The sequence below is a fragment of the Pseudomonas sp. 18.1.10 genome (assembly GCF_024655625.1).
In the GTDB taxonomy this organism is placed as follows: Bacteria; Pseudomonadota; Gammaproteobacteria; order Pseudomonadales; family Pseudomonadaceae; genus Aquipseudomonas.
The window spans coordinates 1-54316 of record NZ_JANLGL010000005.1; the positions used below are offsets into that span (position 1 = coordinate 1).

The 54316-nt window shown below is 55.3% G+C and carries 61 protein-coding genes, 1 pseudogene and 1 riboswitch (1 of these 63 cut by a window edge); of the genes and pseudogenes, 29 read left to right on the forward strand and 33 right to left on the reverse strand.

From position 1 onward, the window contains the following. The first annotated feature begins 356 nt into the window (after window positions 1–356). Both NUV89_RS01445 and NUV89_RS01450 read left to right on the forward strand, forming a co-directional pair. The gene (locus NUV89_RS01445) at window positions 357–650 is read left to right on the forward strand and encodes a fructose-bisphosphate aldolase (protein WP_257780030.1); all 294 of its coding nucleotides are present in this window, start codon (window positions 357–359) and stop codon (window positions 648–650) included. A gap of 253 nt (window positions 651–903) precedes the next feature. Beyond that, window positions 904–1443 (forward strand): hypothetical protein, encoded by a 540-nt coding sequence (locus NUV89_RS01450; RefSeq protein WP_257780031.1) that lies wholly within the window; start codon window positions 904–906, stop codon window positions 1441–1443. A gap of 67 nt (window positions 1444–1510) precedes the next feature. Here the strand turns inward: NUV89_RS01450 and fba are convergent, their stop codons facing one another. The 6 genes from fba to tkt all read right to left on the reverse strand — a co-directional run bounded on the left by fba (window position 1511) and on the right by tkt (window position 7882). Continuing rightward, window positions 1511–2575 (reverse strand): class II fructose-bisphosphate aldolase, encoded by a 1065-nt coding sequence (gene fba, locus NUV89_RS01455; protein WP_017735686.1) that lies wholly within the window; start codon window positions 2573–2575, stop codon window positions 1511–1513. A gap of 276 nt (window positions 2576–2851) precedes the next feature. Next, window positions 2852–3184: an MliC family protein gene (locus NUV89_RS01460; protein ID WP_257780032.1), complete on the reverse strand. Its 333-nt coding sequence runs from the start codon at window positions 3182–3184 to the stop codon at window positions 2852–2854. A 47-nt stretch (window positions 3185–3231) separates the two neighbouring features. Then, window positions 3232–3459: a hypothetical protein gene (locus NUV89_RS01465; protein ID WP_257780033.1), complete on the reverse strand. Its 228-nt coding sequence runs from the start codon at window positions 3457–3459 to the stop codon at window positions 3232–3234. A 29-nt stretch (window positions 3460–3488) separates the two neighbouring features. Next, on the reverse strand, window positions 3489–4652 hold the full coding sequence (locus NUV89_RS01470) for a phosphoglycerate kinase (RefSeq protein WP_017735689.1): 1164 nt from the start codon (window positions 4650–4652) through the stop codon (window positions 3489–3491). A gap of 17 nt (window positions 4653–4669) precedes the next feature. Beyond that, window positions 4670–5725, reverse strand: coding sequence for an erythrose-4-phosphate dehydrogenase (epd, locus tag NUV89_RS01475; protein WP_257780034.1), 1056 nt, complete (start codon window positions 5723–5725; stop codon window positions 4670–4672). A 159-nt stretch (window positions 5726–5884) separates the two neighbouring features. Continuing rightward, a complete protein-coding gene (gene tkt, locus NUV89_RS01480; protein WP_257780035.1) occupies window positions 5885–7882 on the reverse strand; it encodes a transketolase in 1998 nt (665 codons plus the stop codon). Between the two features lie 260 nt (window positions 7883–8142). Between tkt and NUV89_RS01485 the strand changes: the two genes are divergently transcribed. The 5 genes from NUV89_RS01485 (at window position 8143) to NUV89_RS01505 (ending at window position 13112) form a co-directional block, all read left to right on the forward strand. Continuing rightward, a complete protein-coding gene (locus tag NUV89_RS01485; protein WP_257780036.1) occupies window positions 8143–9138 on the forward strand; it encodes a metalloregulator ArsR/SmtB family transcription factor in 996 nt (331 codons plus the stop codon). 19 nt (window positions 9139–9157) lie between these two features. Next, window positions 9158–10348: a methionine adenosyltransferase gene (metK, locus tag NUV89_RS01490; RefSeq protein WP_017735693.1), complete on the forward strand. Its 1191-nt coding sequence runs from the start codon at window positions 9158–9160 to the stop codon at window positions 10346–10348. A gap of 219 nt (window positions 10349–10567) precedes the next feature. Further along, window positions 10568–10915, forward strand: coding sequence for a hypothetical protein (locus NUV89_RS01495; RefSeq protein WP_257780037.1), 348 nt, complete (start codon window positions 10568–10570; stop codon window positions 10913–10915). 95 nt (window positions 10916–11010) lie between these two features. Further along, window positions 11011–12675, forward strand: a complete 1665-nt coding sequence (gene ligB, locus NUV89_RS01500) for an NAD-dependent DNA ligase LigB (protein ID WP_257780038.1) — start codon at window positions 11011–11013, stop codon at window positions 12673–12675. A gap of 41 nt (window positions 12676–12716) precedes the next feature. Next, on the forward strand, window positions 12717–13112 hold the full coding sequence (locus NUV89_RS01505) for a DUF1090 domain-containing protein (RefSeq protein WP_207040500.1): 396 nt from the start codon (window positions 12717–12719) through the stop codon (window positions 13110–13112). 6 nt (window positions 13113–13118) lie between these two features. On the opposite strand, the gene NUV89_RS01510 is transcribed toward NUV89_RS01505, so the two are convergent. After that, complete coding sequence (locus tag NUV89_RS01510) at window positions 13119–13568, reverse strand: cytochrome c (RefSeq protein WP_017735696.1); 450 nt, start codon at window positions 13566–13568, stop codon at window positions 13119–13121. A gap of 129 nt (window positions 13569–13697) precedes the next feature. Here NUV89_RS01510 and NUV89_RS01515 point away from each other — a divergent pair, with 129 nt between their 5' ends. After that, a complete protein-coding gene (locus NUV89_RS01515; RefSeq protein ID WP_257780039.1) occupies window positions 13698–14894 on the forward strand; it encodes a murein transglycosylase A in 1197 nt (398 codons plus the stop codon). Window positions 14895–15020: 126 nt separating this feature from the next. Here NUV89_RS01515 and NUV89_RS01520 read toward each other — a convergent pair whose 3' ends face one another. Then, entirely contained in the window at window positions 15021–15407 is a 387-nt protein-coding gene (locus NUV89_RS01520; RefSeq protein WP_257780040.1) for an MAPEG family protein, read from the reverse strand. A gap of 193 nt (window positions 15408–15600) precedes the next feature. Between NUV89_RS01520 and NUV89_RS01525 the strand changes: the two are divergent. Continuing rightward, a pseudogene (locus NUV89_RS01525) lies at window positions 15601–16461 on the forward strand (cation:proton antiporter); the annotation flags it as partial. A 476-nt stretch (window positions 16462–16937) separates the two neighbouring features. Here the strand turns inward: NUV89_RS01525 and NUV89_RS01530 are convergent. The 7 genes from NUV89_RS01530 to arsN2 all read right to left on the reverse strand — a co-directional run bounded on the left by NUV89_RS01530 (window position 16938) and on the right by arsN2 (window position 22672). Further along, window positions 16938–17966: a hypothetical protein gene (locus tag NUV89_RS01530; RefSeq protein WP_257780041.1), complete on the reverse strand. Its 1029-nt coding sequence runs from the start codon at window positions 17964–17966 to the stop codon at window positions 16938–16940. Window positions 17967–18048: 82 nt separating this feature from the next. Continuing rightward, window positions 18049–18693 (reverse strand): hypothetical protein, encoded by a 645-nt coding sequence (locus tag NUV89_RS01535; protein WP_257780042.1) that lies wholly within the window; start codon window positions 18691–18693, stop codon window positions 18049–18051. 305 nt (window positions 18694–18998) lie between these two features. After that, window positions 18999–19253, reverse strand: a complete 255-nt coding sequence (locus NUV89_RS01540; RefSeq protein WP_025857575.1) for a hypothetical protein — start codon at window positions 19251–19253, stop codon at window positions 18999–19001. 762 nt (window positions 19254–20015) lie between these two features. Further along, complete coding sequence (locus tag NUV89_RS01545; RefSeq protein ID WP_257780043.1) at window positions 20016–20552, reverse strand: hypothetical protein; 537 nt, start codon at window positions 20550–20552, stop codon at window positions 20016–20018. Then, a complete protein-coding gene (locus NUV89_RS01550; RefSeq protein ID WP_257780044.1) occupies window positions 20545–21717 on the reverse strand; it encodes a DUF3800 domain-containing protein in 1173 nt (390 codons plus the stop codon). The genes NUV89_RS01545 and NUV89_RS01550 overlap by 8 nt, the downstream gene beginning before the upstream one ends. A gap of 61 nt (window positions 21718–21778) precedes the next feature. Beyond that, the gene (locus NUV89_RS01555; protein ID WP_038443869.1) at window positions 21779–22147 is read right to left on the reverse strand and encodes a hypothetical protein; all 369 of its coding nucleotides are present in this window, start codon (window positions 22145–22147) and stop codon (window positions 21779–21781) included. A gap of 72 nt (window positions 22148–22219) precedes the next feature. Beyond that, on the reverse strand, window positions 22220–22672 hold the full coding sequence (arsN2, locus tag NUV89_RS01560) for an arsenic resistance N-acetyltransferase ArsN2 (protein ID WP_257780045.1): 453 nt from the start codon (window positions 22670–22672) through the stop codon (window positions 22220–22222). Window positions 22673–22813: 141 nt separating this feature from the next. Between arsN2 and NUV89_RS01565 the strand changes: the two genes are divergently transcribed. The 8 genes from NUV89_RS01565 to NUV89_RS01600 all read left to right on the forward strand — a co-directional run bounded on the left by NUV89_RS01565 (window position 22814) and on the right by NUV89_RS01600 (window position 29600). Beyond that, a complete protein-coding gene (locus NUV89_RS01565) occupies window positions 22814–23236 on the forward strand; it encodes an arsenate reductase ArsC (RefSeq protein ID WP_257780046.1) in 423 nt (140 codons plus the stop codon). Beyond that, window positions 23233–23589 carry a metalloregulator ArsR/SmtB family transcription factor gene (locus NUV89_RS01570; RefSeq protein WP_257780047.1) on the forward strand — a complete coding sequence of 119 codons (357 nt, stop codon included), beginning with the start codon at window positions 23233–23235 and terminating at the stop codon, window positions 23587–23589. Before NUV89_RS01565 ends, NUV89_RS01570 begins: the two co-directional genes overlap by 4 nt. 24 nt (window positions 23590–23613) lie before the next feature. Beyond that, the gene (locus tag NUV89_RS01575; RefSeq protein WP_007247284.1) at window positions 23614–24897 is read left to right on the forward strand and encodes an arsenic transporter; all 1284 of its coding nucleotides are present in this window, start codon (window positions 23614–23616) and stop codon (window positions 24895–24897) included. Window positions 24898–24913: 16 nt separating this feature from the next. After that, complete coding sequence (locus tag NUV89_RS01580) at window positions 24914–25384, forward strand: arsenate reductase ArsC (protein ID WP_257780048.1); 471 nt, start codon at window positions 24914–24916, stop codon at window positions 25382–25384. A 47-nt stretch (window positions 25385–25431) separates the two neighbouring features. Next, the gene (gene arsH, locus NUV89_RS01585) at window positions 25432–26145 is read left to right on the forward strand and encodes an arsenical resistance protein ArsH (protein ID WP_257780049.1); all 714 of its coding nucleotides are present in this window, start codon (window positions 25432–25434) and stop codon (window positions 26143–26145) included. Between the two features lie 19 nt (window positions 26146–26164). Beyond that, the gene (gene arsC, locus NUV89_RS01590; RefSeq protein WP_257780050.1) at window positions 26165–26587 is read left to right on the forward strand and encodes an arsenate reductase (glutaredoxin); all 423 of its coding nucleotides are present in this window, start codon (window positions 26165–26167) and stop codon (window positions 26585–26587) included. Between the two features lie 29 nt (window positions 26588–26616). Further along, entirely contained in the window at window positions 26617–27684 is a 1068-nt protein-coding gene (locus tag NUV89_RS01595; protein WP_257780051.1) for an ArsO family NAD(P)H-dependent flavin-containing monooxygenase, read from the forward strand. Between the two features lie 287 nt (window positions 27685–27971). Beyond that, entirely contained in the window at window positions 27972–29600 is a 1629-nt protein-coding gene (locus tag NUV89_RS01600) for a methyl-accepting chemotaxis protein (RefSeq protein ID WP_257780052.1), read from the forward strand. A 518-nt stretch (window positions 29601–30118) separates the two neighbouring features. Here the strand turns inward: NUV89_RS01600 and NUV89_RS01605 are convergent. After that, window positions 30119–31573 (reverse strand): TrkH family potassium uptake protein, encoded by a 1455-nt coding sequence (locus tag NUV89_RS01605; RefSeq protein WP_257780053.1) that lies wholly within the window; start codon window positions 31571–31573, stop codon window positions 30119–30121. Window positions 31574–32183: 610 nt separating this feature from the next. On the opposite strand from NUV89_RS01605, the gene NUV89_RS01610 reads away from it, so the two are divergent. Together NUV89_RS01610 and NUV89_RS01615 are read left to right on the forward strand one after the other, a co-directional pair. After that, the gene (locus tag NUV89_RS01610; protein WP_257780080.1) at window positions 32184–33671 is read left to right on the forward strand and encodes a SulP family inorganic anion transporter; all 1488 of its coding nucleotides are present in this window, start codon (window positions 32184–32186) and stop codon (window positions 33669–33671) included. An 11-nt stretch (window positions 33672–33682) separates the two neighbouring features. After that, window positions 33683–34534 carry a universal stress protein gene (locus tag NUV89_RS01615; protein WP_257780054.1) on the forward strand — a complete coding sequence of 284 codons (852 nt, stop codon included), beginning with the start codon at window positions 33683–33685 and terminating at the stop codon, window positions 34532–34534. 131 nt (window positions 34535–34665) lie between these two features. Here the strand turns inward: NUV89_RS01615 and chrA are convergent, their stop codons facing one another. The 7 genes from chrA to NUV89_RS01650 form a co-directional block, all read right to left on the reverse strand. Then, window positions 34666–35835 (reverse strand): chromate efflux transporter, encoded by a 1170-nt coding sequence (chrA, locus tag NUV89_RS01620; protein ID WP_257780055.1) that lies wholly within the window; start codon window positions 35833–35835, stop codon window positions 34666–34668. 240 nt (window positions 35836–36075) lie between these two features. Then, window positions 36076–37278 carry a Na+/H+ antiporter NhaA gene (nhaA, locus tag NUV89_RS01625; RefSeq protein WP_257780056.1) on the reverse strand — a complete coding sequence of 401 codons (1203 nt, stop codon included), beginning with the start codon at window positions 37276–37278 and terminating at the stop codon, window positions 36076–36078. A 318-nt stretch (window positions 37279–37596) separates the two neighbouring features. Then, entirely contained in the window at window positions 37597–38127 is a 531-nt protein-coding gene (gene ppa, locus NUV89_RS01630) for an inorganic diphosphatase (protein ID WP_257780057.1), read from the reverse strand. 2 nt (window positions 38128–38129) lie between these two features. Continuing rightward, window positions 38130–38483 (reverse strand): DUF190 domain-containing protein, encoded by a 354-nt coding sequence (locus tag NUV89_RS01635; RefSeq protein ID WP_257780058.1) that lies wholly within the window; start codon window positions 38481–38483, stop codon window positions 38130–38132. A gap of 10 nt (window positions 38484–38493) precedes the next feature. Continuing rightward, window positions 38494–38877 (reverse strand): fluoride efflux transporter CrcB, encoded by a 384-nt coding sequence (crcB, locus tag NUV89_RS01640; protein WP_257780059.1) that lies wholly within the window; start codon window positions 38875–38877, stop codon window positions 38494–38496. A 138-nt stretch (window positions 38878–39015) separates the two neighbouring features. After that, window positions 39016–39077: riboswitch (Fluoride riboswitch) on the reverse strand. Between the two features lie 147 nt (window positions 39078–39224). Next, window positions 39225–39560 (reverse strand): hypothetical protein, encoded by a 336-nt coding sequence (locus NUV89_RS01645; protein WP_257780060.1) that lies wholly within the window; start codon window positions 39558–39560, stop codon window positions 39225–39227. 474 nt (window positions 39561–40034) lie between these two features. Then, a complete protein-coding gene (locus tag NUV89_RS01650) occupies window positions 40035–40517 on the reverse strand; it encodes a helix-turn-helix domain-containing protein (RefSeq protein WP_257780061.1) in 483 nt (160 codons plus the stop codon). 230 nt (window positions 40518–40747) lie between these two features. Between NUV89_RS01650 and NUV89_RS01655 the strand changes: the two genes are divergently transcribed. The 3 genes from NUV89_RS01655 (at window position 40748) to NUV89_RS01665 (ending at window position 42103) form a co-directional block, all read left to right on the forward strand. Next, window positions 40748–41140 (forward strand): hypothetical protein, encoded by a 393-nt coding sequence (locus NUV89_RS01655; RefSeq protein WP_074848728.1) that lies wholly within the window; start codon window positions 40748–40750, stop codon window positions 41138–41140. A 42-nt stretch (window positions 41141–41182) separates the two neighbouring features. After that, a complete protein-coding gene (locus NUV89_RS01660) occupies window positions 41183–41629 on the forward strand; it encodes a hypothetical protein (RefSeq protein WP_257780062.1) in 447 nt (148 codons plus the stop codon). Window positions 41630–41719: 90 nt separating this feature from the next. Beyond that, window positions 41720–42103: a hypothetical protein gene (locus tag NUV89_RS01665; protein WP_257780063.1), complete on the forward strand. Its 384-nt coding sequence runs from the start codon at window positions 41720–41722 to the stop codon at window positions 42101–42103. 42 nt (window positions 42104–42145) lie between these two features. On the opposite strand, the gene NUV89_RS01670 is transcribed toward NUV89_RS01665, so the two are convergent. Further along, entirely contained in the window at window positions 42146–42964 is an 819-nt protein-coding gene (locus tag NUV89_RS01670) for an AbiJ-NTD4 domain-containing protein (RefSeq protein WP_074848733.1), read from the reverse strand. 106 nt (window positions 42965–43070) lie between these two features. Here NUV89_RS01670 and NUV89_RS01675 point away from each other — a divergent pair, with 106 nt between their 5' ends. The 6 genes from NUV89_RS01675 (at window position 43071) to kefC (ending at window position 47550) form a co-directional block, all read left to right on the forward strand. Continuing rightward, window positions 43071–43355 carry a hypothetical protein gene (locus NUV89_RS01675; protein WP_074848735.1) on the forward strand — a complete coding sequence of 95 codons (285 nt, stop codon included), beginning with the start codon at window positions 43071–43073 and terminating at the stop codon, window positions 43353–43355. A 7-nt stretch (window positions 43356–43362) separates the two neighbouring features. Beyond that, window positions 43363–43695, forward strand: coding sequence for a carboxymuconolactone decarboxylase family protein (locus NUV89_RS01680; protein ID WP_074848737.1), 333 nt, complete (start codon window positions 43363–43365; stop codon window positions 43693–43695). A gap of 42 nt (window positions 43696–43737) precedes the next feature. Continuing rightward, window positions 43738–44844 (forward strand): alkene reductase, encoded by a 1107-nt coding sequence (locus tag NUV89_RS01685; protein ID WP_257780064.1) that lies wholly within the window; start codon window positions 43738–43740, stop codon window positions 44842–44844. 30 nt (window positions 44845–44874) lie between these two features. Further along, complete coding sequence (locus tag NUV89_RS01690) at window positions 44875–45093, forward strand: 4-oxalocrotonate tautomerase family protein (RefSeq protein WP_029290791.1); 219 nt, start codon at window positions 44875–44877, stop codon at window positions 45091–45093. Between the two features lie 108 nt (window positions 45094–45201). After that, a complete protein-coding gene (kefF, locus tag NUV89_RS01695) occupies window positions 45202–45723 on the forward strand; it encodes a glutathione-regulated potassium-efflux system oxidoreductase KefF (RefSeq protein ID WP_257780065.1) in 522 nt (173 codons plus the stop codon). After that, entirely contained in the window at window positions 45724–47550 is a 1827-nt protein-coding gene (gene kefC, locus NUV89_RS01700) for a glutathione-regulated potassium-efflux system protein KefC (protein WP_257780066.1), read from the forward strand. A gap of 29 nt (window positions 47551–47579) precedes the next feature. On the opposite strand, the gene NUV89_RS01705 is transcribed toward kefC, so the two are convergent. From NUV89_RS01705 to NUV89_RS01735, 7 genes are all read right to left on the reverse strand, one after another. Beyond that, window positions 47580–47909 carry a co-chaperone YbbN gene (locus NUV89_RS01705; RefSeq protein ID WP_257780067.1) on the reverse strand — a complete coding sequence of 110 codons (330 nt, stop codon included), beginning with the start codon at window positions 47907–47909 and terminating at the stop codon, window positions 47580–47582. Between the two features lie 65 nt (window positions 47910–47974). Then, entirely contained in the window at window positions 47975–48673 is a 699-nt protein-coding gene (locus tag NUV89_RS01710; RefSeq protein WP_257780068.1) for a DsbA family oxidoreductase, read from the reverse strand. A gap of 3 nt (window positions 48674–48676) precedes the next feature. Then, on the reverse strand, window positions 48677–49267 hold the full coding sequence (locus NUV89_RS01715; RefSeq protein ID WP_257780069.1) for a TetR/AcrR family transcriptional regulator: 591 nt from the start codon (window positions 49265–49267) through the stop codon (window positions 48677–48679). Between the two features lie 93 nt (window positions 49268–49360). After that, on the reverse strand, window positions 49361–50134 hold the full coding sequence (locus tag NUV89_RS01720) for an SDR family NAD(P)-dependent oxidoreductase (RefSeq protein WP_169904806.1): 774 nt from the start codon (window positions 50132–50134) through the stop codon (window positions 49361–49363). 72 nt (window positions 50135–50206) lie between these two features. After that, a complete protein-coding gene (locus NUV89_RS01725; RefSeq protein WP_169904808.1) occupies window positions 50207–50761 on the reverse strand; it encodes an OsmC family protein in 555 nt (184 codons plus the stop codon). 705 nt (window positions 50762–51466) lie between these two features. Next, window positions 51467–52027 carry a TetR/AcrR family transcriptional regulator gene (locus NUV89_RS01730; protein WP_074848756.1) on the reverse strand — a complete coding sequence of 187 codons (561 nt, stop codon included), beginning with the start codon at window positions 52025–52027 and terminating at the stop codon, window positions 51467–51469. A gap of 113 nt (window positions 52028–52140) precedes the next feature. Continuing rightward, window positions 52141–52731, reverse strand: coding sequence for an ACP phosphodiesterase (locus NUV89_RS01735; RefSeq protein ID WP_074848758.1), 591 nt, complete (start codon window positions 52729–52731; stop codon window positions 52141–52143). Between the two features lie 191 nt (window positions 52732–52922). On the opposite strand from NUV89_RS01735, the gene NUV89_RS01740 reads away from it, so the two are divergent. Beyond that, a complete protein-coding gene (locus NUV89_RS01740) occupies window positions 52923–53171 on the forward strand; it encodes a CsbD family protein (protein ID WP_169904810.1) in 249 nt (82 codons plus the stop codon). A gap of 210 nt (window positions 53172–53381) precedes the next feature. Here NUV89_RS01740 and NUV89_RS01745 read toward each other — a convergent pair whose 3' ends face one another. Next, window positions 53382–54062 (reverse strand): competence protein CoiA, encoded by a 681-nt coding sequence (locus NUV89_RS01745; RefSeq protein WP_070994350.1) that lies wholly within the window; start codon window positions 54060–54062, stop codon window positions 53382–53384. A gap of 167 nt (window positions 54063–54229) precedes the next feature. Then, on the reverse strand, window positions 54230–54316 hold the 3' end of the coding sequence (locus NUV89_RS01750; RefSeq protein WP_257780070.1) for a hypothetical protein. 423 nt of this gene lie beyond the right edge of the window; only the last 87 of its 510 coding nucleotides appear in the window; its start codon lies beyond the right edge, outside the window; the stop codon is at window positions 54230–54232.

Below are 54316 nucleotides of genomic sequence, written 5' to 3' on the forward strand. Positions count from 1 at the left end.
GTGTATCAGGCAACATTTTCGGTGACTGGCCCACCGCCATCGCGGGCAAGCCCGGCTCCCACAAGGGTTCTGCGTCCTACAGGGCCGTTGCGGCAAGTCGATACCCCGCATATAGTTCGCCCCGTCGCCGGCATTGACCGGCGATAGGGTTTCGCAGCCCTTCAGAGTTAAAACCACAACCGTCAAAGCAGCCCCGGTATTCTTGCCGACGGCCATCTTTGTTATGGCGGTTGTGCGTGGGAGGCCTTCGGGTCTGCCGGGTCTTAACTCCTCGGTCTGCGAACCCGCGCACAACTGCCACCCTATTTGTTTCGCAGCAAACGGTGGCCATTCTTCTCTCGAGTTAAGGATTTGCCATGAAGAACCAACTACCACCCCGCCGCTTCTACCCCTGCACCGAAAACGCTACCGACAACCCCGTCCTACTGATCGACAGCGACGCCCCACTGCCGGACCTCCACGCCTGCCTGCGCGAACGCCTCAACGCCGCCCTGGAACACCTCAACCTGATGGCCTGCTCCAGCCTGCCGGACTTCGCCGAGCGTGACCTGAACAACGTGGCGAACACGGCGCGGATTCTGGTGCAGGATGTCAGTGATGTGTTCCGCGTGATCGAACATCGTGGTTTTGATACACCCGACGCCGCCTGATCAAATCCCGCCCACAAAAAAGCCCGCATTTGCGCGGGCTCTTTGTTCACCACCTACCTTTGAATATCACTCTCTGCATTCAATTAGCCGATTGATGAACGGGGAATACAAACGCGCCTGGATATAGCGAAGGAGTATGGGTAACTGTGAGATATCACAGGTTACGAAAGGACTGGAGGATATGAATATGAGCCTGTTGGATTTTTAAGCGCATACAGACTGCCCCCCATTACCTCTCGGCGAGATACCGATCATGGCCCTTCACCCATTCAAGCTTTCAACCAACAGCGGCGCAGACACAAACGTCATGAGTACAACTCCCCCCGCTCAGCCCAACGCTGCCCTGCACGTATGGCACAAAGAGTTTGCGGGTGTGGTTGCAACATGGACAAACGTCGGTAGTGGGTATGCTGATATTTACGGCGCCTTCGGAATATGGCTGCCTATTCCTAACGACGGCGACCTGAGCCAGTGGGCCGTCACTAACGGAGAACACCCCGATACAGCTGCTCCTGCGACCGGGCAAAGCGTGGATCCTGTGATTTCGAAGTTGCTGGGCAATAATTCATCGATATTCGTTGAAGGCACAGGAACGCCCTATACAAGAGTCGATGTGCACGAAGCGGGTACGGGAGTATTCCTGGGCTCTCTCCCAATACGGGCCGACGGGACCTTTTCTGGTGGGATTGGTAATGTCCGAGCGGGCTTAATCAATATCGTCGTCAGGTACACAGGTGACAACGGTAATACTTTTTCGGGATGGAGTAACTCCATGCAGACAGATGCAACCTAGCGCGCCCCCTTAAATGCCCACAAAAAAAGCCCGCATCACTGCGGGCTTCTTTTTAAACGACTAAGGCTTAATTCACCTTAGCGTTCAACTCACCTTTCAAATACCGCTGATACATCGCTTCCAACGAGATCGGCTTGATCTTCGATGCATTACCCGCAGTACCAAACGCTTCATAACGCGCAATACACACATCACGCATCGCGGTCACAGTGGCACCAAAGAACTTACGCGGGTCGAACTCGCTCGGATTGGTAGCCATCAGGCGACGCATCGCACCGGTGGACGCCAAACGCAGGTCGGTGTCGATGTTGACCTTGCGCACGCCGTGCTTGATGCCTTCGACGATTTCTTCAACCGGTACGCCGTAGGTTTCTTTGATGTCGCCGCCGTACTGGTTGATGATCGCCAGCCATTCTTGCGGTACCGAGGAAGAACCGTGCATCACCAGGTGGGTGTTGGGGATGCGTTTGTGGATTTCCTTGATGCGGTCGATGGCCAGCACGTCGCCGGTAGGCGGCTTGGTGAACTTGTAGGCGCCGTGGCTGGTGCCGATGGCGATGGCCAGGGCGTCGACTTGGGTCTTTTTCACGAAGTCAGCAGCTTCTTCCGGGTCGGTCAGCATCTGGCTGTGGTCCAGCACGCCTTCGGCGCCGATGCCGTCTTCTTCGCCGGCCATGCCGGTTTCCAGGGAACCCAGGCAGCCCAACTCGCCTTCAACCGACACGCCGCAGGCGTGGGCCAGGGCGACGGTTTGTTGGGTGACGCGTACGTTGTACTCGTAGTCAGTCGGGGTCTTGCCGTCTTCGCCGAGGGAGCCGTCCATCATCACCGAGCTGAAGCCCAGCTGGATGGAGCGCTGGCACACGTCAGGGCTGGTGCCGTGGTCCTGGTGCATGCACACCGGGATGTGCGGGAATTCTTCGATGGCCGCCAGGATCAGGTGACGCAGGAACGGCGCGCCGGCGTATTTGCGGGCACCGGCCGAAGCCTGGACGATCACGGGGGAGTCGGTCTTGTCAGCGGCTTCCATGATGGCGCGCATCTGCTCAAGGTTGTTGACGTTAAAGGCTGGGACGCCGTAGCCGAACTCGGCTGCGTGGTCCAGCATTTGACGCATGCTGATAAGTGCCATTGTGTTGTCTCTCCCGGTCGAGGGTCGTTAATCGTGCAAGCCTGCCGTAGCGGCGGCTGCTATTCAAGTTATTGCAGCCCAGGGTTTGCATGCCTGGCTTGCTGAATCGTTATTGCTGATTGGATTCAACCAATCTGAATTTGAAACGGGGTCAATGTGGGAGCTGGCTTGCCTGCGATGGCGGTGTGACAGTTACCGATTTCGTCAGCTGACCCACCGCTTTCGCGGGCAAGCCCGCTCCCACATTTGGATCTCATTGGTCTTGAGATCGAGTTCTTACTGGGCTTTGCAGCCACGGCCAATCAAATCATCGGTGGCCACCCAGTAAACCAGGCCTTCCTCACCTTTTGTGTGAAACGCCAATTGGTCGTTGGCGTACAGCACGCCCGAGGCGGCAACGTCTTGCTTAAGACGGTAAACCTGATCGGAACCGCCGAGGCGTACATCCACCTCGGATTTAGCCTGGTTGGCAAAGCGCCAGTTGACCTCAGCCTTGCTGTCGCAGGTCCAAGTGGTCCACTTGTCGGCAGTTTCTGCCTTGTTGAACATGCTCATGCTGCTGCAGCCGGCCAACAGGGCCAGGGCTGCCAGGGCGAAAACGCCTTTCATTGCCAATCCTCGTGAGGCGACCGTCGGCCGCCAGTTGATCTGACCCGTCAAGGACAACCCTGTTCCTGACCGTTGGGCGCGGCGTCGTATTTCTCCAGCCGCTCGTTGCCGATGCGCTTGTTGATTACCGGCATCGTCTCGGCTTGCCAGTCGGCCTGGTAGCAGCTTTTTTTCTGCACTGCCCCAGGTTTTCCGTCCTCGGGCGCCGCGCTTGGCGTGCTGCCGCAGCCGGCCAACAGGCCCGCTGCGATCACCAGTGCCAACGACTTGATCATGGGAAGACTCCTTTTCCGCATCACCCGGTTTAGCCTTTGGCCCGGGTTTCCAGCACTTCCACGGCCGGCAACACTTTGCCCTCGACGAATTCGAGGAACGCGCCGCCACCGGTAGAAATGTAGGAGATCTGATCGCTAACGCCATATTTATCGATGGCCGCCAGGGTGTCGCCGCCGCCAGCAATGGAGAATGCCGAGCTTTCAGCAATGGCCTTGGCCAGCACTTTTGTGCCGTTGCCGAACTGGTCGAACTCGAATACGCCAACCGGACCGTTCCACAGGATGGTCTGGGAGGCTTTCAGCAGTTCGGCGAAGTTGGCCGCGGTTTGCGGGCCGATGTCCAGGATCATGTCGTCATCGGCCACGTCAGCGATCAGCTTGACGGTGGCAGCGGCGCTTTCGGCGAATTCCTTGGCGACGACCACGTCGACCGGCAATGGCACGCTGACTTTAGCGGCGATGGCGCGGGCGGTGTCCAGCAGGTCCGGCTCGTACAGGGACTTGCCCACCGGGTGACCGGCTGCGGCCAGGAAGGTGTTGGCAATGCCGCCGCCGACGATCAACTGGTTGCAGATCTGGCTCAGGCTGTTGAGCACGTCCAGCTTGGTGGACACCTTGGAACCGGCCACGATAGCGGCCATCGGTTGCGCCGGCGCGCCCAGGGCCTTGCCTAGGGCATCCAGTTCAGCCGCCAGCAACGGGCCAGCCGCAGCGACCTTGGCGAACTTGGCCACGCCGTGGGTCGAACCCTCGGCGCGGTGCGCAGTGCCGAAGGCGTCCATAACAAACACGTCGCACAGCGCCGCGTATTGCTGGGCCAGTTCGTCGCTGTTCTTTTTCTCGCCCTTGTTGAAGCGCACGTTTTCGAACAGCACGATATCGCCGGCTTTGACGTCAACGCCACCCAGGTAGTCAGCCACCAGCGGCACGTCGCGGCCCAGGGCTTTGCTGAGGTAATCGGCTACAGGCTTGAGGCTGTTTTCGGCGGAGAACTCACCTTCGGTCGGACGACCCAAATGGGAGCAGACCATCACGGCCGCACCTTTTTCCAGGGCCAGCTTGATGGTCGGCAGCGAGGCCAGGATTCGCGCATCGCTGGTGACAACACCGTCCTTGACTGGGACGTTGAGGTCTTCGCGGATCAGTACGCGCTTACCTTGCAGATCGAGGTCGGTCATCTTCAACACGGTCATGGGTCGCAGTTCCTGAATTACTGTTGAGGTTGTTGGGTAGCGATGTGCAGATAGTGGCCTGCAACATCCAGCATGCGGTTGGCAAAGCCCCATTCGTTGTCGAACCAGGCCAGGATGTTCACCAGCCGTGGGCCGGAAACGCGGGTCTGGCTGGCATCGACAATCGCCGAATGCGGGTCATGGTTGAAATCACAACTGGCGTGGGGCAACTCGGTGTAGGCCAACAGGCCTTTGAGCGGGCCGCTGGTGGCGGCGTCGCGCAGGATCCGGTTGACCTCCACGGCATCGGTGTCGCTTATGGTCTGCATGGTGATGTCCAGGCACGACACGTTCACCGTCGGCACCCGTACGGCTTTGGCCTGGATTCGCCCGGCAAGTTCCGGCAGCAATCGCTCGATGCCCCGCGCCAGGCCGGTAGACACCGGAATCACCGACTGGAACGCCGAGCGCGTGCGGCGCAGGTCTTCGTGGTGGTAGGCGTCGATCACCGGCTGGTCGTTCATCGCCGAGTGAATGGTGGTGATCGACACGTAATCCAGGCCGATCGCCTGGTCCAGCAGGCGCAACAGCGGCACGCTGCAGTTGGTGGTGCAGGACGCGTTGGACACCAGCAGCTCGGCGCCAGTCAGGCAATCCTGGTTGATGCCGTAGACGATGGTGGCGTCGACATCCGCCTCGCTGGCCATCGGCTGGGAAAACAACACACGCGGCGCGCCGGCGTCGAGAAACCGCTGGCCATCGGCACGGGTGTGGTAGACACCGGAACATTCCAGCACCAGGTCGACGCCCAGGGCTTTCCAGTCGATGCCTTCGGGGGTGGCACTGCGCAGGACCTGCACGCAGTTGCCATTAATATGCAGACAATCGTCTTCGACCCGCACTTCACCGGGGAACCGGCCGTGGGTGGAGTCAAAGCGTGTCAGGTATTCGATGCTGGCCATGTCGGCCAGATCATTGATCGCGACAATTTCAAACCCGGCAGCCGCCCCTCGCTCGAACAGCGCACGCAAGACGCAACGACCAATGCGGCCGTAGCCGTTGAGTGCAACTTTGTAGGGACGCGGTTGGGGCATGGGGTTCTCGATTACCTTGGGTAAAGGGGTGACTGTTAGACCGCTTTCGCGAGCAAGCCCGCTCCCACATTTTGACCGCATTCTCATGCTGGAACTCGGTCAAGTGTGGGAGCGGGCTTGCTCGCGAAGGCGTCAGTACAGCCACCCCAATTTACAGCCTTAGTCTTCCAGCAGCTCTTCAGCCTGACCCAGGATGTTGTCCAGGGTGAAACCGAACTCTTCGAACAACGCTGGTGCCGGCGCCGACTCACCGTAGGTGGTCATGCCGATCACGCGGCCTTCCAGGCCCACGTACTTGTACCAGTAGTCGGCGTGAGCCGCTTCGATGGCGATACGCGCGCTGACCTGCAACGGCAGAACCGATTGCTTGTAGCCGGCGTCCTGGGCGTCGAACACGCTGGTGCACGGGATGGAAACCACACGAACCTTGCGGCCTTGCTCGGTCAGCTTGTCGTACGCCTGAACGGTCAGGCCCACTTCGGAACCGGTGGAGATCAGGATCAGTTCCGGCTCGCCGTCGCAGTCCTTCAGCACATAACCGCCACGAGCGATGTCGGCGATCTGCGCGTCGGTACGCACCTGGTGCTGCAGGTTCTGGCGGGAGAAGATCAGCGCCGAAGGGCCGTCCTTACGCTCGATGGCGTGCTTCCAGGCCACGGCGGATTCCACCGCGTCGGCTGGGCGCCAGGTGTCCAGGTTCGGCGTGGTACGCAGGCTGGTCAGTTGCTCGACCGGCTGGTGCGTCGGGCCGTCTTCGCCCAGGCCGATGGAGTCGTGGGTATAGACATGGATCACACGCTTCTTCATCAGCGCAGCCATACGTACGGCGTTGCGCGCGTATTCCATGAACATCAGGAAGGTGGCGCCGTAAGGCACCAGGCCGCCGTGCAGGGACACGCCGTTCATGATGGCGCTCATGCCGAACTCACGTACGCCGTAGTACATGTAGTTGCCGCTGGCGTCTTCAGCCGATACGCCTTTGCAGCCTTTCCACAGGGTCAGGTTGGAACCGGCCAGGTCGGCCGAACCGCCGAGGATCTCAGGCAGCAGCGGGCCAAAGGCGTTCAGGGTGTTCTGGCTGGCTTTACGGCTGGCGATGGTCTCGCCCTTGGCCGCGACTTCGGCGATGTAGGCCGAGGCTTTTTCCGAGAAGTCGGCAGGCAGGTCACCGGCGAGGCGGCGCACCAGTTCGTTGGCAAGCGTAGGGAATTCGGCGGAGTAGGCAGCAAAACGCTGGTCCCACTCGGCTTCGGTGGCCAGGCCTTTTTCTTTCGCATCCCACTCGGCGTAGATATCAGCCGGGATCTCGAACGGGCCGTGGTTCCACTTCAGCGCCGCACGGGTCAGGGCGATTTCCGCGTCACCCAGTGGGGCGCCGTGGCAGTCTTCCTTGCCTTGCTTGTTCGGCGAACCGAAACCGATGGTGGTCTTGCAGCAGATCAGGGTCGGCTGCGCGCTCTTGCGAGCGGTGTCGATGGCAGTCTTGATCTCTTCCGGGTCGTGACCGTCGACGTTGCGGATCACCTGCCAGTTGTAGGCTTCGAAACGCTTCGGGGTGTCATCGGTGAACCAGCCTTCGACTTCGCCGTCGATGGAGATGCCGTTGTCATCGTAGAAGGCGATCAGCTTGCCCAGGCCCAGGGTACCGGCCAGGGAAGCGACTTCGTGGGAAATGCCTTCCATCATGCAGCCATCACCCAGGAACACATAGGTGTGGTGATCGACGATGTCGTGGCCAGGGCGGTTGAACTGCGCGCCCAGGACTTTTTCCGCCAACGCGAAACCCACGGCGTTGGCCAGGCCTTGGCCCAGGGGACCGGTGGTGGTCTCGACGCCTGGGGTGTAGCCGAATTCCGGGTGGCCCGGGGTGCGGCTGTGCAGCTGGCGGAAGCTTTTCAGGTCGTCGATGGTGACGTCGTAGCCGGTCAGGTGCAGCAGCGAATAGATCAGCATCGAGCCATGGCCGTTGGACAGCACGAAGCGGTCACGGTCGGCGAACGATGGATTGGTCGGGTTGTGCTTCAGGTAGTCACGCCAAAGCACCTCGGCGATATCCGCCATGCCCATCGGGGCACCGGGATGGCCGCTGTTGGCTTTTTGCACGGCATCCATGCTGAGGGCACGAATGGCGTTGGCACGCTCACGACGGCTGGGCATCGCTGATCTCCTGGGGGTTTGTATAAAAGAAACGGAAAAAAGGACCGGCATTTTCCCTCAGCCACCGCCTGCGGGCAATGACAGATAGTCACTTGAGCGGTTTTTCCTGTGCTTGGGGCGCCATTCCCTTGCAGAAACCGGTCACCCGTTCGTCTAAAGGTTATCGCGGTCGCTTATAACCGCCACTTATCGATCAATATCAAAACTTTTTGATATTGGCCTTGCGGGGATTACCCCCCGTCTCTAGACTGCTGGCCATTATGAATCTACCCGTGCCCTCCCTGCGTCCCGACGACGGCGATGAACTGGCAGCCTTGTGCAAGGCCGCTGGCGACCCGTTGCGCCTGAACGTGCTGCGCGCACTGGCCAACGACTCGTTTGGCGTACTGGAACTGGCGCAGATCTTCGCCATCGGCCAGTCGGGCATGAGCCACCATTTGAAGGTGCTGGCCCAGGCCGACCTGGTGGCCACCCGCCGCGAGGGCAATGCGATTTTCTACCGCCGCGCCCTGCCCCACACCGAACTGCTGGGCGGCAAGCTGCACGCCGCCCTGCTCGACGAAGTGGACAGCCTGGACCTGCCGGGCGATGTGCAAGCCCGCATCGGCCAGGTCCACGGGCAACGCGCGGCGGCCAGCCAAGACTTTTTCTCACGGGTTGCCGAGAAGTTTCGCGCCCAACAGGATCTGATCGCCGGCCTGGCCCAATACCGCGAAAGCGTACTGGCGCTGCTGGACAAGCTGAGCTTCAGTGATGAGGCGACGGCGCTGGAAGTCGGCCCTGGCGATGGCGGCTTCTTGCCGGAGCTGGCGCGACGCTTCCAGCAAGTCACCGCGCTGGACAACAGCCCGGCAATGCTCGAACTGGCGCGCCAGCTGTGCGAGCGCGAAGCCTTGGGCAATGTCACCCTGCAACTGGCCGATGCACTCAATAGCGCATCGATCAAGGCCGACTGCGTGGTGCTGAACATGGTCTTGCACCATTTCGCCGCCCCCGCCGACGCCCTCAAGCAAATGGCCGGGCTGCTGCACCCCGGCGGTAGCCTGCTGGTTACGGATTTATGCAGCCACAACCAGAATTGGGCCAGGGAGGCCTGCGGTGATCTCTGGTTGGGTTTTGAACAGGACGATCTGGCCCGTTGGGCCACCGCTGCGGGACTCGTTCCCGGGGAAAGCCTCTATGTAGGTTTACGTAATGGTTTCCAGATCCAGGTCCGCCATTTTCAGCGACCGGCTGGCGACACTCACCATCGGTAAATATCAGGAAAACATCGAGATGAGCGAATACTCCCTTTTCACCTCCGAGTCCGTGTCTGAAGGGCATCCGGACAAAATCGCCGACCAGATTTCTGACGCGGTGCTGGACGCCATCATTGCTGAAGACAAGTTCGCCCGTGTGGCGTGCGAGACTCTGGTGAAAACCGGTGTAGCGATCATCGCTGGCGAAGTGACCACCACCGCCTGGGTTGACCTGGAGCAGATCGTCCGTGACGTGATCACCGACATCGGCTACAACAGCTCCGACGTCGGTTTCGACGGCGCCACCTGCGGCGTGATGAACATCATCGGCAAGCAGTCCCCCGACATCAACCAGGGTGTGGACCGCGCCAAGCCTGAAGATCAGGGCGCCGGCGACCAAGGCCTGATGTTCGGCTACGCCAGCAACGAAACCGACGTGCTGATGCCAGCGCCGATTACCTTCTCGCACCAGTTGGTACAGCGCCAGGCCGAAGCCCGCAAAAGCGGCCTGCTGCCATGGCTGCGCCCGGACGCCAAGTCCCAGGTGACCTGCCGCTACGAAGGCGGCAAGGTTGTCGGTATCGACGCCGTCGTGCTGTCGACCCAGCACAACCCGGACGTATCCTACGCCGACCTGCGCGAAGGCGTGATGGAGCTGATCGTCAAGCACGTGCTGCCGGCCGAACTGTTGAGCAAGGACACCCAGTTCCACATCAACCCGACCGGCCAGTTCATCATTGGCGGCCCGGTGGGCGACTGCGGCCTGACCGGGCGCAAGATCATCGTCGACAGCTACGGCGGCATGGCCCGCCACGGCGGCGGCGCGTTCTCCGGTAAAGACCCATCCAAGGTTGACCGTTCGGCCGCCTACGCCGGTCGTTACGTGGCCAAGAACATCGTCGCGGCCGGCCTGGCCGAGCGTTGCGAGATTCAGGTTTCCTACGCTATCGGCGTGGCCCAACCTACGTCGATCTCGCTGAATACCTTCGGCACCGGCAAGATCAGCGACGACAAGATCGTCAAGCTGGTGCGTGAGATCTTCGACCTGCGCCCGTACGCCATCACCACCATGCTCGACCTGCTGCACCCGATGTACCAGGAAACCGCAGCCTACGGCCACTTCGGTCGCACGCCTGCACAGAAGACTGTCGGCGACGACACCTTCACCACGTTCACCTGGGAAAAAACCGACCGCGCCGACGACCTGCGCGTCGCTGCCGGCCTGTAAGCACTCGCAGCACCCAAAGCCCTGCCGGGTTCAACCGGCGGGGCTTTTTTTTGCCGAATGATTCGCGGCGACCTTCACATTTTTTGGATCCAAACCTTGCAGGCACAATAATGGCCCTCTAGAATCCGCGCCCTCTCGGGCCCTTCACCTTATTTGGATATTGCCTTGCGCCAGCCCGGGATTCACCAGCGCGCAAGCAATCGAACATTGAGGTTTTTCATGCGCATCTCCACGCTCGCCCCTGCCGCTCTTCTGTTCAGCCTGTTCGCCCTGCCGGCTCACGCCGCTGACCTGAGCGCACTGGGCGGTGCCCTGAGCTCCCAACTGAGTGGCAAAACCGGCGACTGCCAGCAACACGCCAAAGATCTGCAAGCCAAGATCGATGCCGCTGAAGCCAAGAACGACTCGCTGTCGGTCAAGGCCTATAAAGCTGCGCAGGACCAGGTCAGCAAAGGTTGTGACAAACTCGCCGAAGGCCAGGCCAAAGTGGATGCCAAGCAGCAAACCACTGAAGCCAAAGCCGATAAGAACGACGCCGTGAAAGCCCTGGGCGGTCTGTTCAAGTAAGCAGAAACACCCAGTAAAAAGCCCCGCACTGTCGGGGCTTTTTTGTGGGCGTGTGGATCATTTAGGCTGGGCACCCCTTCCGAGCAAGGATGCTCATGATGCGACTTCTGATGGTTCTGCTACTCAGCGCGCTGGCCTGTTCAGCCTGGGCCGAAAACTGCCCGGATGATGCCCGCGCACAGGTCAACACCCTGGCCGAACAGATAAGCCGGTGGGATGACAGCTATCACCGGCTTGGCCAATCCCCGCTCAACGACGAACTCTACGACCAGGCCCGTCAGCGCCTGGCCCGCTGGCGCCAATGTTTGCCCCGAACTTCCGCGCCAACCGACAACCCGCTGGCCAGTTCACGGGGCACCCTGCCCCATCCGGTTGCCCACACCGGCCTGGAAAAATTGCTGGATGAACAGGCCGTCGGCACATGGCTGGGCACGCGCCAGGACGTATGGGTCCAGCCCAAGGTCGACGGCGTCGCTGTGACCCTGGTGTATCGCCAGGGCCGGCTAAGCCAGGCGATCAGCCGCGGCGACGGCGCGCTGGGCCAGGACTGGTCAACCTCGGCCCGCAAGATCCCGGGCATTGTCCAGCAACTGCCGGAGCCCATCGACCTGGTGCTGCAAGGCGAACTCTATTGGCGCCTGCACGATCATGTGCAATCGGCTCGCGGCGGGCTCAATACGCGCAGCAAGGTGGCGGGCCTGATGAACCGCCAGCACCTGAGCGACACCGAAGCCGCACACATCGGCCTGTTTGTGTGGGCCTGGCCCGAGGGGCCGGCCTCCTTCACCGAACGCCTGGCCACACTGGCGCGCTGGGGCTTCCCCGACAGCCAGCGCTATAGCCAACCGGTGCAGCACATCAACGATGCCGCGCACTGGCGCACCTATTGGTATGACCACCCACTGCCCTTCGCCAGCGATGGCGTGGTGCTGCACCAGGCAATGCGCGCGCCCGCCGTGCGCTGGAAAACCAGCACGCCGTACTGGGCGGTCGCATGGAAGTACCCGATCAGCCAGGCCCTGGCACTGGTGCGCAAGGTGCGCTTCAACATCGGCCGCACCGGGCGTATCACGCCCATCCTCGAGCTGGAGCCGGTGCGGCTGGATGACCGGCAGATCAGCCGCGTCAGCGTCGGCTCATTGAAACGCTGGCAAGCCCTGGATATACGCCCCGGCGACCAGGTGTCCATCAGCCTGGCAGGCCAGGTGATCCCACGGCTGGACCAGGTGATTCTGCGCAACACCACACGGGTCGACCTGCCCGTGCCCGACCCCTCGGACTTTCACGCCCTGAGCTGCTGGCAACTGGACCCAGGCTGCGAAGAGCAGCTGCTGGCCCGCCTCACCTGGCTCAGCGGCAACCAGGGCCTGTCGTTGCCTCATTTGGGCGCCGAGACCTGGAACGTATTGATCCAGGCCGGTCTAATCGCAGGCTTTCTCGATTGGTTGACCCTGGATGCGGCAGAGCTTGCTAACATTGATGGCTTCGGTGACAGCAGCCGTGCGCGGCTGCTCGATAGCCTGCACAGCGCACGCCAACGGCCCTTTGCACAATGGCTCAAAGCCCTCGGCGTACCGCCTGCGGCACGTAACAACCTGGAAGGCGGCTGGCAAACGCTGGTCGCCCGAGACACCCAGGCCTGGCTGGCCATCGACGGCATCGGCCCGGGCCGCGCGGCGCAATTGAGCGCTTTTTTTCGCGACCCGCAGGTACAGGCCCTGGCTGAAACATTACGCGTGGCGGGGATAGACGGCTTTTGAGCCCGCTGCCCCGTCATCAGATTGCGACCTTGGAGTCCCCTATGAAATTTCTTGCCCCTTTTGCCCTGCTGACCGTCGCAACCTTCATGGCCACGCCACTGTTGGCGGCCCAGGAAGCGCCACAACTCACCGGTTGCGCCGCCAAGCGCCAAGCCATCAGCGCCCAGATCGAACAGGCCAAGGCCCACGGCAACAGCGCCCAGCAAGCGGGCCTGGAAAAAGCCCTGAGCGAAGTCACCGCCAATTGCACCGACGCGTCCTTGAAGAAAGAGCGGGAAAACAAGGTGCTCGACGCCAAGCACGAAGTCAGCCGCCGTCAGGCCGACCTCGACAAGGCCATGAAAAAAGGCGATGCCGAGAAGATCAACAAGCGCAAGGACAAGCTCGCCCAGTCGCGCAAGGAACTGCAGGACGCAGTGGAAGACCTCGACAAGTAATACCGGTCAGTGGTCCCGGAACTGTTTATGGCAGGCGCTACAGGCATCTTCGACTTTCTGCACCGCCGGCCCCAGGTTGCTGGCCTTGTAAGGCTGCACTTGGCTGGCGGTCACCAATTCACCGGTGGCCGCTTCAAGGTCGCGGGCCAATTGCAGAAATTGCGCCTGCTTCTGCCAGACATCGTCCTTGGCGCTGGTGTGATCTTCTTCACGCACGCTCGGGAAATGTTTCCAGGGCTCATGGGACAACGCGTCCAGCTTGACCGCACCCTCGGCGAATTTCGCGCCGTCGAAGGGGATGCGCCCACGCAACATGCCACCCAGGTCTTCGCCGGTCTTGAGCATCTGCTTGAAGATCGCCTTGCGCTGGCCCAGGGGCGAATTCGGATCGACGCCGCCGCAGGCGGACAGTGTCAGGCAGGCCAGCAATACAACGGTCAGTCTTTTAAAAGTCATGGTGGCTTCAGGGTCACGGGAAACGGCGGCCAGTATCCTCGCCCCGCCCGTAAAGACCAATAGCCCTATTAATAATAAGGGTTGCCCGCAGACGTTAACGCGCGGGCAATCGCTTCAGGAATTGCGTGTATGAATGTCACCTTCACCCCCTGGGCCCGCCGCCTGGCGTGGGCTCTGCCGATGATCGCGCTGCTGGCCGGCTGTGATGCGGGCAAAGACACAGGTAAAGAGGCGCTCAAGCCTGAGCCTGCCAAGCCCCACGCCGTTGCCACTTATGTCAGTGCACCGTGGGAAGCGTTGCCGGCGGTGTCCGACAGCGACTTGCTGGCCGGTTTTGAATCCTGGCGCAGCGCCTGCCAACGCCTCAAGGCCGACCCGATCTGGGGCGCGACCTGCGCAGCGGCAACCAACGTGCCGGCGAATGCCTCGGCAGTGCGTGGTTTTCTCAAGGAGCAGTTGGACGTGTTCGGCCTGCGCTCGGCAGACAACACCCCGAACGGCTTGATAACCGGCTACTACGAACCGGTCTATCCCGGCAGCCTGACCCAGACGGCCAAGGCGCATGTGCCGGTATACGGCGTGCCGGACGACCTGATAATCGTCAACCTGGAAAGCATCTACCCCGAACTCAAGGGCAAGCGCCTGCGCGGTCGCCTGGAAGGTCGCGTGCTCAAGCCGTACGACGATGCCAGCGCGATCAACGGCCAAGGCTCGACCGCCAAGCCGATTGCCTGGCTGACCGATCCGATGGACCTGCAATTCCTGCAAATCCAGGGCTCGGGCCGCATCCAACTGGCCGGCGGGCGCCAACTGCGTGTGGGTTATGGCGACCAGAACGGCTACCCCTACCGTCCTATCGGCCGCTGGCTGGTGGAGCAAGGCGAACTGAAGAAAGAAGACGTGACCATGGGCGCCATCAGTGCCTGGGCCAAGGCCCATCCGCAGCGCATCCCGGAACTGCTGGCGAGCAACCCCAGCTACGTATTCTTCAGCGCCCGCCCCGACAGCAACGAAGGCCCACGCGGCTCGCTTAACGTGCCGCTGACCGCCGGCTACAGCGTGGCGGTGGATCGCAAGGTGATTCCGTTGGGCAGTCTGTTGTGGCTCTCGACCACCAAGCCGGATGGCTCGCCCATCGCCAGGCCCGTGGCCGCGCAGGACACCGGCGGCGCCATCACCGGCGAAGTGCGTGCGGACTTGTTCTGGGGCACCGGTGCAGCGGCAGGTGAGTTGGCGGGGAATATGAAGCAGCAGGGGCAGATCTGGATGTTGTGGCCCAAGGGCGCAGCATTGCCACAAGTGCCGGAAGTCACTACCGGGAGCTGACAAGCGCTGAAGGGCAAAATGTGGGAGCGGGCTTGCTCGCGAATACGGAGTGTCAGCCAGCACATTCGGCACTGATACACCGCATTCGCGGGCAAGCCCGCTCCCACAGGGGATCGTTATCACCCGTTAGATCGAGATAAAGAAGAAACTCGCAATCAACGCCATCCCCACGAACCACACCAGCGACCGCAGGATCGCCCAGTCCGCCACATAACAAATGATGTACAACAGGCGACTGGTGATAAACAACACCGCCAGCACATTGATCGTCACCAGCTCCGCCGTACCGGCCAGGTGCGCGATGATGACCGCCGCCGCAAACGCCGGGGTGACTTCAAAGCTGTTGAGCTGGGCGTTGTGGGCGCGCTTGGCAAACCCATCGAGGGTTGCCAGGAACGCGCGCGGGTCATGGTTCTGCCGAGGCCCGAACTTGCCGCCGCTGAACTTGGCCACACCTGTGCACAGGTAAGGCAGGAAAATTGCGATCAACACACACCAGAAGGCCACCGTCATCACTGATTCCTTTTTTGTTTTCAAACAGAAATTAGAGTTTTAGCACTAAATATCGCAAGCCGCACTCCCCGCTATGAACTGCTACACCAGCAAAGGTTCTATCAGCCATTTCGCGTTTGCCTTGCAACATCGCGCCGCTGCTGCGGTCCATCCACCCACTGATAAACCCACACCCCACTTCCAAGGACCCCGGATGCTTGAACTTGTCGCCGCCTTCATTTGCCTCACCACCCTGCTCACCTATGTGAACTTCCGTTTTATCGGCCTGCCGCCCACCATCGGCGTGATGGTCACGGCCCTGCTGTTTTCCCTGATCCTGCAAGGCTTGAGCTTTATCGGTTACCCAGGCCTGGAAGAACGCATCCAGCAATTGATCGGCCAGATCGACTTCGGCGACCTGCTGATGAACTGGATGCTCTCGTTCCTGCTGTTCGCCGGCGCCTTGCACGTCAACCTGAGCGACCTGCGCAGCTACCGCTGGCCCATCGGCCTGCTGGCAACCTTCGGCGTATTGATCGCCACCGTGGTGATCGGCAGCCTGGCGTATTACATCTTCGCCTTGTTTGGCTGGCACGTGAGCTTCCTCTACTGCCTGCTGTTTGGCGCACTGATCTCGCCCACCGACCCGATTGCGGTGCTCGGCGTGTTGCGTACTGCCAACGCCTCCAAGCCGCTGAAAACCACGATCGTCGGCGAATCGCTGTTCAACGACGGCACGGCGGTCGTGGTATTTACCGTGCTGCTGGGCATCGCGCAGTTGGGCGAGACGCCCACCGTGGGCGCCACGGCCATGCTGTTCGCCCATGAAGCACTGGGCGGCGTGGTGTTCGGCGGGCTGATCGGCTACCTGGTGTACCTGATGATTAAGAGTATCGAGCAGCACCAGATCGAAGTGATGCTGACCCTCGCCCTGGTGATCGGCGGCTCGGCGCTGGCCACCGAGCTGCACGTCTCGGCACCGATTGCGATGGTGGTCGCGGGCCTGATTATCGGCAACCTGGGCCGCAAGCTGGCGATGAACGACATGACGCGCCGCTACCTCGACGGCTTCTGGGTTTTCCCAAAGGCGCCAAAAAGGCCTGCATCTTTGTCACATTGAAGGGGCTACGCAGCGCCACTGAAAGCTGAGATGCGCCTCTGTTCCTGCCGAGCTATCTATTCTGATCGCTCCCCTTTATCAGAATCCACATCATCAAGACATCAAGTTGTGTGCATACCACCCGCGTCTAGGAGTCAAAACGCTCACCTGTCAGCCTTCCATCGAGCAAGTAATCCTGGTTAGGACATACGGCAGCCAATTGCCCCCTATCTATATGTGTATATTCATACTCAAGGTGCGAGTCTCAACTTCAGTCAATAGTAAGATTGAAGCTCCTTCACTACTGAAATCTGTGAACGGCGAAAGTGGGACATGTAGTATTCCAGCGAATGTTGGCACCTTCCGTAGAAAAGCCTAACACCGTCAAAAGAGGTGCTAAAAACTCCTCAAGCAGGTTTAAAGCGTTTTCTAAAATTATCCAATGACTGCCTTTAGAAAATCACCGCGTTAGTCACAGCTACCCTGCTGGCATCCAGCATAGGCTTCTCGGATAAGCTTAGAAGGTAGTTTTGCTCTTTGGCTACCTCTCGGAGGAGACTGTCCATTGCTACGGATAGATGCAGCAAGCCATTGAACTTGTCCTCGGTATTAAAGATAAAACGGGAGCCATCAGGTACTACTAATCTCCTAGCTTCCTCCTTCTTATTCCACAAATAATCCAGATATCTTTGGGTCTCGGCCAATATCGCTAATTCGTAGTAGGCGCCAGCGGAGAGGCTATGCATGTTGGCATGGTACATTATTGAGGCAATATCAAAGCTTGAGATCGTTACAGGTTTTCCCTCTGCCTCGAGCTCCGCCTTTATGTTTTTACATAACCTTATTGATTTGCGGAGTCCACCACCCGTGGTTTCACATCGTTCTCGTACTTTTTTGATGTGCAGGAAAGGCCAGTTTTCAATCGTGGTACTTTTATGCGAATCTAGGATAGTGACAGCGCGGTCATGTTTCTGACCAGAGGCTTGATAAGTGATGGTGTCATGCCAGTGGGAAGGCACGACATCTACTGGACGTGCTAATGACCCTCCTTGCAATTTGATGGCCTTAGAGCCAGAAGTGTCAATCGTAGCAGCGGGAAACGCATCACGAAGAGCTTTACTAATTTCGCCCCTGCGAGCGGTTAACACCCCAACTGAAGTACGTGAGGTCGGTGAGCGGTACTGACCCGATGTACTCATGTTCCCACGCGCATCATAGGTATGAAAGTCAGCTTCTATCGCTAAAAGATCAACATCACTGACCCCTCGAATATGGACATTCAGTGGCACTGATCCCTGTAGCTCGAATTCGAGATTGCCGCTTGTCCTCTTCGACAACTGGTTGCTAACCCGTTCTGCGGTTTCGATGCTGATGCGGGTGTAGGTAGGATCTACCTCCTGCATCGCTCCTAAAGCAAAAGTTGTATTCGGCTTGTCTTTAACCCGATGTTCCCACGCCTCTTTTGTGAGGCTTCGGTTCACGATGAAATCCTTCGCATCCATTGCGATCACAGAGGATCTATCTAGCCCTGAGCGTCTAGAGCGTAGACGGTTGATTCGATCATTAATTGACGTGCTCATTCTTTCTCCTCAGCTCTATTCGCCCATAGGTGGGCCGACCGTAACCGTTAAAATAGTCACCCTGCGCGCTATCTAATAACTTGGTAAATAATAGATTTGCACTGCCAACGTGTCCTCGAAGCTCAGGCTCGCCGGGATTAGGATCATTCTGGTAGTTATAAAGAAGGCGGTATCCGTCAGCCTCATCGTGAACCAAAGCTGCAGTGATACTGTTTGAGCCTGATTGGTGAGTCTTCAAACGCACTCTGATCTTGTCCCAAGTTTGACAAATATATACATCTGCTTCCCAGCTGCGAATCGGATTTCCTTCGATGTCCAGTGTCGTCCCAGTGCAGTGCCACTCTCCCGACAGGTCAGGGACTTTTAGATATTTAACTGCCCAACGCCATTTCCAAACCGTCTTATTGAATAAAGCGTATAGCAAGGCAAAAACTATACCTGCGCCAATTAGCGACATGGCTGTCGGTGGAAGATTTACAGGCAGGTTATACTTTTTAGCCAAATCTTCAGCTGATAGCAGCAAAAAAACCGCAATGCCGGAAATCGCGCTTGCTAGTAGTGTTAGATACCGGCCAATCAGAGCTCGATTGACCCCGCCCAATAGGCTGTATTCATGATCGTGAATCATCAAAAGCGACCTTCAATAGACTTAATGCCGGGAATCCAATCAACTTTAAAGAGGGGCAGCAGCAAAGCTGCCCCTCCCGTGATGAGACTTTAAAAACTACTGGGTATGACATACCGAGGAGCACGTCCGGCATCCGTTCGATTGCCGGTAGGTGTTGCGAGCCTGGCGAACAGCGGTCGCACAGGTTGTGTGATAGCCAAGATCAAGGCGGTTGTGAACTGCCGGCAAATAAATGCACGTACTGGTATGCACCTCGTGGTCACCGTTGATCTGTGCGTTGCGGTTGACGAAATACTGAGCCATTTTTACTCACCCCGCTCTTTGTTCGATTGGGCGAGCACCGAGGCTGCTAAGGTCTTGGTGGTGGCGTTGTACTTGTTGCTGTCGAGGACATGACTGGCTTTAGTCTCCATATCGGCACCGGTTTGCTTGCCGGTCGACGCTTGAGCCATGGCCGACCCTGCCAACTCCTTCTGGATGGCCGAGGAGCTATCACTACGCAGAATTTTGGAGGCCAAGCTGGCCACGGGAGACGAAGTTTGTTTAGGATTTTTCGGCATGATTAGGTGCTCCTGTATGTATAAAAATCGAGTAGGCAGGAGCAACCCTTGAGCGGAAAACCGAGCTGAATGGTTGACATCCAAAGTCGGTTTTTCTCTAATGCGCGTCCCACCAGTGTCCGCATTGGCTCAGGGATTGGCGGGTATGTGTGCTCGGCGTCCAAACTTTGCACGCATACCCGCTGTGTTCACTGAAACCTCAGCCCCTCGCCAAAAACACAACATGTAGTGCTGTTTTCGAGATGACCTACAAGATAATGGGGTCAAAATGACATTGCAAGGCAACAGCCTGTGGATAACTTGTGCGCAAATGAGTGGTTGGATCCATTTTTTTACCTGTATGTATGCCCAGCCCTTCTAAATCGCGGGGTACGACGTTTCGCCGTTGAAATATTTTGAAACACATTCCTTTCGCATGCCCCTGTTCCCTCTAGAACAGCAACCCTCTGCGTTTAAAAGTGACAATTCAGTGGCGTCATTTCTTCGTTAGATCTGGTTTGGTTTTTTTCCGTCAGGTGCTCTTCCTGAGCTCTTTCCACGGTCAGTGGATGACGCTAAAAACCTCGACTGAAAACATTCGGGCGGCTTATTGCGGGCTATTTCCTCTGACCTCTGATCACGCCAGGCGGTGATGGTCGCCTGCAGTCAGTCGCTGAGCGTAACGCTCCCAAACGGGGTCATTAAGCCCAAAAATGATGGTTAATGTGCCGGATTGGGAACATTAACTTTGGAGGTCATAGCCACGTACACCATCGCTCGGCCCTAGGACGGCAATTGATTCTCTGATTCGCGGGCCTCATGGCGAGCCCAGCGCAACGTAGCTATCGACATGAATTGCCTGATAGCCAACGCACCACGTTCATTTCTGGCTTTCGACCCAGGCAAGGTCAGTGCAGCCTCTACCTTGGCACGGCTCGCTTCGTACATTGCAAATGCGTTGAACTCAGAATCAAGCAGCACCAAGAGCACTGTATCGAAGGGTTGTCGTAGATCAATTGCACCCATACGGCCCGTAATCTTTTGCGGGTTCAGGATACATCGCCCCTTGATCTGGATTCTCGCGACGCCATCTTCCAGCGTCTCTGTAGCGTCGTAACCTGCCTGCCTTGCAGGATGTAGTAACAGGCCGAGTCTAGTAGCAGCTTCGTACTCTGCCACCTCGCCGGTCACGCCCAGCGGCTTGCCGGTCAAGCGATAGAATCTACGAGCAAGCACCTTGGCTTCTTTCAAGATCTCTAGGATTTCATCCTGGATCAATGCAGCCTGCTGAGGTTCGTTGCCATGACTGAGTTCAGTCATCTGCAAAAGCCTCGAGCGCAGTGAGCAGCTTGGCTAGCTCAGTAAGGTTGGCTGCCGTCACGATGTCATATTCTCCTCGACTACTCAGCCGATACACCTCTCGAGCCTTTTTGACACGTTCCAGCAGAGGGACGACTATGCCTGACGCCCTTTCCAGAAACTCGTTGATGTCAGCCCGTGTCTGAGGAATTTTGTAGCCTTTGGCCGCGCTTGTGATGATCACGTCCGAATCGCGAAGCTTGGCGATGCCGCTGGAGCGGATCCTCTGGTCGTTGATATCTCCGAAGCCGCTATCTTTTAGGTGGCCGACTATTTCTGCGGTTGGCACGTAGTCTTTGGTGACGAATTCGCTTTGGAATCTCAAGAACCGCAAGATGCTCAGCTGCAGGCGCTCATCCTCATTAGGGTGCTCACCAGCCCGCTCGCTAAAAAGGTCAGCCTGGCGGAGAGCTTCTTGGTGTACCTGGTAGTCTGCGTACCCAAATTCATCCGTCGGCGGCGGCAGAAGAGACTGGTACTTCGATGGCCACTCAAGCATTCCAAGGGTCAGGCTTCGTAGAATCTTTTTATAGGCAAGAACTGCTTCTTCCGATGCTTTCTCTTCGTAGATCTGAGCGACTGAGCCAGCAAAAAAATCTGCAACCTGAACCAAAACGTTGTCCTTACTGGCCATCGTCTGGAAGGCATCTTTATCGCCAAATAGGTCATCGACGAACCGTTCTGAAACGTAGCTTTTGAGGCTCTCCTGAAATTCCTGGCCACCATGCTCGTCTACGATCATCTGGAGGTCGGGGTATGCGCGGAACAAACGTTCATAGAGCAACCCATTCACATATTTTATGAATGAGGTCTTGAAACGAAGGCCACCGTCTTTGCGAATTTGGGACTTATCAACGACGGTGAAATAGAGCCTGAATGGCAGATCGGCCAGCTCGTTTAGGATCCGGGCACGGCGATCTGAATCCTTGGGCTTAAGATTGCTGGATTTGATCTCGCCTGTTTGAAAATGCCGCTTGCGGAGTGCTTCAGCTTTGGCATAAGCAGCCTCCAGGTCTTTCTCTGCCACTAGAATGGAGCAGACGATGAAGAAGCCCGAGCTTCCACCCTTTGATGTATCAAGGTCGGAATTCCCGGACTCATCCACGAAGGCATATGTTCTGTCCATGAGCTTGCTCCATCAACAACGTACTGAGCGCGGTGGGTCGCCCAATGGCAAGGTGGCGAACTCAGTTCGTCGCAGTGGTAGTGCCTGGAGCGGGGCCTTCGCTGAACGTGTAGTTGATGACCACATCATTTCGGATCAAGACGTCGAGAGTTTTCTGAGTGCCCGTAGTCGTCACCTTCATGGTGACCACGTAGCTTTGGGCATGGGCTGAGCCATTGGTGTAGGTGTAGATCCACTTTTCGTCAGTCTCGCTGACAGCACTCTTGGCGTAGGGCTCACCAAACAGGGACTTCAACTCAGTAGTCGTCGTTTTGCCTTTGGTGATGCTCGCTACACTGGCCGACGGAAAGTCTCGTCCTGCGGTGTAGTGGGACGTAGCGCAACCGCCAAGTGCGACACAGATCCCCATTACTGCGATGAGCTTTTTCATATCCATCCTTGATCGTAGAAAGCTCCAAATCTAGCTGGCGTCGAGGCTAAAAGCCATCACCAAGGTGATCAGCTACTTTCGTGCATTCGCAGATAATGCCTTGCACATGTAGCAAGCCGAGCCAGGGCAAAGCCGCATGAACTGCTCCGTCTGAGAAATAAGAGGTGGCGCAGAGCCTCGTTGATTTACTGCATAGCCCTGCTGCTTAAAAAAGCCTGACGCAGTTGTTGTCAGCAAATGAAATCGAGCGATTCCCTTCTCGGCGGCTTTCGCTTCAATGACCCGAAGCACCGCGACACCGACCCCCTTCGATCTGTATGTCGACACTACGACCAGAGAACGCAACAACCCGTCCGTACCATGCGTCTCGAATCCTCCCCATGCGACCGTCTCGCTATCCAGTGTGAACTCAAAAAAGGTTCGGCCTGGAAGATCAATATCGTCTGCTGGAAGGTCAGCAAATTTCAGCGCATCGCGAAATCGCTGCGACTGCCCTCCGGCTATTTCCGTTGCCTGGATCATCATATCCCCCTCCATCCTCTCATCTCCGTTATGCCGACACGCATGGAACGTTAGGGCACATGCCGAAACAGCAGACATCATATTCGCTTTACCGAATATTCGCCAAAGCGTATATTCGATTTTCCATATACATCGAGTTCCACCATGAGCCCTGCTATCAAAGTGCTTTTCGTGTGCGTTACCAACTCAGCCCGATCCCTGCTTGCAGAGGCTTTGCTGCGTCACACCGATCAGCGCTTCGAGGCCTTCAGCGCAGGGTCTGAACCGTCTGAGGTTGATCCGCGAACAACTCAGGCATTGGAGGCTGTTGGAGTCGATGCAACGGGCCTGCGCAGCAAGTCCATCAGCGAGTTTCAAGCTGATCGATTCGATTACGTAATCACTCTTTGTGATAAATCCGCAAGCGAGTGCCTACCAATGCCCAATGCAGGTGAAATCATTGCCTGGGATTTTCCTGACCCAGTTACTAGCGATGATCCTGGCGCATTTCGCCACACGCTCCACGACATCCACGAGCGCATCAAGCTCTTCGTTTTGGTCAAGACCAAACACCTGGAGGATCTATGACAGAACCCATGAACCCCACCACCTTATTCAAGTGCCTGGCGGATGACACCCGAGCAAAAATTTCGCTGCTTGTGGTGAGTGAAGGTGAGTTGTGTGTCTGCGAGCTGACGGCGGCACTTGACCTAAACCAGCCGAAGATTTCTCGTCATTTGGCCCTGCTGCGCTCTGCCGGTTTGCTTTTGGATCGTCGCCAAGGCCAGTGGGTGTATTACCGCCTGAATCCTGATTTACCCGCGTGGGTGACTGCAGTTTTGAAGGAAGTGGTAGACGCCAATCAGCAATGGCTGGAAACCGAGGCTAAGCGCCTCTGCGGCATGAACGACCGTCCGATCAACCAAGCCGTGTGTAGCTGATTCACGCCCAACCGGATTAATGAAATGCTGATTGCCGTATTGATCTTTATCGCCACCATCGTCCTTGTCATCTGGCAGCCCAAGGGGCTTGGGGTTGGCTGGAGTGCGATGTTCGGTGCCATCGTGGCGTTGCTGGCAGGTGTCGTTACCCTTGCCGACATACCAGAGGTTTGGCGCATTGTCTGGAATGCCACTGGGACTTTCATCGCGGTCATCATCATTAGTCTGCTGCTTGATGAGGCAGGTTTTTTCAAGTGGGCTGCGCTGCATGTGGCCCGATGGGGAGGCGGGAGCACCCGCAAGCTGTTCGCATTTATCGTCCTGCTGGGCGCAGCGGTGTCTGCCCTGTTCGCTAATGACGGAGCAGCGTTGATCCTCACACCCATTGTGATCGCGATGTTGCTGGCGTTGCGTTTTTCTCCTGCTGCTACGTTGGCATTCGTCATGGCAGCCGGTTTTATCGCGGATACGGCGAGCTTACCGCTGGTGGTTTCCAACCTAGTCAACATCGTTTCTGCCGACTACTTCGATATCGGCTTCAACGAATATGCTTCGATTATGGTGCCGGTAAACATCGTCAGCGTGGCAGCGACATTAGCCATGCTGCTGTGGTTTTTCCGCAAAGATTTACCAAAGACCTATGACCTCAACCAACTGGACAATCCGGACGAGGCAATCCACGACCGGGCCACTTTTGTAGCCGGCTGGTGGGTGTTGGCACTACTCCTGATCGGCTTCTTTGTCATTGAGCCATTGGGGGTGCCAATCAGCGCCATTGCAGCGGTCTGTGCATTCATTCTTTACGTCATCGCGGCTCGTGGTCACGCCATCAACACAAGCAAGGTGCTCAAAGAGGCGCCATGGCAGGTGGTGATTTTTTCTTTGGGTATGTACCTGGTTGTTTATGGCCTGAAGAACGCCGGCCTGACCGACCACATCGCGCAGATCCTGAACGTGTTCGCCGGTTATGGCGTTTGGGGCGCGTCCCTTGGTACAGGGCTGCTAACAGCGTTGCTGTCTTCGATCATGAACAACATGCCCACCGTTCTGGTAGGCGCCTTATCCATTCATGCCGCCGAAGTCGATGGTGTAGTCCAGCAAGCGATGGTTTACGCCAACATCATCGGCTGCGACTTGGGCCCGAAGATCACCCCAATTGGGAGCTTGGCAACTCTGTTGTGGCTGCACGTGCTCGCCCGGAAAAACATAACGATCAGCTGGGGTTACTACTTCAAGACCGGGATCGTGCTGACCGTGCCCATCCTCGTCGCCACATTGTCCGCCCTGGCACTGCGCCTCAGTTTCTGAATCAAGGAATCGTCTGATGAAAGTCTTGTTCATGTGCACCCACAACAGCTGCCGCAGCATTCTTTCTGAGGCGCTTTTCAACCACTTGGCTCCAGCAGGCGTAGAAGCGGTCAGCTCGGGAAGCTTTCCCAGTGGTCGAGTGAATCAGCGGGCATTGCAAACCCTGGAGGCGGCGGGTATTTCCACGGAGGGCTTGAGTAGCAAGGCTTCGGATGCTTTTGAAGGCTCACCTCCAGGCATCGTGATCACTGTCTGTGACCGGGCAGCGGGTGAGGCATGCCCAATCTTCTTTGGGCCAGCTTTGAAGGCGCATTGGGGTCTGGCCGACCCGTCTGACGCTAGCGGGTCGGAAGCCGAGATCACCGCAGCGTTTGAAACCACTCTCGCCAAAATTCGCGAGCGCGTGAGCGCATTTCTTGCGCTGCCACTGAAGACCATCAGCGCTGAACAGTTGAAAGCTGAACTGAATCGCATCGGTTCGCTTTAAAGATCAACCGAGGCGGTGCCCAACCTGGCGCCGCCGTAGGAGTTTACATGCAAGATACATTGCCGAACGTACACGCCGACCTGATCGACATTCCGTCGTTGGAGCAACTGGAGCCGCGTACACCGTCACTCCATAAACCTCGAATCTTGCTTCTGTATGGATCGACGCGAGAGCGCTCTTTCAGCCGGTTGGTGACTCAGGAAGCAGCCCGCTTGTTGGAGGAGTTTGGCGCCGAAACCAAAATCTTCGATCCCTCAGGTTTACCGCTGCCAGACGATTCTCCGGATACACATCCCAAGGTGGTGGAGTTGCGTGAACTCATGCAATGGTCTGAAGGACAGGTCTGGTGTTCGCCTGAACGGCACGGCTCCATGAGCGCAGTATTCAAGGCCCAGATCGACTGGGTTCCGCTTGCGCTTGGTGCTGTTCGACCTACGCAAGGAAAGACCCTTGCAGTAATGCAGGTCTGTGGCGGCTCGCAATCTTTCAACGTGGTCAACCAACTACGGGTATTGGGGCGGAGGATGCGCATGTTCACCATCCCAAATCAATCTTCGGTGGCCAAGGCGTTCACCGAGTTCGACGAGGCAGGCCGTATGAAGCCGTCCTCGTACTACGACCGACTGGTGGACGTGATGGAAGAGCTGATGAAGTTCACGCTGCTGTTGCGGGGTCGCCAGGACTACTTGGTTGATCGCTACTCCGAGCGTAAAGAGTCAGCTGAAGAGCTGTCCAAGCGCGTCAACCAGCGCTCCATTTAACTCACCGCGAGGAAACGGTATGCGTCAGATCACGATCTATCACAACCCGCAATGTGGCACCTCTCGCAATACCTTGGAGCTGATCCGCAACAGCGGAGAAGAGCCGACGGTTATCGAGTACCTACAGACCCCACCTGACCGCACCACGCTTGTCAGGCTGATCAAAGATATGGGTATCGAGGTACGGGCTCTGCTTCGTGTTAAAGGCACTCCCTACGAGGAGCTAGAACTCGGCGATACGTCACTTACCGATGACCAGCTCATCGATGCCATGATGGCTCATCCCATCCTGATCAATCGCCCCATCGTCGTGACGCCTTTGGGCACACGCTTGTGTCGTCCGTCAGAGGCAGTCCTCGACCTTCTGCCGCAAGAGCAGCGCGGCAGCTTCGTCAAAGAAGACGGACAAGTCGTGATTGATGAGAATGGCCGCAGGGTTTAAACCGATGTAAAGCAGATGGGCCTGGAGAGATGCTGGTGAATCAAAACTCGAAATTTGATGTAGTGGTCATTGGCGGTGGCCAATCCGCACTCACCGTAGCCTATTTTTTGAGGCGTACAGGCCTTTCCTACGTATTACTCGACGCCGAGTCAGCACCGGGAGGGGCTTGGCGGCATGGGTGGGATTCTCTCCGACTATTCTCGCCGTCTGCTTGGAGCTCAATTGCCGGCTGGCCCATGCCAGCAGTACCCGAGGGGACTCCTGGGCGGGACGATGTTGTCGACTATCTAACTCAGTACGAACGCCGATATGACTTCCCCATCATCCGTTCCACGCGGGTGACCCATGTCGAGAACATCGAAGGCGGGTTGCGCGTTTTTTCCGGGGATACTTTCTGGGATGCCAAAGCGGTCATCAGTGCAACAGGCACGTGGAGCAGTCAGGTTATTCCCACCTATCCAGGGAAGGAGCTTTTCGAGGGGCAGCAAATCCATTCCGCTCACTACGTTGGGCCGAGTGAGTTCGAGGGGAAGGCAGTGCTGGTCGTCGGCGGTGGTAACTCGGGTGCCCAGATTTACGCCGAAGTTTCGAAGGTGGCTCACGCAACTTGGGTGACTCAGCAAGCGCCAAAGTATCTTCCAGATGAGGTCGATGGCCGCGTCCTGTTCGAGCGGGCCACTGCTAGATTGAAGGCGCAACAAGAAGGGATGGAGCCTCAACAGCCCGTTGGAGGGCTGGGAGACATTGTGATGGTGCCACCGGTAAAGGAAGCTCGCGAACGCGGCGTGTTGAACGCGGTACGCCCATTCACGCACTTCACCTCAACAGGTGTTGTGTGGCCATCGGGAGTCGAGACGAAAATTGATGCTGTCATCTGGTGTACTGGATTTTCTCCAGCGCTCAACCACCTGGGCAACCTGGGTATCGTTGGCGATGACGGCAAAGTCGCCGTGGATGAAAACCGAAGTGTTGCTTCACCTAATCTGTGGCTGGTGGGCTACGGCGATTGGACGGGGCTCGCCTCAGCTACATTGATTGGAGTGACCCGCACAGCTCGAGATGTAGTCAAGCAAGTGCAAAACTATCTCGCTGGTTAACGGCTAGCGCGTCCATATGCAATGCGAATACTAATACTTTGCAAATTATTTGCTGCGCTACAATTAACTTAATCAGCGCTCACTGGCATCTTCATGACCCCACAACCATTTCCTGAATCCTATTTCGCTCTAAGCTTTGCAGTAAAACCCCCGTGGTCACATCTAGCAACACAATATATAAAACAAAACGCCAGCCTTTTCGGGCTACATTACATTACTCGACGAACGGTACTTAAGCGCGCTTGGCGAATGACGACATAGCTGACAATTCAAACGAGGCTCTTATTATGATACTGCGCAAACTCAACCTTGCTCCACGCTCGGCTCTGTGCTTTGGTTTCTTTTGCCTTATGATTATTGCGCTGGGGATCATCGCCCTTAAGCAGACGTCAAGCTTGAAGGACTCTGAAAGCTTCGTTGAAACGAATGTTGTTCCCAGCATATCCATACTTGGAGTAATTGACCGGGAGTTTGTAAGCATCAGAGGTAGCAATGCACGGTTGCGCAACCCTGTAGAGCCCGCAAGCCGCAAAAATCAAGCTCTAGAGGAATTAAATAAGGCTAGAGTTAATATCCAGAATTCGCTGTCGAATTTGCAACCTCTAATCGTAACACCTATAGGCAAGCAGAAAATTGATGATCTTTCAAAAAGCCTTGCCAGCTATCAAGTTATTCAAGATCAATACTTATCTCTAATTTCCTCAGGGAATTTAGATGAGGCAGTCAAGCTTTCCAGCGAGTCGATGAAGCAATCTGCTGATGCTGTTGAAGGCCATATCGAAGAAATGATAGGCATTAATAATAACAAAGCTAAACGGGCCGGGGAGGAAGCGAGTCAAACTTATGAGCAGGCTAAGTTAATCGTTGGGGCGTTTATATTGATCAGTACCTTGGCAGCTATTGCACTGGCCTTGATGTACACGCGAAGTATTACCAGCCCAATCAGCCAATCACTAGCTATTGCCGAACGTATTGCTAAAAACGATCTCACCGGAGTTATTGAAGCTCAGGGACACGATGAGGTGGCCAGGCTTATGCGAGCTTTAAGCGTAATGCAGCATGGTCTACGAAATACCCTTTCTTTGATATCTGATTCCTCCAACCAGTTGGCGTCGACTTCTGAAGAAATGCATGCTGTCACCGAAGACGCAAATAAAGGCATGCTGCGTCAAAATAACGAAGTTGAAATGGCAGCAACTGCCGTCACTGAGATGAGTGCAGCGGTAGAAGAGGTAGCTAGGAATGCCTCGCAAGCTTCTGAAGCAGCCAATCGATCCAACTCCGCCGCGTTGGCTGGCCGTGCACGCGTCGATGAAACCGTGCAGGCCATTAGCTTGATGGTCGCAAATGTTGAAGACGCATCCCAGGAGGTACAAGGGCTCGCCATAATGGCCACCGACATCAGCAAGGTTTTGGATGTGATACGCGCTATCGCCGAACAGACCAATCTTCTTGCGTTGAATGCGGCTATCGAAGCCGCTCGTGCCGGTGAGGCTGGTCGAGGCTTCGCAGTAGTCGCTGATGAAGTCCGAGCTTTAGCTCATCGTACTCAGCAATCAACCAGTGAAATTGAGCAGATGATCAGCTCAATTCAAAAAGGCACTGGATCTGCTGTGTCTGCAATGACTCACACAAACACTCAAGCCCAGAAGACTCTGGACACTGCTCAAGGCGCTGGTTCCGCGTTGGTGGAGATTACTGAATCTATCGACAATATTACTGAGCGAAACGTCCTGATTGCGACCGCATCAGAGGAGCAGGCTCAGGTTGCCAGAGAGGTAGATCGCAGCCTGGTGAGTATCCGTGATCTTTCAAATCAAGCGGCGGAGGGCTCAAGTCAGACAGCTATTGCGACGTCCGAACTCACAAAGCTAGCGGTCGAATTGAACAGGCTGGTTAAGCAATTTCAGATGTAGTGATAGCCCTCTTTACTGGAGGGTTGCATTCATAATGCTAACCATATCTACCAGACAGCTCGCAACTTTGAGGTAGAAATCAGGTGTTCCGCTTCTTCGGAGCACCGGTAGGACAGTTCTTTGATTTTTCACCTTTCCGTTGCCATCCTGGTACAGGCGGTTCAGCTTACCCAACCGATCTGTCACTACCTCCTAGCGCAATCACAGTTAAAAGTGAGCTAACAGGCTCCTGCCTGTTGCGCAAACTGCGCCAGGGCTACATCGGCCAGCCTTGCAAAAGCCACCTCCAGCAGGCCGGCAATGGTTGTCGCAATCCATAACGTGGCCCTGGTGCGCCAGCGCATGGAAGCGAAGCCTCGGCGTGACAGCATTACCGGTTTGATCACCCGAAGGGCTTCCTTGAAGTCGCCATGTTGACCGCAAGACTAACCAAAGAAGCAGCTCGCTCCAATCAGCTGTGGCAGGGCCGCACGACAGGTTTTTTACCCCGATAAGTATTCACCTCTCCATTGAGAGGCCTAATACCTCCAGAAAACCGGCGTGATGAGTACCAGCACCGTGAGTATCTCCAACCGTCCCAGCAGCATGCCGATGGTAAGCAACCATTTTGCTGCGTCAGGTAATGATGAGAAGTTACCGGCAGGCCCTATGATTGTGCCCAGACCAGGCCCTACGTTGCACACCGCAGTAGCCGCACCGCTTAACGCAGTAACCCAATCTAGTCCGATTAAGGCGAGCCCTAAGGCGATCATTGCGATGGTGATGGTGAAGAAAAATGAGAAGGTCAAAAGCGAGCGCAAGATCTCTTCGTCAACCGGATGGCCGTTGTACTTTTTCCGAATCACCGCACGAGGGTGGATCAACTGCTTCAGGCTACTCACTAATAGAGCACCAGCAACCTGGAAGCGGAAAACTTTAAGACCTCCAGCCGTCGAGCCTGAACACCCACCGACGAAGGTCAGATAGAAAAAAAGCAAGACCGCGAAACTGCCCCACAAGGTGTAATCGCCCACCGCAACTCCGGTGGTCGTGACGACCGATGTCACATTGACCGCCACGATACGAAACGCATCCCACCACCCGTAGTCGCTGTGGAAACACAGCCACGTACCCACCGCCAGCCAGGTTACGACCAGGAACCCCACGAATCCGCGCACCTGGTGATCCTTGATCAATGCACGGCGATTACCGCGCAACGTCGCGACGTACAAGGTAAAGGGCAGGCTCCCCAGAATCATGATGACCACCGCTACCCAGTGAATCGCCGGCTGTGTCCAGTGGCCAAGTGATGCGTCTGACGTTGAGAATCCCCCAGTAGAGATCAACGACATTGCGTGATTGACCGCCTCAAAAGGCGTCATTCCCGCTATCCAGAGTGCCAGAGCCCCGACTCCAGTAAGTCCCAGATAGAGAAAGAGGATGTACTTGGCTGCCACATGGGAACGCGGCGTCACTTTCTCCGACCAGTCTGAGGACTCTGTCTGGAAAAGACGCATGCCACCCACTCGTAACAGTGGAAGGATCGCCACAGCCATGCCGATGAAGCCGATACCACCAAGCCAGTGCAGCATCGAACGCCATATCAATAATCCAGGTGACGCGGTATCCAAACCACTCAAAACGGTAGAGCCAGTAGTCGTGATACCGGACATGGTTTCAAAGAAAGCGTCGGTGTAGCTAATACCGCTGATGAGTACCATCGGCAATGCTGCGAACGTGCATACAACCACCCAACTACCAGTCGTCAGCAGGTACATATCCCTAGGGCGAAGGTGGACAGCGTCTGGCCGCCCCCGCACGATCAACAGTAGGCCGCAGATAAAGGTGATAAGGCTCGACCAGAGGAAGGCAGATAGGTCGTCGCTACGTTCATAGGCCACGAGCGTAATCATGGGTATAACCATGCTCACAGCGAGAGTGACTAGAAAAATGCCTAAAATGAAGCCGATAAGCCGCATTGCTGCGAGGGACATAACGGTAGCCCGAAGATTTAGCGCCGAGCAGTATCGGGTGCTCAGCCTTTGAGTCCCGTAAATTTTTCGTAAAAATGCTTTGGCTAATCGGTAGCCAATTACGTGACAGACCTTGCTTTAAAGCGTGAACAGCCGGCACACGCAAACTGATCAAAATTTAGCCATAAATAAAAAACCGGCACTTAGGCCAGTTTTTTACCTGCTCTCTCTACTAATCAATCCCAGTTGAGAGAGGTGGAGAACTGACGAAAACGAGCGTAGATGACTGACATTGCCAAAAGGCATTTCTCAAAGCAATCTACCCAAACTTGGGTAGGAGGTCGCAATCGGCTGTAGCTTGAAGCTATACTCACCTCTCATCGAGACCATTTGAGCTACAGGAACATCAGCATGACTGTACTCCAAACGATCTACTGGCAGCCTACGCCGCCTTAGCGCTACGCCCCCTCGCAATAGCTCGTATCCGCCTGTTCCGCTCGCGGTGCTTTCTGCTGTATGCCCGGTTCTTACACCCAAAGCACACAGCCAAATAATCCTCAAAATTTGAATTCGTATCGACGCGCTCGCCATTCGCCTGGTGTGCGTGCGGTGCATTGCCTTGGATATTCTGATGCTGCAATCACTCAAAAAAACGTGGTTCTCTAACGTTCGTGGAGATGTGCTCGCGGGGATCGTGGTCGCACTAGCGCTGATCCCCGAAGCCATCGCCTTTTCCATCATCGCCGGCGTCGACCCCAAGGTCGGCCTCTACGCCTCCTTCTGTATCTGCGTCGTTATCGCATTCGTTGGCGGTCGTCCTGGCATGATTTCGGCGGCTACCGGTGCCATGGCACTGCTCATGGTCACCTTGGTAAAGGATCACGGGCTCCAGTACCTGTTGGCTGCAAGCTTGCTCTGTGGGATTCTTCAGATACTTGCTGGATACCTCAAGCTGGGCTCGCTAATGCGCTTTGTCTCGCGCTCGGTCGTTACGGGGTTCGTGAACGCGCTGGCAATTCTGATTTTTATGGCGCAACTGCCTGAACTCACCAATGTCACCTGGCACGTATACGCCATGACCGCAGCGGGGCTCGGAATCATCTACCTGTTCCCGTACGTGCCGAAGCTTGGAAAGCTGATTCCCTCGCCACTTGTGTGCATCCTGACGCTGACGACTATCGCTATTTACCTGGGGCTGGATATCCGCACCGTCGGGGACATGGGTCAGCTACCGGACACACTGCCGATCTTCCTGTGGCCTGAAGTCCCTCTGAGCTTTGAAACCCTGTGCATCATCTTTCCTTACTCGGCAGCGCTGGCAGTTGTGGGCTTACTGGAGTCCATGATGACCGCGACTATCGTTGATGACTTGACCGATACCACCAGTAACAAAAACCGAGAGTGTAAGGGGCAAGGTGTTGCTAACATCGCAGCTGGGATGCTCGGTGGTATGGCTGGATGCGCCATGATTGGCCAGTCGATCATCAACGTGAAGTCTGGCGGTCGTACTCGCCTTTCAACTTTATGTGCGGGGATCTTTCTGCTGCTGATGGTGGTGTTCCTCGGCGAATGGCTCTCCAAAATACCGATGGCAGCGCTCGTCGCGGTGATGATCATGGTCTCCATCGGCACTTTCAGCTGGGACTCTCTGCGCAACCTAAAAAAACACCCGCTATCGACCAACCTTGTCATGGTTGCGACTGTTGTGGTGGTCGTGGCAACGCATAACTTGGCCTATGGCGTACTGGTAGGCGTGCTGCTGGCATCGCTGTTCTTTGCGAACAAAGTCGGGCATTACCTGGATATCAATAGCAGTCTTGAGGAGACTGAATCGCACCGGACTTACCGTGTTGTGGGCCAGGTGTTCTTCAGCTCCGCAGACAAATTCACCAATGTCTTCGACTTCAAGGAGGCACTCAAGAAGGTCACCATCGACCTGACCCAAGCCCATTTCTGGGATATCACTTCGGTTGCAGCACTGGATAAAGTGGTTATCAAGTTCCGTCGCGAGGGCGCCGAGGTTGAAGTGCTCGGTCTGAATGAAGCCAGCGCAACAATCGTTGACCGTTTTGGCGTGCATGACAAACCTGACGCTATCGACAAACTCATGAGCCATTAAGGAGAATAACAATGACCCACATAATGGCATGCATAGATAACTCACAGTCCTCACTGGCGGTCTGCGACTACGCAGCATGGGCGTCGCAACAACTTAACGCGCCCCTTACCCTGCTGCATGTATTGGATGAGGAGAAATACCCGGCATCTGCAGACCTGAGCGGCAACATCGGTCTTGGCAGTCGAGAGCATCTGCTGGAGGAGCTGGCCACGTTGGATGCAAAGCGCTCCAGGCTCGCTCTGGAGCAAGGTCAACACATGCTTGAAAAGGCCAGGGAGCGAACGGTCATTTTTGGAGCTGCATTTCCTGAACTAAAGCAGCGCCATGGACACTTGGTCGATAGTCTGAATGAGCTCCAGGAGAACATTCGGCTGTTGGTCATCGGGCGAGTGGGTGAAGACAGCAAACGTGGGGTGCACAGCCTTGGCAGCCAAATTGAAGCTGTCGTGCGTACCATTCACCGTCCAACTTTGATCGCAGCCAGCAACTATAAAAAACCGGAAAAAGTAATGCTCGCGTTTGACGGCAGCCGCACATCACACAAAACCGTTGAGCTGCTTGCCGCCAGTCCGCTTTGCACAAATCTACCGATTCATCTCGTTATGGTCGGCGCTGACTCGGAAGGCAACCGAGAAGCGCTGGAGAAAGCTAGGAACGCGCTACTTACACACGGCTTTATCGTCATAGCCCAAATCCTGCAAGGAGAAGTGGAGGCGGCTCTGCACGTTTATCAGGCCGAGCACGGAATTGATCTTCTCGTCATGGGGGCCTACGGCCACTCGCGCATCAGACGATTTCTGGTAGGAAGCACGACTACTACGATGCTTCGGACAGCCACCATGCCTGTCTTGCTGCTTCGGTGAAGTGTCGCTTCTGTTCTCGGTGCTTCCAAGACTCTAGGTGCTGTGGGCAAGCAATTGAACGCGGTCGCACAAATTTTGAGCATAGCGACTTCTGAAAATTCGAGGCACGCACATATCTGTTTAGCCGAGCATCAAAACTCAATGCTGAGTAACCATCCGAGAAAACCTCCCGCCAGGACGACCAACCATGGAGGAATCTTCCAGAACATCAAAGCCACAAGCGCTATCAGCGCCAAGCCAAAGTCTGCAGGAATCAATATCGCGCTCGTCCAGACTGGGTTATACAAGGCCGCCAGAAGAAGGCCAACAACTGCTGCGTTTACGCCTGAAAGTGCAGCTTGGGTGCGTAAGCTCTTCCGCAGTTGCTCCCAAAATGGCAACACGCCGATTACGAGCAAGAACGAAGGAGCAAAAATTGCAACGACGCACGCGGTAGCCCCGAGCCAACCAGAAAGTTGGGCATTCATGGACGCGCCAAGAAATGCTGCGAAGGTAAAAAGCGGGCCTGGTACGGCCTGTGCTAAACCATACCCGGCCAGAAACGTGTCATTGGCTACCCATCCGTTCGGCACGGTCGCCGACTGAAGCAATGGCAGCACAACATGTCCACCTCCGAAAACTAATGACCCGGCGCGGAAAAAGGCGTTTACCACAGCTAACGCTTGTGATGGCCACAACTGAACCAGCAATGGCAGGCCAGCTAACAGGCCGGAGAACAGCAGCAACGACACCACACCGACTTTCCTGCTCACCGATATCGGCAAAGACTCAGTAGTTTGGCTTTGATCGGTTTTGAAGAGCATTAATCCTATGACGGCACCGAAGAAAATCACGCCGATCTGCCCCCAGGCATGCGGCCAAAGCAGTGCAGCATAAGCCGCAAACACTGCGACGGTTATTCGAGAGGCATCAGTGCAAAGACTACGACCCATTCCCCAGACGGCTTGAGCAACGACAGCCACCGCGACAATTTTAAGACCGTGCAAAAGACCGCTCGGAAACGCGCCTCCCCACGCAGACATACCCTGAGCGCATAAAACTAGGATTATTGCCGAAGGCAATGTGAAACCTGCCCACGCAGCGACTGCTCCAGGAAACCCGGCACGAGATAGTCCTAAACCTATGCCAACCTGACTACTGGCGGGCCCCGGCAAGAACTGGCACAGGGCAATCAAATCCCCATAACTGCGCTCGCTCAGCCATTGGCGTCGAGCAACGAATTCTTCTCGAAAGTAAGCTAGATGTGCAATCGGGCCTCCGAAAGAAGTGAGACCTAGGCGCAGGAATACCAGAAATACCATCCATGGGGACTCAGTCGTAACACCCTTTGAACGTCCCTCGGCTGACAAGATTCGTTCCTCCCCACGTGACTGCTATAGAAAACCAAATACGACGGCCTCCCTCACCGGCATATCTCGGCTTCGATATGCCGTCGCACACTGTATCCTGCTCTTAACGACAAAATGATGGCACTTCGTTAGACGGTGCTCCAACAGCAGAAATTCTGATGGAGAGAAATTCTGCTTTCAGCTCATTTCTGCTTACCTCGATAGAGTGGCTGTGGTAACGGCAGGCGCAGCGCTGCGACGCAAAATCAGGACGCCACCGACTGCAGCCAGAGTAGAGCCGATCAACACACCGACTTTTACCTCGTCAATCAGGTGAGCTGATCCAGCAAACGCCAGGTTTCCGATGAACAGGCTCATGGTGAAGCCGATGCCACACAAGAGCGCAACGCCGTAAAGCTGTGCCCAATTGCTGCCTTCCGGCAGTTTGGCCAAGCCCATACGAATGGCCAGAGCAGCCAATAGGAAGATGCCAATCTGCTTGCCCACCAACAAGCCCAGCGCAACACCCAGAGGAACCGGATCGACTAGGTTCTCCATGGAAATACCGGCCAGTGAAACGCCCGCATTGGCGAAGCCGAAAATCGGCACCACAGCGAACGCGACCCACATGTGCAGCTTTTCCTCCAGGAACAGCAGTGGAGACCGGGCTTCCTCTTCAGGCTTGCCCATTGGGACGCACAGCGCTACAGCGACACCCGCAAGGGTGGCATGCACTCCCGACTGCAGCACGAAGAACCACAGCACACCACCGACCAGCAAATATGGGAATAATCGTCTGACGCCCAATCGATTCATTGCGATCAGAATGACCAGGGTTGCGAGCGATGCCAGCAACATCGGCATGGAAAGACCAGTGGTGTAGAAAAAGGCGATGATGACTACAGCACCCAGGTCGTCAATGATCGCCAAGGCAGCAAGGAAGACCTTCAGCGACGTAGGGACTCTTTTCCCCAGTAACGACAAGACGCCCAAGGCGAATGCGATGTCGGTAGCGGCTGGGATAGCCCAGCCCTTCAAGGTCTCAGAATTCCCCCAGTTGATTGCGATGTAGATCATCGCAGGCACAACCATGCCGCCTATAGCACCAAATCCTGGTAAGGCACGCTGGCCCCAAGTGGAAAGCCCACCTGCCAGAACCTCTCTTTTGATCTCAAGGCCGACCATCAGGAAGAAGATAGCCATCAGGCCATCATTGACCCAATGCTCCACAGACATGCCCAACCAGACACTGTGCAGCGCTGCAAAGTAGCCTTCGGACAGAGGCGAGTTGGCCACAATCAGAGCTGCTAAAGCGGCGCCCATCAAAACGAGACCTCCAGCGGATTCCGATGACAGGAAACGGGCTAAAATTGCAGCCGCTCTAGGCGTTTCTACAGGAATTCTGTGGTTGGTCATTGATGCCCTTGTAGTTGATCGAAAAGGGGATATTTTAGCATCTGAGCGGCTCGGTTACGGGCAAACAAACAGCCTGAAACAGTTCACCACTTGAACCCGCAACTCATCATCAGGGGTTATCTGCGCAGGAAGCGGAAGATATGCTGCGCGATGCAATCTTCGCCTAGCATCGATATCCCATAGATGGCTGAAGGTATCAGCCACCTATTTTTTCATGCGCTTGGTTCAATCGATATTTGCTGCTTCGGGCGACTGATAAGCAAATCACTTGCCGCTCAGTTCCTACTCTCGGCAGATGAATTCAATCTCGAGTGAAACCTACTTGGGGGTATACGCAGCTACCGATTTGCGAATCTCTTCCCGCGCCTCATCTGAGCTCCCCCAGCGGCCCATCTTCACCCACTTGCCTGGTTCCAATGTTTTATAGTTTTCGAAGAAGTGCTGGATCTGCGCGAGGAGTAACGCAGGGAGGTCTGAGCACTCCTTTACGTCGATGTACATCGAGCTGAGTTTTTCATGAGGCACTGCGATCACCTTGGCATCGGCTCCGGCTTCGTCAGTCATGTACATCACACCAACCGGGCGACTGCGGATGACAACGCCAGGCGATACCGGGTAAGGGCAAATCACCAGAACATCCAAAGGATCGCCATCATCGCTCAACGTATTTGGAATGAACCCGTAGTTGGCCGGGTAGAACATCGGTGTGCTGAGGAAGCGGTCGACAAAGATCTGCCCACTTGGCTTGTCCACCTCGTACTTAATCGGCGAGTGGTTTGCAGGAATCTCGATAACGGTGAAAAAGTCATCGGGGATCGCGTTACCAGCCGGAATGTCCGTGTAGCTCATGTTCATAGCTCCGAAGTTGTGGAAGGGGCTGAACTGGAAGGCGTTTTTCCAAGAGTGCCCATCTCGATTGGCGTCTTCGTGAAAAATACCGATATTTCCTCAGAGTCCAGTCGTTTGAACAATCGTTCGGCCTCATCTTCCGTGATTGCCAAGCGAATCTCCGTGGGTTGATCCGCCAGCTCAAAAAAATGTGATGAGTGCAGTTTTCCGGTGTGCCCAAACCCTTCTATTCCGGTGCAGAGCGTGGCGCCGCGTAACCCCATTTCTTTAGCCACGTCGACTATCCATTCGCCCAGCATTTTTCCCTGATAACGACGGTTTTGTTGGGTGAAGAAAACGACCATATAGCCTTTCATTTCTATCTCCTCAGCGAGTACCAATCATTTGGTAGGACAGAAGCCCGGCAGCGGTCATCGCTAACGAACCTAAGACGTGCAACGAAATTGACCCGAGCGCCCATAGCAGTCTGCCTTCCTGAATCAAGGCAACCGTTTCGGCTGAAAATGTGGAGAAGGTGGTAAGCCCACCACAGAAACCCGTGATGATTAGGAGACGCCACTCAGGGCTTAGGGTCGGAGATGCGGCCAGGAAGGCGATGGCCAAGCCGATGATGTAACCCCCAACCATGTTCGCGACCACAGTGCCTGGAGGAATCGTTGGGAACAGAGCATTCAGCTTCATCCCCAAGAGCCAACGCAACCAGGCTCCAAGTGAAGCGCCAACGGCAATGACGATTAATGACTTCATCATGGCGAGACCACCTCATCAAACCTGAACGGAATAACAGGCAGAAGGCAGGCGCAGAGAAGAAAGGGAGACTCGAAGGGTAAGATCATATCCTGTCCTAAATTGGAGGACAGGGAGACACACCTACGCACCCTGTCCAGGGTTCACGTAGGCATCATCAGCACGAAGGCGGTTAAAGGAGGAATGCCATCTCCTGATCTGATCCTATAGCATCAGCGCCAATGGCATCAAGAGGCATCAAGAGCAGCTGCATGCAAGCGATCTGAATGCCCTTTAGGCTAGGCAAGATGTTTGATCAATGATCCATGTACGGGCCGACCCTTTGCACGACTAGGTCATTTGGCGCGCATTTACATGGATTTAACCGATACCACTTCCACGTACTTGTACTTCTTCCTAGCAGCCTTCACAGCCTCCTGCTCAGCAAGCAATGAGCTCAACGTATCAGCCTCGTGAATCAACTCGACCATTTTCCCTTCAAACTCGTTTCCAACGCGTAACGTGACCCTCAGCCTGGGCGTGAATGCTTTTGCCGTTTTCTTCTTGGCTGCTGGAGCGACCACCGATTTCGCGAGCACAACTTCTTCCACTGGCTCCTCTGCTACAGGAGCAGGCATCTGCTCCTCGGGCTGAGGCGTACCGAAAAGAGCACGTCGCATTCCTTCTTCAGTTAGTTCAGAGTTCATAGAACATCTCAAAGGGGGCGGTAATCAGCTCGACAAATTCTACTAGGATGGCTGCTCCAGCGTGTCCTCTGGAAGCGTGTATGAATCACCCGGCGCTCGACCTACATTCCTAGATCGACCTCAAGCCTGGCACCCTTCAAGCTGGGCGGCAGCTTTTCGACAGGCATGGCCCGCAACAACTTGTCGGCAAGATGCTCGGCGTGAGCGGAGTAGATCGCGATTCTGTCTGGCTCTAGCGGCCTGTAAGGTACTACCGCACCGACATATACTTGGGCAATTCTCAGTATATTCAGCACGTCATTGCCAATGTGAAGACTTTCCAGGTACTCGACGGTTGCGCGGTCTCGCGGCTCTGCCTTTGTCCATAGTTCTACAACACTGTGATGAAGCCCTACGGGGCCAAGGTGTTGCAGAGCAATCTTCCACAGCAAACCTTCTTGGGACATTTTCAGCCTAGTGCTGGTCATTCAAAAGTCACGGCTGTTCGGGCTTGGTTGTTTTCAAATACCTACGAACAGTCGCTTCAGAAAGCCCCAACCTTTCCGCGATCTCAGCAACAGAAATTCCCCACTGCTTCAATCGATTGGCCTCAATAGCATTTCTAACCGCATCAGGACGAGCTGGCCGCCCAGGACGTGGCTTTCCAGTTCGAGCCTGCGACTCAATCTCAAGATCGATCCCTGCCTTCCTAATTCTTGCGAGTTGCTTCGTAAGACGTTTCTGGCCGTCCTTGAATGACTCGTGATTTTGCATGGAGGTCGCCATCAGCAGGAGCGTAGCCGGATCGAGGTCTAGGATCCCGGCGAGCCTCACCAGGACGTCGAGTCCAATACTGACTTCTCCGCGCTCTATACGGCTGAAATGAGAGCGCCCAAGGTTGTTGATGTCCTCTTGGGACAGACCTTGGCCTCTGCGAATTCCACGAACCACGACAGCCAGTGCTTCTGCCGCATCCATCGGTATTTTCCCCAACCAAATCCGAGGATAAAGCCACACCTAGCAGCGTCATAACACGCCCAATCAGGTTCGTTATGATTGCCTTGGGACTTATCTAGAGGTTTAATAGCTTTGCCCATGCGCCACGGCCACGAAAAAGCAGCCCTGTCGTGGATCAGCCAAGCCATCGTGAGCGGCGGGGAGAGAGGGTTGAATTGTCAATTTGATGTTAATTACTGAGGGGAGGCCTTATGGCTAGCGTCGTAGAACCTGACTTTATGAAGGGGCCACGTACACCACTGGAAGGCCTGTCGAGCAGCTCTGATGCACGAGCGCTGGCGAACCAACGTTTTCCCGAAAAGCCTTACTGCTTGGTTCGAGATTGGACAATATTTCGCATTGAAGTCACCCGCGACGAACTCTTCAAATGCCGTGCAGCGGGCCAGCTCCCGATGATCCTGTTTGCTCACAACGTGGCCGAGGACAGCCAAGGCCGTTTCGAACGCGGCGATTGGGTTCGTTCAAGCATGTGCACCGGTCTCCACGACGGTGTTGCGTTCGAGACCAGAAACTCTGTTTACGTATTGATTGGCCCTGGTCATGAACAGCTCGCAAGCCTGAAAGACGTTTTCTCCCTCTTCTAACCTGCGCTCTATATCGGAGCCCCTTCAGGCCAAGGACATACGATGTTTAGAACACACGACGCCGACATGCTGGGCCTACCGGGCATGTTCGGTGAGGGTCAATACCAATGGCATCAGGTATCCAAAGTGCTTCGTAATCACTGGTATCACGTAACTGTCCAGGCCATGTACGAGGACAGAATTTCAGAGGCGGTTCTGATGATCGACAGCGAACCACGGCTTCAGCAACTACTGATTGCCCAGGACGCGGAGACGATCATCACAGAGGTGCAAGTAGTCACACCTGCCCACATGAATGGCACGGGAGTTTGGCGGATGGAGAAACTGACCAAAGTGACGCTTGGTGAAGACCAAAACGAGTGTGTTGTGTGCCTGCTGGAGGTGGAGACCGGCTCCAAATACCACAGCTCTCACCAACCGGGCTTCAGTAGCGATGCACTGAGCAACCTTCGTCCGATTTATCACGCGAACATGATTCGTAAAGCCTGAGATTTACCAAGAATCCTGCACGATACCAGCACAGATGGTTCCGTGAAGATTTCCTGGTAACGCCATACGGAATGCGAAAGGAACGCAATTATGCTGAACACAATTGATGTAAATCTGCATGGAAAACGACATACAGATTTCGATCTCGCACGAATCCTAAAAGCACAAGCGCAAGGCTTCGACAAACCGATAACAGCCTATCTCTGCGGAGTATCCATAAAGGCTCGTGCTGGCATCGGCGTAGTTTTTGGTCACAACCGTAAAGACCAATATGGGCGGTTTGGTGATGGTCATCTGATTCGGACTTCTGATGTGATCAGAGTCGAGCGTGAAGGCAGGTTTTGGGTGATGACGACCGAGAATTCTCGCTATGTGCTAGCCACGTTTCAGCGCGGTAATGGGCGTGCGAGCCTGCGGGAGTTCCTTCGTCTTTCACGGGGTCAGCACCATTTCACTCCACGAGTTTTGCAGTGACGGTCGCGCCCATTAGCATGGATGGAAATCATCATCCTTTGCTCAATCGGGGGCGTCCGCCTGTGCACTTTTAATGAGGTAATTACCGAGAGAGGCACATAGGCCAACTATCAACTCAGCCTCGTTGAACGACGGCTCTCGTCCTTCGCGTATGTGCCGACCATTTTCAGATGCGTAACCCCAAGCCTTCGCTACAGCCTGATCCAGTGGGGGAGGAATGATGGTGTTGTGTCGTTTGAGGATGTCACCCAGATTCGCTTTGACATCACCAGTGACTTCTCGGGCAACACACTCTAATGATGCCATAGCATGTTGAATGGCACCTGTTGGATCAGGAGAGGGACGACGGGAGAGATCACCTATTGCTTCGTGCAGCTCCTTACCCGCTGTCACATGACCGTATTCGCTCTCTGTCTCCCTAGCATTCTTTACGATGACTTCGAATGACTCCGGGCCACGAATTTCGACCAGGCCATCTGCAAGCTTCCAACCAATGCCATTCTCTACGAAATAGTCATTCAACTCGGTGTGAAAATGTTCGTACGTATCCGGGTTGTAGTTGTGCTGACCCAAGTCGGCCTGGATGCGTTCGATTACGTCATAAACTTTGTACCACTTACATTCTTGGAGAAGATTGTTCACCTCCCAGTCAACGTTGGGAAATTCGCTCCAGTTATTCGGGTCGGGCTGTTTTTTTAGGGCTTTACAAAGAATGGCCCGCAGGCCTGAGGGCTTGAATCCGCACTCGTAGGCCAGTTGAACCAAATACCCTCGTAGCTCCTCTGGCGCATCCTCCCTGATGGTGATTTCACTCTCTTGGGTGCTATGAAATCCGTTGCGCTTGGAAAAAGAGTCTTTCATCCCGTTTCCGCTCCGTTGATCCATGTTTGATCAAGCTAAAGTTTTTCCGGATCCGTGTCTATTGCTCAGGCTCTCATAGCAGCAGAGGAGCCGGCACGCGTACGAGATGGCCCATCCTAGCGCTGCACGCCAACCTGCTTTCCCAAAGCAGATCGTCATTTCTGTGTGGATCGGCGAGCTTTATGCCACATTCGAAAACCTGAGAGCTTTTAGGAACGCTCACCTATTGATTCAGAGTGAACTCTGGAAAAACCTCCGAGATTTCGAGCAAGAAACTGTTCATTCGATTGCATTGATATTAAAAATCAACACAGGGTCGTTGAAAGCCTACCAACTGGATGGTAGCTTTATTGCAGATTTTAAATTCGTGCAACCAACGCTATCCCTGTGAGAATCCCATGCAAGATTGGAAGCAAACCCGCAAAGACATCAATGCTCGTTTGGTAGAGCTCAACGGCCTGTCGCCGGAAACAATGAAGGGCATGGCCGCACTCGGGGCCGCCGGTGGGAAAACCAACCATCTGGACGCCAAGACTCGCGAGCTCATCTCCCTTGCTGTGGCCGTAACGACCCGCTGCGATGGTTGTATTGCCTTCCACGCTGCTGAAGCCAAGAAGCTCGGTGTAACCAGTGAAGAGGTCGCCGAAGCATTGGGTGTGGCCATCAACATGAATGCAGGTGCTGCGATGGTTTACAGCACCCACGTACTCGACGCGTTCGACAAGTCCTAACTCAAACGCCGAATTCAACCCTTAACGACGTCGAGATTAATCATGAATAAGCTGTTCACTCCTTACGATCTAGCCGGTACTCCTTTGAAAAACCGCGTTGTCATGGCCCCCATGACTCGCACCCGAACCTTGAACAACATTCCGAATGAATCCAACGCGCTTTACTACGCACAACGAGCTTCTGCCGGCTTGCTGATTACCGAGGGCCTGCCTATTTCCGATGAGGCTCGCGGCTATCTTTATACCCCAGGCATTTACGAAGATGTGCATTTGCCAGGCTGGCGCAAAGTGACTGACGCGGTGCACGCCAAGGGCGGGAAGATTTTTGCGCAGCTCTGGCACGTAGGCCGTATGTCCCACACCTCGGTACACGGCATAGTGCCGGTCTCCTCGGGCAAGGTGCCTGCGGTGGACACCACGGTGTATGCCTGGATCGAACCTGGCAAAGCTGGCCCGGTGCAGCCCAGCGCTCCACGTGCGCTGGAAACTGAAGAAGTGAAACGCGTCATCGCTGACTTCGTGAAGTCCGCACGGATGGCCATGGACGCCGGCTTTGACGGTATCGAAATCATGGCAGCCAACGGCTTCCTATTCGACCAATTCCTGAGCAGCGCTCTGAACACTCGTACTGATCAGTACGGTGGCTCTATTGCGAACCGTCAACGGCTCCTGCTGGAAACGATTGATGCGATTGCTGCTGAAATCGGCGGATCGAAGATTGGTGTGCGGTTCTCTCCGTTTGGTCGACTGTATGACTTCGGTGTGTACGAAGGCGAAGAAGAAACCTGGATGAGCATGGCGGCTGCGCTCAACGAAAGGGATCTGGCATTTGTTCACCTGAACTACCAACCGACCATTGTTGCCGCGCAAACACCACCTGGTTTCGGCGCTGCATTCCGTGAAGCGTACAACGGCACCTTGATGGCTGCGGGCGGCTTCACCAAAGAGATCGCAGAGTCTGAGCTGGCTAAAGGCGAGCTAGATCTGATTGCTTTTGGCACAGCCTACATTGCCAATCCTGATTTGGTAGAGCGTATGCAGAACGATTGGCCATTGGCCGAAGGTGATCGCGCGACCTACTACGGCGTAAGCGGTTCGATTGATAAGGGCTACACCGACTATCCGGAATACGCAGCTGCCAAAGCCTGATATTCCTTCACAAACATTGAGGAGAACACCATGCCACTCGTAACTATCAAAGGGATTGAAGGCGTTTTTTCCGACGAGCAAAAGGCTGAAGTGATTCGCAAAGTGACTGACGCTATGGTGTCGGTTGAAGGCGAAAACATGCGCGCCCTCACCTGGGTCATCTTCGAAGAGGTTAAAAGTGGAGACTGGGGTATTGGTGGCAAACCTGTGACCGCGCAGGAAGTATTGAAGCTGCAAGCCGGCCAGTAAGGCTTCTCCTTCAGGTCATTAGCTCCCTGTTCGTTGAGTGCGGTTATTCTCAACGAACAGGGAGCTTTTTCCGTTCTTAAAGAACGCCAGGTTTGTGGGGACTACTCCGTGATTGTGATCATTTACGCCCATCCTTACCCTGATAAATCCAACGTCAACATGTTGATGCTCAAGCTGGCAGCCAACAATCCCGATGTCGCAATCCGTTCGCTGTACGACCTGTACCCCGATTTCAATATCGACGTTGAAGCTGAGCAGAGGGCGGTGGAACAGGCAGATCTCCTCGTTCTGCAACACCCTCTGTACTGGTATAGCTACCCACCTCTCTTGAAGCTGTGGATCGATAAGGTTTTCACACAGGGCTGGGCCTACGGCGCGGGCGCTACTGCCTTGAAAAACAAAAAAATGCTGTGGGCCGTGACTACTGGCGGAGAGCATGATCATTTTGAAGACGGCGACCACCCAGGTTTTGCGGTGCTGTCTCAGCCCATTCAGGCGACGGCGAATTACTGCGGGATGCGTTGGTTGAGTCCAGTCGCAGTCCATGGTGCTTACAGAGCAGATCAAACCGCATTGCTTAAACAGATCCGGAATTATGGCGAGCGCCTGAAGTCATGGAGGGAAGATTGAATGGACACTCACAGCCTGATTGAAATGCTCATCTACCTGGGCTCCGCAGCCTTGATAGTCCCAATTGCCGTTCGGTTAGGGCTTGGCCCGGTTCTAGGCTACCTGATAGCCGGCTGCCTTATCGGCCCATGGGGTTTGAAGCTTGTGACCGATGTCGAGTCCATCCTGCACTTTGCTGAAATCGGCGTGGTGTTGATGCTGTTCATCATTGGCCTCGAACTCGACCCCAAACGCCTTTGGGCCATGCGCCGCATGGTGTTCGGCGGTGGCGCTTTGCAGATGCTGGCATGCGGTGCGGCCATCGCAATATTTTGCGCTGCACTTGGCTTGAACTGGACGGCTGCGCTGCTGGTAGGGCTGACGTTAAGCCTGTCCTCGACTGCTATCGCGATGCAGGCCATGACCGAGCGAAACATGAACTCCACCGCAGTGGGTCGCAGCAGTTTTGCCGTGTTGCTTTTCCAGGACATCGCGGCGATTCCCCTAGTGGCCATGATCCCACTGCTGGCCGCAAATGGTGGTACGCCCTCAGGTGCAGAGTTGGCCCTGTCCATCGCAAAAATCGTCGGAGCGATTGTCGCAGTGGTTCTCCTGGGCCAATACGTATCTCGCCCTGTCCTTCGCTTTGTAGCGCGCTCCGGCTTGAGGGAAATCTTCAGTGCCGTCGCACTGTTCCTGGTGTTCGGGTTCGGTCTCTTGTTGGAAGAGGCCGGCTTATCCATGGCCATGGGCGCCTTCCTGGCCGGCGTTCTCTTGGCCAGCTCGGAATATCGCCATGCTCTGGAAAGCGATATCGAACCCTTCAAAGGACTGTTGCTGGGTCTGTTCTTTATAGGTGTAGGGATGTCGATTGACTTCGGCACGCTGATCGATTCGCCACTGAAAGTCATCACCCTGACCTTGGGCTTCATCTTGATCAAGCTGCTCGTGATCAAGCTCCTGGGTCGCTTCCTGAATGTCCCAAGTGACCAGCGTTCATGGCAGGCAGTGTTCCTTGGCCAAGGCAGTGAGTTTGCCTTTGTAGTATTTGGCGCAGCAACAGTCGCCGGCATCTTGGTCGACCCTTGGGGTAAGAGCCTGACGCTAGCGGTAGCGTTGTCGATGTGCGTAACGCCTTTGTTGATCCTTTTGCTCAATCACCTGGAGTCGTCGAGCAAACAGGGCAGTAATGAAGCTGACACCATTGATCAGAGCAATCCTCGGATCATCATTGCCGGCTTCGGTCGATTCGGTCAGATCGCTGGGCGACTGCTGATGTCTTGTGGTTTTGAAGTCGTGGTATTGGATCATGATCCCGACCACATCGAGACACTGCGTAAGTTCGGGGTCAAGGTGTTCTATGGGGATGCCACCCGCCTCGATTTACTGCACGCAGCGGGCGCTGCTCAAGCCGTGGTGCTGATCAACGCCATCGATAATCAGGACGATAACCTGGCACTGACCAAGTTGGCCCAGGAGCATTTTCCATCCCTAAAATTGGTGGTGCGCGCTCGAGATATGGGGCACATCATTACCCTACGTCAGATGGGTGTGGAAGAAGTCGAGCGAGAGACATTTGAAAGCGCATTGTCCCTGGGGCGCAGGGCTTTGGAGCAACTCGGGATAGGACGCTACGAAGCTCGTGAGCGTGCGGATCGATTCCGTCGCCTGAACTTGGAAATGCTAGAAGAGATGGCCGCTCAGCCCGAGGACGATACCGAATTCAAGTACGACGCTTACAAACGAGCCAACGCTTTACTAACGGAAATATTCAATGAAGATCGCGCTCATCCAATTGACGCAGGCCCAGGAAAGGTGAGCCTTCCACGCAGCGAATCAGATAGCTGACTGACTTACCGGTCGAGGAGGATGCTTGTTTAGCTAGCGTCCTCCAGCTCAGTGACGATTGCTTTTTTCAAGGCTGAAACTGATTTAGACCCGGCGAATACTTTCAACAATCGGCCTTCGTGGAACACTGCCACGGACGGCACAGTGCGAATGCCATACATCTGCGCAATCGTCGGTGATACCGCAATATCAATTTTTCCAAACACTGCGAGAGCATGGAGCTTTTCCTCCAAGTCGACGAAGACTGGCTTCATCTCTTTACAAGGTTTGCACCAAGATGCTGAGACCAGTACGACACTGCTGCCTTTGGCAACAAAGCGGGAAAATTGGGGAGCGCTCAATTCAACGATACGGCTCATTTGGATCTCACGTGTTGTGTTAAGGAAAAGGGGGCACCTTCAGAGTGCCCCCGTTCCGTTGCCAATCAAATCTTGCAGCCATCGATGCCGCAGACCTGCGCCGTCGATGCGCTATCGTCGACTTCGATGCTCTCAAGCATGTGATTAAGCGCTTCAAGAAAAGCAGTTTCAGGCTGCGCGCCCGATACCGAGAACTCATTGTTGAAAACGAACAGCGGTACGCCAGAACCCAACTGGGCGGCGAAATGCTCATCAGCTTCCATTTCAACGCGCAGCTCCACAGACGACCAAGCCAATTTGATCGACTCATCCGGCACACCTGCTCCCTTCGCAATCGCCTCCAAACTGGCGCGATCAAAAAGCGACTTGCCGTGGCTGGTACTTTGCTCATACAGCGCCTCGACAAGGCGCTTTTTCACTGTCGTGTCTTCAACTGCTTTCACCAGGACATGAGCATCCGCTGTGTCACCAAACATCATTGTGTCGAAGCGATAATCCAGCCCGTCAGCCTGGCCATATTTACTGATCGTACTCATCATCGTTTCTGCGGAATCTGGGTTGCCGAGCTTACGTTTCAGTGCTGCGATCATCGGTTCAGGGGCGTGATTTGCAGCGAGTCGATAGGCCCGAATGTTGACCTGTACATCGTCCTTCTCCGGAAAGTTTTCGAGTGCTTTTTCAAAACGACGCGTGGCAATCCAGCACCAGGGACACACATAATCAGACCAGATATCGACTACATATTTTTTCGAAGGGGTTTGCATAATTTATCCTGCACGGAGAAGTGAAGATTGCATTGCGGCCATTTCAAGCAAATGGTTAAAGCCAGCCAACGGGTCGGCTGAGCGACCCAGTGTCCAATCAATGAGGCTTGCTCCCTCCAACATGCTCAGCAGCATGAAGGCGAAGCTCTCAGCAGTTGTTCCAAGTAACCAGTGGTGCTGCCGGACTGCGTCATTTAGGGTGCTTTGGAGCCAGGCGAGCTGGGAATTAAAGAAGTCCCTGGTAAGTCCTTGTAGCGACAAAGGCAGCGCAACCATTTCCGCTGCCAAGGCACCGCATAACGGCAGCAGCCCCTCATTCGCGCTGATCACGAAAAGTCGGGAAAAAGCCTGCAAGCGCTGCAGTGGCTCGGGATGCATGATCTCGATTGACAGCAATGTCTCGTTGAAGCGAGCGATGTAGTCGTTGATCAGCTCCGCGCCCAAGCACTCCTTAGTAGGAAAGTGATGGTGAATGCTGGCTTTTCTAATGCCGACTTTCGCTGCGAGATCCGCGTAACTGAACGCTGAGTAACCCTTTGAGCGCATCTGGGTTTCCGCGTAGCTCAGCAGCGCGGCTTTTGTCGTGATAGACATTTGAAACTCCTACAGCCAGCACCCTTGTCACCGAAGCAGCCTGCTGGAAAGCGCCCCGTTGAGAGGCACTACACAGGGCGCTTGCCTCGGTGTTTAGGCACGTACCGCCATCACCCCTGCATCAACGTCCCAGATAGCACCGGTCACCCAGGAGGTTTTATCGGAGAGTAAAAAGAGGATGGTATTGGCGACGTCTTCAGGAACACCGACTCGACCCAGTGGATGGAAATCGTTTAGCGACTTCATCGCATCCGGGATCGCGTCCTTGTCCATGAAGCCTTCATAGATCGAGGTGTGAACGATGCCAGGCGAAACGGCATTGACTCGGATACCTGAGTGAGCCAATTCAATTGCCAGGTTTCGGGTAACTGCGTGCAGGCCCGCCTTAGCCATCGAATAAGCGGTTGCTGGAGATCCGGCCAGCGCGGCTTGCGCGCCAATCGAACCGACGTTGACAATGGAGCCTTCGCGCTTGGCAGCAAGCATATTTTTGACCACTGCCTGCGTGATAAAGAATGTGGAGCGGTTCAGATCCAGGTACATGTCGTAGTCAGCCTCATCGTGCTCGATGAAAGGCTTCGGAATGAATATGCCTGCAGAGTTCACCATGAAGCCGATGTCACTGTGGTTGGCATTGATTTCGCTGCGTACATAATTCATCCCTTCCTCGGTCATGAGGTTGGCAACGATCAGTGATACGTTCCCCAGCGGACTCAGCTCGGCGCGCACAGCATCGGCTTTATCCTGTTTACTGCCGGTGAGAACCACACTGCCACCCGCCTTTAAAAACTGGCGCGCTGTTTCCAGGCCCATGCCGCTCGTGCCGCCGACGACCAGCAGTTTTTTGCTTTTAAAATAATCGTTCATTACAGACTCCGGTATCAGATAAGTGAGAGGTGGCCAGCGGCAAGGTGCCGTGCTGACCTGTGGCCAGGACGGTTAGCCTTCGATGACTTCCAGCTTAGGGAGCATGCGAATGGCTTTAGAGAAGTTGGCGTAGTTGACCGAAGTCTTGAGCACCACGTTGTGCAGCTCCTCTACACGCTCACGGGAAGCATCGGTGTGCAGGCGAATAACGACACTCACTTCGTCGTAGCCTGGGTTAACGCTTTCGTCGATGCCTAGGAAACCGCGCAGGTCGAGGGTGCCGTCAGTCTCGATCTCCAGGCTGTGAATCTTGATGCCCATCATCGCGGCATTGGCGGCATAGCCGACCGACATGCAGGCGTTTAGAGCAGCCATCAGCAGCTCCTGAGGATTGGGCGCGGTGTTCTCGCCCAGCAATTCATTCGGCTCATCGGCTGCAATTTCAAAATCGCGGGAATAGGTCTCACCGGCCAAGCTGTAACGGCTGACCTTAGCTACGGAGCGAGTCTGGCCTTTCCACTCGGTCTTAACGTTGAAGCTCGCGTGGCGCTTGCTCGCATCCCCAGCAACGCCTTCGGCGAAATTCTGCAGTGCGGCGACATCGATACCATTCAGATTGCTGCTCATGTGGACGTTCCTCTTCAGATAAGCCGGACGATTTGGCCGGAAGAGAAACAAGCCTACCAAGTAGTAGGATGGCTTACAAGATAGATAACGATACCGATAGCTTTGGAGATTTAGGCTGCATAGAGGAATTGGGAATAATGATGGTGAAGCAATGAGGGTTGTGACCGACAGAATCACTCCGAGAGTGACGTCAGGACAAGACATCTCATATCTCTATGCATCAGGTTGGTTTTATGCAATTGTACGGCTTGATGGCATAATGCCGTCATCACATGGATAGAAATTAGGGAGACGTTATGACTGTTTATGTAACCCCAGGCAACGTGCTGGGACGCGACGGGGGGTCGTTTCAAGAGGTCACGTTGAACGCAGCTAAGAGCGCGGTTGACGCTCGTCATGGGCGGTATTGTACGATCCGCGACCACGAAAAGGCGCCGCCTACAAGCAAGCCTTCACGTCATTGGCTGCAAATCTACCGCACACCAGATAATACCGAGTGATCTATCCGGTGGGTTTTAGTCCGCGCTAATTAAAACAAGCGTAGATCGGCTCGCGGCCCCGAATCAAATGATTCAAGGCCGCGTGCTCTTGGCAGGCGGCCAAATCGAGAAGCTATTGGAAGATGCACCTAAGATACATCGATGAAAGATGCCCCCTAGAAAGGGAATGGAGCGGTAGAGTCGATAAACTCGCTTGCTAGAGTTTTCAGCGACGAAGGCTAGATAAAATAAAATCAAACCCCGACGAGTTCTCGTAATCATCGCTCATCGCCCAAGAAACAAAGCTCGCACCCTCCAAAGTATTCAATATGAACCTTGAAACCCTGATTACATCTAGGTCGGCTTTGAGCTCTCCTCGATCTTGACCCTGCTTAATATTTGCTTGGAGCCAAGTTAGATGTATTTCAAAGAAATCCTTTGTCATTTCTTTGAGGCTTTCAGGCAGGGCCAGAAGCTCTGCGGCCAGGGCTCCACAGAGTGGAAGCATCCCGTTTAGACTGCTGTGTGCGAACATCAAGGCGAACGCATTCAGCCGGTCGACAACACTGACGTGTTCATCATTGATAGCGTCCAGCTGCTTTTTAAACCGGAACAGGTAGCTCTCGACGATGGCAATTGCCAAGCCTTCCTTGGTGGGGAAGTGATGGTGAATACTCGCCTTTTTAATGCCGATGTCGTCCGCAAGGTCGGCATAGCTGAAGGCCGCATAGCCTTTCGTGCGCAGCAGAACCTCGGCGCTGGTCAAAAGGTCTGAACGTGTACTCATGATGCCGAATCCGAATTTGTCATCCTGACATCATAAATTAGTCACCTCTCATAAGACAGCGCTCGCCTTACCAGGCTTCAGACTTGAATCGAGCTGGCAAGTGCGGCACAACCTCAACGCATGGCTTGCGCGTCCGCAGGCAAACGCGCAAAAGCTTGGAGTGCTGGGTAAAAATCGCTGAAGTCTGCGCTCAGCAGCTCATAGTTGCCTTCGAGATGTTCGAACAATCCATCAAGCCCCTCTGGTCTGGAAAGGCGCTTCGAGATTATGCCCAAGCCATATCCAATCATTTCAATGTCTCTATAGGCGCACAGCCAATCCTCCGAGATCATCAAAGGCACGACCTGCGCCAGCGACGAAGGAAGGTTAGGCTCTGCCTCCAAAATCCCATAGATCTGCTGCGCGAAATCATCCAGCGGCACGTCACAATATTGCTCCCAATCGCGCGCGAGGCAGTGGTCAAAGAACATGTCGAGAGCGATTCCGGCGTAGCGCCTTTTCTCGTTCGGAAATCGTGATAGCGCTCGCCTGACCAACCCGTGGGCATCAGTGAAGGCATCAATCGTCCGATGCAGCTGAATCGCAGCCTCAGTTTTAGGAGAAAAGCGCCCTGCAAGTGGGCCTTTAACAAAGTCCCCGTACAGGCTCCCCAGGAGCTCGTCAGACGATTGCCCCCCAAGGTGTAGATGAGCCAAATAATTCATCCCATGCACCCTCATGCAGGTAGCGGTCGACGGTCAAGATAGCAGAGTCGCAAATGTCCTATCTACTAGATGGGTTCGTTCCAGAGCCTTAGGAACTTTGAACTTATTTTGAAGCTCATCCCCCTAAACCTGTGCCCATCACCGCTAGCTCAGCTGAATCTGAGCTGCTCACTCACGAAGGTATTGAAATCATGAAAAGCGAACAGGTTGAAGGCGTTGTAGAGAAGGTTGCCGGCAAAGCTCAAAGCGCAGTGGGGAAACTACTGGGTGATTCGAAGATTGAAGCCGAAGGTGCGGGACGCCAAGCTGCTGGTCAGCTGACTCAAACCTATGGCGATGCACTGGACAGTGTGTCTACGTTCGTCAAAGAGAAGCCGGTTGCTGCACTTGCAATTGGTGCAGTAGCCCTGCTGATACTAGACCGTGTCCTGCGCCGCTGAAGGTGGGAGGAAAAGCCTTGAGTTGCTTCTCCCGAAATCGTCTCTCGTACTCTCCAGGGCTATCTCTGAAGGGTACGAGGGCTATAGGGATATCCTGGAGAGCACTTTATGAGCGTCCTGTACCTCAGTAGTCTCGAAGTGTTTGATTTGCAAGCCGGCACAGCAATGACCCCGAAGGACAGAGATGCCGGCTAGACGCTTGGTCGGTTTTTATTGATCCGCCGTACCGGATTTATCAGAGGCCGGGCCTCCATTGAAGCTAAAATCGGTGGTGCCGTTGGTGATCCATTCGACCAGCTTTTCCTTGTGTGTGTAAGCCACCACTCCACGTTTTTGAGTCGGATCGAATCTTAAGACGCGCCATATACCAAAATCGGGGCCGAAGTCGATGAACACGGGTTTGGAAACCCACCAGCGAGCAAAAAGCTTGCTGCGGGAATGCCAGCTAAATGAAGCCAGTCCATTCTCCGACACTTTTGACAAACCCATTCTGAAGTTGTACCTGTCGAACTCAGTTCGCGTGCCATCGATCACCCAGATCATATTTTGATAGTAGTTTTGCCTCGCGATGACCTCTTCAGGGTGTATTGTCGATCTCTGAAACTCAATAACCATCCCTGAAGGCGTTCTGACATCTGCTATATGTCGCTCCCCTGAGGACGCTTGCAACACAACTTCCTGCCACTCGGTTGGGAACATATTCTTCCAATCGCGATGCCATGCCGTTTCCGTTTCCCACCACGGATCGCAATTGTCCAAACGTTTATGAGCCCAATGCCAGACGACATGGTTCCCGCATTTAGCGACGGTCTGGGAACCACAAAAACTGCAAACACCACGTGCTTTTGGAGTGGCCTCTACACGAGCGCCTTCAAGCAATGAGTATTTCATTTTCTTCCTTGATGCTAAAAATGGGGGGCGGCAGCTCTTAACTTCCCAGTCGGCAGTACCTTGCGACTCAAAGGACGAAAGACAAATATCTGAGCACGGAAGTCGTCCTAGCAGCCTGGCAGGGCTGCGTAAATGTCTAAAGAGGCGGGTGGCGGAGGGTGCCCCACTTAAATCGCCTTCAGGAGACGCTCAAGCGTTTGATGCTCCCATGTGCTCAGCATAGCAATGGGATCTGTGCCAAAGCGATTTCCCGA

Bases quoted from the DNA above. Each gene is read 5' to 3' on its own strand.
- NUV89_RS01445 (WP_257780030.1), top strand. From the start codon at position 357: ATGAAGAACCAACTACCACCCCGCCGCTTCTACCCCTGCACCGAAAAC.
- NUV89_RS01450 (WP_257780031.1), top strand. From the start codon at position 904: ATGGCCCTTCACCCATTCAAGCTTTCAACCAACAGCGGCGCAGACACA.
- fba (WP_017735686.1), bottom strand. From the start codon at position 2,575: ATGGCACTTATCAGCATGCGTCAAATGCTGGACCACGCAGCCGAGTTC.
- NUV89_RS01460 (WP_257780032.1), bottom strand. From the start codon at position 3,184: ATGAAAGGCGTTTTCGCCCTGGCAGCCCTGGCCCTGTTGGCCGGCTGC.
- NUV89_RS01465 (WP_257780033.1), bottom strand. From the start codon at position 3,459: ATGATCAAGTCGTTGGCACTGGTGATCGCAGCGGGCCTGTTGGCCGGC.
- NUV89_RS01470 (WP_017735689.1), bottom strand. From the start codon at position 4,652: ATGACCGTGTTGAAGATGACCGACCTCGATCTGCAAGGTAAGCGCGTA.
- epd (WP_257780034.1), bottom strand. From the start codon at position 5,725: ATGCCCCAACCGCGTCCCTACAAAGTTGCACTCAACGGCTACGGCCGC.
- tkt (WP_257780035.1), bottom strand. From the start codon at position 7,882: ATGCCCAGCCGTCGTGAGCGTGCCAACGCCATTCGTGCCCTCAGCATG.
- NUV89_RS01485 (WP_257780036.1), top strand. From the start codon at position 8,143: ATGAATCTACCCGTGCCCTCCCTGCGTCCCGACGACGGCGATGAACTG.
- metK (WP_017735693.1), top strand. From the start codon at position 9,158: ATGAGCGAATACTCCCTTTTCACCTCCGAGTCCGTGTCTGAAGGGCAT.
- NUV89_RS01495 (WP_257780037.1), top strand. From the start codon at position 10,568: ATGCGCATCTCCACGCTCGCCCCTGCCGCTCTTCTGTTCAGCCTGTTC.
- ligB (WP_257780038.1), top strand. From the start codon at position 11,011: ATGATGCGACTTCTGATGGTTCTGCTACTCAGCGCGCTGGCCTGTTCA.
- NUV89_RS01505 (WP_207040500.1), top strand. From the start codon at position 12,717: ATGAAATTTCTTGCCCCTTTTGCCCTGCTGACCGTCGCAACCTTCATG.
- NUV89_RS01510 (WP_017735696.1), bottom strand. From the start codon at position 13,568: ATGACTTTTAAAAGACTGACCGTTGTATTGCTGGCCTGCCTGACACTG.
- NUV89_RS01515 (WP_257780039.1), top strand. From the start codon at position 13,698: ATGAATGTCACCTTCACCCCCTGGGCCCGCCGCCTGGCGTGGGCTCTG.
- NUV89_RS01520 (WP_257780040.1), bottom strand. From the start codon at position 15,407: ATGACGGTGGCCTTCTGGTGTGTGTTGATCGCAATTTTCCTGCCTTAC.
- NUV89_RS01535 (WP_257780042.1), bottom strand. From the start codon at position 18,693: ATGATTCACGATCATGAATACAGCCTATTGGGCGGGGTCAATCGAGCT.
- NUV89_RS01540 (WP_025857575.1), bottom strand. From the start codon at position 19,253: ATGCCGAAAAATCCTAAACAAACTTCGTCTCCCGTGGCCAGCTTGGCC.
- NUV89_RS01545 (WP_257780043.1), bottom strand. From the start codon at position 20,552: ATGACTGAACTCAGTCATGGCAACGAACCTCAGCAGGCTGCATTGATC.
- NUV89_RS01550 (WP_257780044.1), bottom strand. From the start codon at position 21,717: ATGGACAGAACATATGCCTTCGTGGATGAGTCCGGGAATTCCGACCTT.
- NUV89_RS01555 (WP_038443869.1), bottom strand. From the start codon at position 22,147: ATGAAAAAGCTCATCGCAGTAATGGGGATCTGTGTCGCACTTGGCGGT.
- arsN2 (WP_257780045.1), bottom strand. From the start codon at position 22,672: ATGATGATCCAGGCAACGGAAATAGCCGGAGGGCAGTCGCAGCGATTT.
- NUV89_RS01565 (WP_257780046.1), top strand. From the start codon at position 22,814: ATGAGCCCTGCTATCAAAGTGCTTTTCGTGTGCGTTACCAACTCAGCC.
- NUV89_RS01570 (WP_257780047.1), top strand. From the start codon at position 23,233: ATGACAGAACCCATGAACCCCACCACCTTATTCAAGTGCCTGGCGGAT.
- NUV89_RS01575 (WP_007247284.1), top strand. From the start codon at position 23,614: ATGCTGATTGCCGTATTGATCTTTATCGCCACCATCGTCCTTGTCATC.
- NUV89_RS01580 (WP_257780048.1), top strand. From the start codon at position 24,914: ATGAAAGTCTTGTTCATGTGCACCCACAACAGCTGCCGCAGCATTCTT.
- arsH (WP_257780049.1), top strand. From the start codon at position 25,432: ATGCAAGATACATTGCCGAACGTACACGCCGACCTGATCGACATTCCG.
- arsC (WP_257780050.1), top strand. From the start codon at position 26,165: ATGCGTCAGATCACGATCTATCACAACCCGCAATGTGGCACCTCTCGC.
- NUV89_RS01595 (WP_257780051.1), top strand. From the start codon at position 26,617: ATGCTGGTGAATCAAAACTCGAAATTTGATGTAGTGGTCATTGGCGGT.
- NUV89_RS01600 (WP_257780052.1), top strand. From the start codon at position 27,972: ATGATACTGCGCAAACTCAACCTTGCTCCACGCTCGGCTCTGTGCTTT.
- NUV89_RS01605 (WP_257780053.1), bottom strand. From the start codon at position 31,573: ATGTCCCTCGCAGCAATGCGGCTTATCGGCTTCATTTTAGGCATTTTT.
- NUV89_RS01610 (WP_257780080.1), top strand. From the start codon at position 32,184: ATGCTGCAATCACTCAAAAAAACGTGGTTCTCTAACGTTCGTGGAGAT.
- NUV89_RS01615 (WP_257780054.1), top strand. From the start codon at position 33,683: ATGACCCACATAATGGCATGCATAGATAACTCACAGTCCTCACTGGCG.
- chrA (WP_257780055.1), bottom strand. From the start codon at position 35,835: ATGGTATTTCTGGTATTCCTGCGCCTAGGTCTCACTTCTTTCGGAGGC.
- nhaA (WP_257780056.1), bottom strand. From the start codon at position 37,278: ATGACCAACCACAGAATTCCTGTAGAAACGCCTAGAGCGGCTGCAATT.
- ppa (WP_257780057.1), bottom strand. From the start codon at position 38,127: ATGAGCTACACGGACATTCCGGCTGGTAACGCGATCCCCGATGACTTT.
- NUV89_RS01635 (WP_257780058.1), bottom strand. From the start codon at position 38,483: ATGAAAGGCTATATGGTCGTTTTCTTCACCCAACAAAACCGTCGTTAT.
- crcB (WP_257780059.1), bottom strand. From the start codon at position 38,877: ATGATGAAGTCATTAATCGTCATTGCCGTTGGCGCTTCACTTGGAGCC.
- NUV89_RS01645 (WP_257780060.1), bottom strand. From the start codon at position 39,560: ATGAACTCTGAACTAACTGAAGAAGGAATGCGACGTGCTCTTTTCGGT.
- NUV89_RS01650 (WP_257780061.1), bottom strand. From the start codon at position 40,517: ATGGATGCGGCAGAAGCACTGGCTGTCGTGGTTCGTGGAATTCGCAGA.
- NUV89_RS01655 (WP_074848728.1), top strand. From the start codon at position 40,748: ATGGCTAGCGTCGTAGAACCTGACTTTATGAAGGGGCCACGTACACCA.
- NUV89_RS01660 (WP_257780062.1), top strand. From the start codon at position 41,183: ATGTTTAGAACACACGACGCCGACATGCTGGGCCTACCGGGCATGTTC.
- NUV89_RS01665 (WP_257780063.1), top strand. From the start codon at position 41,720: ATGCTGAACACAATTGATGTAAATCTGCATGGAAAACGACATACAGAT.
- NUV89_RS01670 (WP_074848733.1), bottom strand. From the start codon at position 42,964: ATGAAAGACTCTTTTTCCAAGCGCAACGGATTTCATAGCACCCAAGAG.
- NUV89_RS01675 (WP_074848735.1), top strand. From the start codon at position 43,071: ATGGCCCATCCTAGCGCTGCACGCCAACCTGCTTTCCCAAAGCAGATC.
- NUV89_RS01680 (WP_074848737.1), top strand. From the start codon at position 43,363: ATGCAAGATTGGAAGCAAACCCGCAAAGACATCAATGCTCGTTTGGTA.
- NUV89_RS01685 (WP_257780064.1), top strand. From the start codon at position 43,738: ATGAATAAGCTGTTCACTCCTTACGATCTAGCCGGTACTCCTTTGAAA.
- NUV89_RS01690 (WP_029290791.1), top strand. From the start codon at position 44,875: ATGCCACTCGTAACTATCAAAGGGATTGAAGGCGTTTTTTCCGACGAG.
- kefC (WP_257780066.1), top strand. From the start codon at position 45,724: ATGGACACTCACAGCCTGATTGAAATGCTCATCTACCTGGGCTCCGCA.
- NUV89_RS01705 (WP_257780067.1), bottom strand. From the start codon at position 47,909: ATGAGCCGTATCGTTGAATTGAGCGCTCCCCAATTTTCCCGCTTTGTT.
- NUV89_RS01710 (WP_257780068.1), bottom strand. From the start codon at position 48,673: ATGCAAACCCCTTCGAAAAAATATGTAGTCGATATCTGGTCTGATTAT.
- NUV89_RS01715 (WP_257780069.1), bottom strand. From the start codon at position 49,267: ATGTCTATCACGACAAAAGCCGCGCTGCTGAGCTACGCGGAAACCCAG.
- NUV89_RS01720 (WP_169904806.1), bottom strand. From the start codon at position 50,134: ATGAACGATTATTTTAAAAGCAAAAAACTGCTGGTCGTCGGCGGCACG.
- NUV89_RS01725 (WP_169904808.1), bottom strand. From the start codon at position 50,761: ATGAGCAGCAATCTGAATGGTATCGATGTCGCCGCACTGCAGAATTTC.
- NUV89_RS01730 (WP_074848756.1), bottom strand. From the start codon at position 52,027: ATGAGTACACGTTCAGACCTTTTGACCAGCGCCGAGGTTCTGCTGCGC.
- NUV89_RS01735 (WP_074848758.1), bottom strand. From the start codon at position 52,731: ATGAATTATTTGGCTCATCTACACCTTGGGGGGCAATCGTCTGACGAG.
- NUV89_RS01740 (WP_169904810.1), top strand. From the start codon at position 52,923: ATGAAAAGCGAACAGGTTGAAGGCGTTGTAGAGAAGGTTGCCGGCAAA.
- NUV89_RS01745 (WP_070994350.1), bottom strand. From the start codon at position 54,062: ATGAAATACTCATTGCTTGAAGGCGCTCGTGTAGAGGCCACTCCAAAA.